Annotated in this window: 57 protein-coding genes and 1 riboswitch (1 of these 58 running past the window's edge); of the genes, 48 read left to right on the top strand and 9 right to left on the bottom strand. The window is 43.0% G+C overall.

Annotation, left to right across the window (positions count from 1 at the left end):
- The 3 genes from ACQKMP_RS29395 to murB form a co-directional block, all read left to right on the top strand.
- Positions 1-919: the 3' portion of an iron ABC transporter permease gene (locus ACQKMP_RS29395; protein WP_341125012.1), read on the top strand. It extends 116 nt beyond the left edge of the window; the window shows 919 of its 1035 coding nt (coding positions 117-1035); the start codon falls outside the window, past its left edge; it ends in the stop codon at positions 917-919.
- Between the two features lie 75 nt (positions 920-994).
- Complete coding sequence (locus ACQKMP_RS29390) at positions 995-1795, top strand: ABC transporter ATP-binding protein (protein WP_042188632.1); 801 nt, start codon at positions 995-997, stop codon at positions 1793-1795.
- Between the two features lie 149 nt (positions 1796-1944).
- Positions 1945-2856 carry a UDP-N-acetylmuramate dehydrogenase gene (gene murB / locus ACQKMP_RS29385; protein ID WP_076283599.1) on the top strand — a complete coding sequence of 304 codons (912 nt, stop codon included), beginning with the start codon at positions 1945-1947 and terminating at the stop codon, positions 2854-2856.
- A gap of 60 nt (positions 2857-2916) precedes the next feature.
- On the opposite strand, the gene ACQKMP_RS29380 is transcribed toward murB, so the two are convergent.
- Positions 2917-3252 carry a hypothetical protein gene (locus ACQKMP_RS29380; protein WP_042188628.1) on the bottom strand — a complete coding sequence of 112 codons (336 nt, stop codon included), beginning with the start codon at positions 3250-3252 and terminating at the stop codon, positions 2917-2919.
- 213 nt (positions 3253-3465) lie between these two features.
- Between ACQKMP_RS29380 and ACQKMP_RS29375 the strand changes: the two genes are divergently transcribed.
- The 17 genes from ACQKMP_RS29375 to ACQKMP_RS29295 all read left to right on the top strand — a co-directional run bounded on the left by ACQKMP_RS29375 (position 3466) and on the right by ACQKMP_RS29295 (position 20562).
- On the top strand, positions 3466-4314 hold the full coding sequence (locus tag ACQKMP_RS29375; protein ID WP_042188626.1) for an ABC transporter ATP-binding protein: 849 nt from the start codon (positions 3466-3468) through the stop codon (positions 4312-4314).
- A complete protein-coding gene (locus ACQKMP_RS29370) occupies positions 4311-4997 on the top strand; it encodes an ABC transporter permease (RefSeq protein WP_427472398.1) in 687 nt (228 codons plus the stop codon). The genes ACQKMP_RS29375 and ACQKMP_RS29370 overlap by 4 nt, the downstream gene beginning before the upstream one ends.
- A gap of 74 nt (positions 4998-5071) precedes the next feature.
- A riboswitch (PreQ1 riboswitch) is annotated at positions 5072-5115 on the top strand.
- 163 nt (positions 5116-5278) lie between these two features.
- Positions 5279-5752 (top strand): preQ(1) synthase, encoded by a 474-nt coding sequence (queF, locus tag ACQKMP_RS29365; protein ID WP_042193989.1) that lies wholly within the window; start codon positions 5279-5281, stop codon positions 5750-5752.
- A gap of 29 nt (positions 5753-5781) precedes the next feature.
- Positions 5782-6444: a 7-cyano-7-deazaguanine synthase QueC gene (gene queC / locus ACQKMP_RS29360; RefSeq protein WP_427472396.1), complete on the top strand. Its 663-nt coding sequence runs from the start codon at positions 5782-5784 to the stop codon at positions 6442-6444.
- Positions 6444-6926: a 6-pyruvoyl trahydropterin synthase family protein gene (locus tag ACQKMP_RS29355; protein ID WP_076298716.1), complete on the top strand. Its 483-nt coding sequence runs from the start codon at positions 6444-6446 to the stop codon at positions 6924-6926. Before queC ends, ACQKMP_RS29355 begins: the two co-directional genes overlap by 1 nt.
- A complete protein-coding gene (queE, locus tag ACQKMP_RS29350; RefSeq protein WP_427472394.1) occupies positions 6919-7641 on the top strand; it encodes a 7-carboxy-7-deazaguanine synthase QueE in 723 nt (240 codons plus the stop codon). The genes ACQKMP_RS29355 and queE overlap by 8 nt, the downstream gene beginning before the upstream one ends.
- Before the next feature lie 128 nt (positions 7642-7769).
- Positions 7770-8294 carry a cysteine hydrolase family protein gene (locus tag ACQKMP_RS29345; protein WP_042188616.1) on the top strand — a complete coding sequence of 175 codons (525 nt, stop codon included), beginning with the start codon at positions 7770-7772 and terminating at the stop codon, positions 8292-8294.
- Entirely contained in the window at positions 8295-9113 is an 819-nt protein-coding gene (locus ACQKMP_RS29340) for a VanW family protein (RefSeq protein ID WP_042188614.1), read from the top strand.
- An 80-nt stretch (positions 9114-9193) separates the two neighbouring features.
- Positions 9194-10330 carry a zinc-dependent alcohol dehydrogenase gene (locus tag ACQKMP_RS29335; protein WP_042188612.1) on the top strand — a complete coding sequence of 379 codons (1137 nt, stop codon included), beginning with the start codon at positions 9194-9196 and terminating at the stop codon, positions 10328-10330.
- A gap of 141 nt (positions 10331-10471) precedes the next feature.
- Complete coding sequence (locus ACQKMP_RS29330; RefSeq protein WP_427472391.1) at positions 10472-11386, top strand: DMT family transporter; 915 nt, start codon at positions 10472-10474, stop codon at positions 11384-11386.
- A 32-nt stretch (positions 11387-11418) separates the two neighbouring features.
- Positions 11419-12264 (top strand): class I SAM-dependent methyltransferase, encoded by an 846-nt coding sequence (locus tag ACQKMP_RS29325; protein ID WP_427472389.1) that lies wholly within the window; start codon positions 11419-11421, stop codon positions 12262-12264.
- Positions 12265-12505: 241 nt separating this feature from the next.
- Positions 12506-14005 (top strand): sugar ABC transporter ATP-binding protein, encoded by a 1500-nt coding sequence (locus ACQKMP_RS29320; protein WP_339796021.1) that lies wholly within the window; start codon positions 12506-12508, stop codon positions 14003-14005.
- A gap of 32 nt (positions 14006-14037) precedes the next feature.
- A complete protein-coding gene (locus tag ACQKMP_RS29315; protein ID WP_427472387.1) occupies positions 14038-15030 on the top strand; it encodes an ABC transporter permease in 993 nt (330 codons plus the stop codon).
- Positions 15031-15090: 60 nt separating this feature from the next.
- A complete protein-coding gene (locus ACQKMP_RS29310) occupies positions 15091-16071 on the top strand; it encodes an ABC transporter substrate-binding protein (RefSeq protein WP_042188607.1) in 981 nt (326 codons plus the stop codon).
- 113 nt (positions 16072-16184) lie between these two features.
- Positions 16185-17795: a response regulator gene (locus tag ACQKMP_RS29305; protein ID WP_405174225.1), complete on the top strand. Its 1611-nt coding sequence runs from the start codon at positions 16185-16187 to the stop codon at positions 17793-17795.
- Positions 17792-19576, top strand: a complete 1785-nt coding sequence (locus ACQKMP_RS29300) for a cache domain-containing sensor histidine kinase (protein ID WP_427472385.1) — start codon at positions 17792-17794, stop codon at positions 19574-19576. Before ACQKMP_RS29305 ends, ACQKMP_RS29300 begins: the two co-directional genes overlap by 4 nt.
- Positions 19573-20562, top strand: a complete 990-nt coding sequence (locus ACQKMP_RS29295) for a substrate-binding domain-containing protein (protein WP_427472383.1) — start codon at positions 19573-19575, stop codon at positions 20560-20562. The genes ACQKMP_RS29300 and ACQKMP_RS29295 overlap by 4 nt, the downstream gene beginning before the upstream one ends.
- A gap of 62 nt (positions 20563-20624) precedes the next feature.
- On the opposite strand, the gene ACQKMP_RS29290 is transcribed toward ACQKMP_RS29295, so the two are convergent.
- Positions 20625-21509, bottom strand: coding sequence for a LysR family transcriptional regulator (locus ACQKMP_RS29290; RefSeq protein WP_379424153.1), 885 nt, complete (start codon positions 21507-21509; stop codon positions 20625-20627).
- Positions 21510-21841: 332 nt separating this feature from the next.
- Between ACQKMP_RS29290 and ACQKMP_RS29285 the strand changes: the two genes are divergently transcribed.
- From ACQKMP_RS29285 to ACQKMP_RS29240, 10 genes are all read left to right on the top strand, one after another.
- Positions 21842-22774 carry a phosphate ABC transporter substrate-binding protein gene (locus ACQKMP_RS29285; RefSeq protein WP_042193985.1) on the top strand — a complete coding sequence of 311 codons (933 nt, stop codon included), beginning with the start codon at positions 21842-21844 and terminating at the stop codon, positions 22772-22774.
- Positions 22775-22865: 91 nt separating this feature from the next.
- Positions 22866-23768, top strand: a complete 903-nt coding sequence (pstC, locus tag ACQKMP_RS29280; protein ID WP_042128137.1) for a phosphate ABC transporter permease subunit PstC — start codon at positions 22866-22868, stop codon at positions 23766-23768.
- Positions 23765-24661, top strand: a complete 897-nt coding sequence (gene pstA, locus ACQKMP_RS29275) for a phosphate ABC transporter permease PstA (protein ID WP_042128135.1) — start codon at positions 23765-23767, stop codon at positions 24659-24661. Before pstC ends, pstA begins: the two co-directional genes overlap by 4 nt.
- Positions 24662-24700: 39 nt before the next feature.
- Positions 24701-25477 (top strand): phosphate ABC transporter ATP-binding protein PstB, encoded by a 777-nt coding sequence (gene pstB / locus ACQKMP_RS29270; protein ID WP_042188599.1) that lies wholly within the window; start codon positions 24701-24703, stop codon positions 25475-25477.
- 120 nt (positions 25478-25597) lie between these two features.
- Positions 25598-26200 carry a nitroreductase family protein gene (locus ACQKMP_RS29265; RefSeq protein ID WP_076283615.1) on the top strand — a complete coding sequence of 201 codons (603 nt, stop codon included), beginning with the start codon at positions 25598-25600 and terminating at the stop codon, positions 26198-26200.
- Positions 26201-26439: 239 nt separating this feature from the next.
- Positions 26440-26619 (top strand): helix-turn-helix transcriptional regulator, encoded by a 180-nt coding sequence (locus tag ACQKMP_RS29260; RefSeq protein WP_042132222.1) that lies wholly within the window; start codon positions 26440-26442, stop codon positions 26617-26619.
- Between the two features lie 2 nt (positions 26620-26621).
- Positions 26622-27095: a DUF6773 family protein gene (locus ACQKMP_RS29255; RefSeq protein WP_427472380.1), complete on the top strand. Its 474-nt coding sequence runs from the start codon at positions 26622-26624 to the stop codon at positions 27093-27095.
- An 83-nt stretch (positions 27096-27178) separates the two neighbouring features.
- Positions 27179-27895, top strand: a complete 717-nt coding sequence (locus ACQKMP_RS29250) for an MBL fold metallo-hydrolase (protein ID WP_427472428.1) — start codon at positions 27179-27181, stop codon at positions 27893-27895.
- Position 27896: 1 nt separating this feature from the next.
- Complete coding sequence (locus ACQKMP_RS29245; protein WP_042188592.1) at positions 27897-28469, top strand: TetR/AcrR family transcriptional regulator; 573 nt, start codon at positions 27897-27899, stop codon at positions 28467-28469.
- A 26-nt stretch (positions 28470-28495) separates the two neighbouring features.
- Positions 28496-29188 (top strand): AlkZ-related protein, encoded by a 693-nt coding sequence (locus ACQKMP_RS29240; RefSeq protein ID WP_042188588.1) that lies wholly within the window; start codon positions 28496-28498, stop codon positions 29186-29188.
- A 71-nt stretch (positions 29189-29259) separates the two neighbouring features.
- Here ACQKMP_RS29240 and ACQKMP_RS29235 read toward each other — a convergent pair whose 3' ends face one another.
- The 3 genes from ACQKMP_RS29235 to ACQKMP_RS29225 form a co-directional block, all read right to left on the bottom strand.
- The gene (locus ACQKMP_RS29235; protein ID WP_042128123.1) at positions 29260-29442 is read right to left on the bottom strand and encodes a hypothetical protein; all 183 of its coding nucleotides are present in this window, start codon (positions 29440-29442) and stop codon (positions 29260-29262) included.
- A gap of 221 nt (positions 29443-29663) precedes the next feature.
- Positions 29664-30893, bottom strand: coding sequence for an aminopeptidase (locus ACQKMP_RS29230; protein WP_427472378.1), 1230 nt, complete (start codon positions 30891-30893; stop codon positions 29664-29666).
- A 51-nt stretch (positions 30894-30944) separates the two neighbouring features.
- Entirely contained in the window at positions 30945-32177 is a 1233-nt protein-coding gene (locus ACQKMP_RS29225) for an aminopeptidase (RefSeq protein ID WP_427472376.1), read from the bottom strand.
- 177 nt (positions 32178-32354) lie between these two features.
- Here ACQKMP_RS29225 and ACQKMP_RS29220 point away from each other — a divergent pair, with 177 nt between their 5' ends.
- The gene (locus ACQKMP_RS29220; protein WP_042188584.1) at positions 32355-32630 is read left to right on the top strand and encodes a hypothetical protein; all 276 of its coding nucleotides are present in this window, start codon (positions 32355-32357) and stop codon (positions 32628-32630) included.
- Positions 32631-32691: 61 nt separating this feature from the next.
- On the opposite strand, the gene ACQKMP_RS29215 is transcribed toward ACQKMP_RS29220, so the two are convergent.
- Positions 32692-34038: a TrkH family potassium uptake protein gene (locus ACQKMP_RS29215; protein WP_081393020.1), complete on the bottom strand. Its 1347-nt coding sequence runs from the start codon at positions 34036-34038 to the stop codon at positions 32692-32694.
- Positions 34039-34199: 161 nt separating this feature from the next.
- Here ACQKMP_RS29215 and ACQKMP_RS29210 point away from each other — a divergent pair, with 161 nt between their 5' ends.
- The 3 genes from ACQKMP_RS29210 to ACQKMP_RS29200 are packed head-to-tail and all read left to right on the top strand — an operon-like array spanning position 34200 to position 35565.
- Positions 34200-34553, top strand: coding sequence for a VOC family protein (locus ACQKMP_RS29210; RefSeq protein WP_042193979.1), 354 nt, complete (start codon positions 34200-34202; stop codon positions 34551-34553).
- 25 nt (positions 34554-34578) lie between these two features.
- Positions 34579-35007, top strand: coding sequence for a GNAT family N-acetyltransferase (locus tag ACQKMP_RS29205; RefSeq protein WP_339241396.1), 429 nt, complete (start codon positions 34579-34581; stop codon positions 35005-35007).
- A 24-nt stretch (positions 35008-35031) separates the two neighbouring features.
- Complete coding sequence (locus ACQKMP_RS29200; RefSeq protein WP_427472373.1) at positions 35032-35565, top strand: N-acetyltransferase family protein; 534 nt, start codon at positions 35032-35034, stop codon at positions 35563-35565.
- 36 nt (positions 35566-35601) lie between these two features.
- Here the strand turns inward: ACQKMP_RS29200 and ACQKMP_RS29195 are convergent, their stop codons facing one another.
- Positions 35602-36927 carry a hemolysin family protein gene (locus ACQKMP_RS29195; RefSeq protein WP_340969830.1) on the bottom strand — a complete coding sequence of 442 codons (1326 nt, stop codon included), beginning with the start codon at positions 36925-36927 and terminating at the stop codon, positions 35602-35604.
- 113 nt (positions 36928-37040) lie between these two features.
- On the opposite strand from ACQKMP_RS29195, the gene ACQKMP_RS29190 reads away from it, so the two are divergent.
- The 13 genes from ACQKMP_RS29190 (at position 37041) to ACQKMP_RS29130 (ending at position 55005) form a co-directional block, all read left to right on the top strand.
- A complete protein-coding gene (locus ACQKMP_RS29190; protein ID WP_076283623.1) occupies positions 37041-37808 on the top strand; it encodes a DUF1836 domain-containing protein in 768 nt (255 codons plus the stop codon).
- A 91-nt stretch (positions 37809-37899) separates the two neighbouring features.
- Positions 37900-39102, top strand: coding sequence for an MFS transporter (locus ACQKMP_RS29185; protein ID WP_427472425.1), 1203 nt, complete (start codon positions 37900-37902; stop codon positions 39100-39102).
- A gap of 195 nt (positions 39103-39297) precedes the next feature.
- Positions 39298-40902 carry a TerB N-terminal domain-containing protein gene (locus ACQKMP_RS29180; protein WP_427472371.1) on the top strand — a complete coding sequence of 535 codons (1605 nt, stop codon included), beginning with the start codon at positions 39298-39300 and terminating at the stop codon, positions 40900-40902.
- 15 nt (positions 40903-40917) lie between these two features.
- Entirely contained in the window at positions 40918-42237 is a 1320-nt protein-coding gene (locus tag ACQKMP_RS29175) for an ATP-binding protein (protein ID WP_339241388.1), read from the top strand.
- Positions 42234-44432, top strand: a complete 2199-nt coding sequence (locus ACQKMP_RS29170; protein ID WP_427472368.1) for a DEAD/DEAH box helicase — start codon at positions 42234-42236, stop codon at positions 44430-44432. Before ACQKMP_RS29175 ends, ACQKMP_RS29170 begins: the two co-directional genes overlap by 4 nt.
- Before the next feature lie 178 nt (positions 44433-44610).
- A complete protein-coding gene (locus ACQKMP_RS29165; RefSeq protein WP_379424163.1) occupies positions 44611-46281 on the top strand; it encodes a spore germination protein in 1671 nt (556 codons plus the stop codon).
- Between the two features lie 37 nt (positions 46282-46318).
- Entirely contained in the window at positions 46319-47422 is a 1104-nt protein-coding gene (locus tag ACQKMP_RS29160) for a GerAB/ArcD/ProY family transporter (protein WP_339241383.1), read from the top strand.
- On the top strand, positions 47415-48605 hold the full coding sequence (locus tag ACQKMP_RS29155) for a Ger(x)C family spore germination protein (RefSeq protein ID WP_339241380.1): 1191 nt from the start codon (positions 47415-47417) through the stop codon (positions 48603-48605). The genes ACQKMP_RS29160 and ACQKMP_RS29155 overlap by 8 nt, the downstream gene beginning before the upstream one ends.
- A gap of 190 nt (positions 48606-48795) precedes the next feature.
- On the top strand, positions 48796-50169 hold the full coding sequence (locus ACQKMP_RS29150; RefSeq protein ID WP_042188568.1) for an extracellular solute-binding protein: 1374 nt from the start codon (positions 48796-48798) through the stop codon (positions 50167-50169).
- Positions 50170-50245: 76 nt separating this feature from the next.
- Positions 50246-51139, top strand: a complete 894-nt coding sequence (locus ACQKMP_RS29145) for a carbohydrate ABC transporter permease (RefSeq protein WP_042188566.1) — start codon at positions 50246-50248, stop codon at positions 51137-51139.
- A 17-nt stretch (positions 51140-51156) separates the two neighbouring features.
- Entirely contained in the window at positions 51157-51981 is an 825-nt protein-coding gene (locus ACQKMP_RS29140) for a carbohydrate ABC transporter permease (RefSeq protein ID WP_042188564.1), read from the top strand.
- A gap of 77 nt (positions 51982-52058) precedes the next feature.
- Positions 52059-53840: a cache domain-containing sensor histidine kinase gene (locus tag ACQKMP_RS29135; protein ID WP_427472364.1), complete on the top strand. Its 1782-nt coding sequence runs from the start codon at positions 52059-52061 to the stop codon at positions 53838-53840.
- A complete protein-coding gene (locus tag ACQKMP_RS29130) occupies positions 53821-55005 on the top strand; it encodes a response regulator transcription factor (protein WP_427472362.1) in 1185 nt (394 codons plus the stop codon). The genes ACQKMP_RS29135 and ACQKMP_RS29130 overlap by 20 nt, the downstream gene beginning before the upstream one ends.
- 77 nt (positions 55006-55082) lie before the next feature.
- Here the strand turns inward: ACQKMP_RS29130 and ACQKMP_RS29125 are convergent, their stop codons facing one another.
- Together ACQKMP_RS29125 and ACQKMP_RS29120 are read right to left on the bottom strand one after the other, a co-directional pair.
- Positions 55083-55397, bottom strand: a complete 315-nt coding sequence (locus tag ACQKMP_RS29125; protein ID WP_427472360.1) for a DUF4190 domain-containing protein — start codon at positions 55395-55397, stop codon at positions 55083-55085.
- 24 nt (positions 55398-55421) lie between these two features.
- Positions 55422-56201 (bottom strand): GNAT family N-acetyltransferase, encoded by a 780-nt coding sequence (locus ACQKMP_RS29120; RefSeq protein WP_427472359.1) that lies wholly within the window; start codon positions 56199-56201, stop codon positions 55422-55424.
- A gap of 175 nt (positions 56202-56376) precedes the next feature.
- On the opposite strand from ACQKMP_RS29120, the gene ACQKMP_RS29115 reads away from it, so the two are divergent.
- Entirely contained in the window at positions 56377-57600 is a 1224-nt protein-coding gene (locus ACQKMP_RS29115; RefSeq protein ID WP_427472357.1) for an MFS transporter, read from the top strand.
- The last annotated feature ends 71 nt before the right edge of the window (positions 57601-57671 follow it).

The following is a 57671-nucleotide window of genomic DNA, read 5'->3' as shown; positions in this document are numbered from 1 at the left end:
ATTTATGCGTCTATCCCCACGGGAGGTATTACATACACTGCTGGGTGATGGAACTCATCAGCAAAAGCTTATTTTATTTGATTTCAGATTGCCTCGCATCGTAATTTCATTGTTGGTTGGAGCGGGCTTTGCGGTGTCAGGCTGTATTTTACAAAGTCTCGCAAGAAATGCACTTGCTGAACCGGCTACGCTGGGCATAAGTGCGGGTGCTGGTTTTGCGGTAATCATTTTTATCTCGTTTTTTCCGGCTACAACAGCAGCTCCGGTATTTGTCTTGCCGCTCTTAGCGCTTGGAGGGGCTAGCTTAACCGCCGCTTTAATCTATATTCTTGCTTATAGAAAAGCAGATGGTCTATCTCCAACAAGGTTGATCCTTATCGGGATTGCAGTCGCTGCCGGGATTAACGCTTGCCAGCTGGTGTTGGCACTTCGGCTTGATCCCAATAATTATCAGTTTGTAGCGACTTGGATCGCCGGGAAAATATGGGGTGGCGATTGGAGATTCGTCCTTGCTCTGCTACCTTGGATAGCGATTCTGTTACCGTTCGCCTTCTATAAAGCCCGTATTCTTAATGTATTGAATCTAGGGGACCATACTTCAGTAGGACTTGGAATGCGAGTGGAGAAGGAGCGTATTCTTCTTCTAGTGACAGCAGTTGCGCTTGCCGGCTCCTGCGTTGCTGTAAGTGGAGGAATTGGCTTTGTCGGCCTAATTGCACCACATCTTGCCCGCAAGCTTGTGGGACCCCGTCATCAGGTATTATTGCCCGCTAGTGCGTTGACAGGGGCGCTTCTTATGATTACTGCTGATACTATCGGAAGATGGGTGTTACAGCCTGCAGAAGTTCCAACAGGCATCGTGGTTGCGATCATTGGTGCACCTTACTTTTTATATTTACTCGCCAAATCAAAAGCATAATGCGTACGAAGCGAGTTTTACTATGTAGTTCATTCTAGGAGCATAGCTCCATAAAACTTTTAAGGAGTTGTTAACATGTCAGAACGTTTGAACACAGAAGAGTTAAGTATTGGGTATGCAGAGGCTACAATTGTTAAAGGGTTGAACTTAACTATCCCTACGGGAAAAATAACCGCACTAGTGGGCGCTAACGGTTCTGGTAAATCTACAATTCTTAAAACAATGGCCCGGATCATGAAGCCTAAGAGCGGCAGCGTAATGCTGGACGGCAAATCGATCCATAACTTTTCAACGAAAGAGGTAGCTCGTCAGCTTGCGATCTTACCGCAAAACCCGACGGCTCCAGACGGACTAACGGTCTCTGAACTTGTCAGCTATGGCCGTTTCCCGCATCAAAAAGGATTTGGCACAATGACAGCAGAGGATCGCAGCATTATCTCCAACGCAATCACTGTTACAGGTATGGAGCCTTTCCATGACCGTCCGATTGACCGCTTATCTGGAGGACAACGTCAGCGCGCTTGGATCGCTATGGCATTGGCGCAAGAAACTGACATTCTATTTTTGGACGAACCAACAACATTTCTAGATATGGCTCACCAGCTTGAAGTTCTACAGCTTCTGCAAAAGCTGAATGAGGAAGAAGGCCGTACCATTATCATGGTCGTGCATGATTTGAATCATGCTACTCGTTATGCACAGCATATGGTAGCTATTAAATCCGGTACTGTGGTTAGTGAAGGCTCACCTACTGAAGTTATGACACCAGATGTACTGCGGGAAGTGTTTGGAATTGAGGCAGATATTGTTCCAGATCCACGCACCGGTGTGCCGCTGTGCCTTCCTTACGAGCTTGCTGCATACAAAGCTGTGTAATTATTTTGAAATCATACAACGAACAGGCTCCCGTCATTGACAAGGGAGCCTGTTCGTTGTTACAGTTGTGGTTGCCTACAAATCCATGATACCACTACTAAAAATAGATCAAGGACCATCATTTATACATGGTTAAAGGAGCATGAAACATGAATATTGACAAAATTCAAAATGACTTAGAGCAGCTAATGACTGCAGGGATTGTGAAGAGTCATGAGAACTTAAAAGATCACGTGTATACTAAAATGGGCGGTAAAGCTGATATTTTGGCAGCCCCAGCTACTTATGAGGAAATTCAAAAGATCGTTACATATGCGGAACAGAATGGGATAAACCTTACGGTACTTGGGAACGGCTCCAATGTGATTATCCGTGATGGAGGTGTGCGTGGAATAGTTCTGCAAACGGCAGGACTAACGGATGTGGGGATTCGAGACAATCTCTTATATGCGGAGTGCGGCGCTAAGATTATTGATGTTTCCAGATATGCGCTGGATATGGAGCTTACGGGTCTTGAGTTCGCCTGTGGCATTCCAGGAACGGTTGGTGGAGCGTTATACATGAACGCAGGCGCTTACGGCGGAGAAATTAAAGATGTACTGCATAGTGCACTGGCTATAACTAAGAGCGGACAATTAGTGACTCTGCAAGGGGATGAGCTGCAATGGGGTTATAGAAAAAGCGTGTTCGCAAGCGGTGAATACATCGTACTTGAGGCCAATTTTGCTATGACTTCTGGTGATGCATTAGCCATCAAGTCGAAAATGGATGAACTTACTTACTTGCGTGAATCCAAGCAACCGCTTGAGTATCCTTCCTGTGGTAGTGTCTTTAAACGTCCTCCAGGTCGGTTTGCAGGTCAGTTAATTCAAGAGAGTGGCTTGCAGGGAACAAGAATCGGTGGTGCTGAGGTATCCAAGAAGCATGCAGGGTTTATTGTAAATGCAGATAATGCAACCGCCAGCGATTACATTGGGCTAATTCACCATGTAAGAGCGACTGTGAAGGATAAATTCGGAGTGGAGCTTGAAACTGAAGTGGAGATCATTGGAGAAGAGTAACTATTAATTAGAAAGAGCCCACAGATTACTGTGGGCTCTTTTGCTGTCATTACATATGGCTTAATCCACTGAAAGGGTATATTTAGCTCTTTCAGTAGTTATTTCCGCCTTGCGATCACTTATGTCCTCAATCCGAAGCCCGTCAATAGCTAAGTCATAGGTGGAGTGTGGTAGCGATACTAGCTCACCATCGGCGTTTAAAGTGCTGCCAAATCCTTTTAATATTAATGCACTCCCAAGATAATCATCGATAACATCCTCCGCACTCCGAAACTCAACAGCCTCTAGATTAAAATGAATTTTATCCAGATCACGAAGCTCCTTCTTTTCAATTACAATAGTTTCATTCACATGACTGTTAATCCAGTCCATAAGTTTCTGTATACTTTGTTCCATTAGATGATCCCACCCTTACCTCGAAGATTATTATGTTTAAGTTACCCTTTTCTTAGGATTTGAATCCTTATTTTTGCCACATCTGAGCGGATTTGAACAAAGGAAGCTACTAAGGAATAGCGAATGTTACAGAATAGCAACAACAGAGATAATCCTCTACAACCAGAATAAGGATAGAAGAAAGTTAACTATTCTAAAAAGGGGGGAGTGTTATTGATTCAGCTAACTGAGGTCTCAAAATATTATCAGGAGAGGTGTGCAGTTGATCGAATTACTTTCACGGTGGAGAAAGGTGAGGTCTTTGGATTTCTAGGTCCCAATGGTGCAGGGAAGACTACAACGATGCGAATGATGACAGGGCTTCTTCAGTCTACAAGCGGAGAAATTTTAATTAATGGCATGAATATTTCATGTCATAAAAAAGAAATCCATGCTCAAATTGGTGTTGTTTTCGAGCTTCCGAACCTATACATGCGTAGTTCTATTCGAAATAATCTGGAGCTGTTCGCTGATCTGTATAGGGTAGCAGGAAATCGAGTGAATGAAGTCATGGAAACCCTCCAGCTGTTAGATAAGGAAAAAGCTAAAGTAAGCAGCTTATCCAAAGGCTGGAAGCAGCGTGTTCTAATCGCCAGAGCCTTATTACATAAGCCTCAAGTGTTGTTTTTAGATGAGCCTACAAGTGGGTTAGATCCAAATTCAGCTTCACTCATACGTAATCACGTCAAGAGAATTCAAGAAGAAGGCACAACCATCGTCTTAACGACGCATGATATGCACGAAGCCGAGGCATTAAGCGATAGAGTGGGCATCATGCACGCTGGTGCTTTGGTGGCACTCGATGAACCGCATAGACTTAAGACCATTTATGGTAAACCAGAAATTGAAGTTAAATATCAGCAGGATGGGAAAGTGGTTATGAAATCCTGGCCGATTGCAGAAGAAGCTACTAAAGATCATATCTATCAGCTAATGTCTACGAATCAAATTCTAAGTATGCACAGTAAAGAAGCTTCGCTGGCAGATGTATTCGCTGCCCTGACGGGAAGTGAGCTAAGTTGAGTTATCAGATATGGAAGCTGTTTAAACATGAAAGTAAGGATATACTGCGTAATCCTGCGACTGTAATTCTAATAATTTTGCCTATATTTATGGCTAAAATCATCATCACTGTAGTGGACAAGAGCGGTTTGGACTTCATGCTTCTTTCTACATGGATATTATTTGCGCAAGTGATGGTTGGGATCATGATTACCGGCCCAGGATTAATTGAGGAGAGGGAGAGTAAGACTTATGATGCGCTGTTGATTACTCCGCTAAGCAGAGGCCAGATTATTACTGCGAAAGCTGGATCTGTTCTTGTTTTTTCTTTGTTATCACAGCTGATTGTTTATGTACTAAATCAAGGTTTGACAATGGATTTACTCCCTTCCTTATTGTATATGTTATTGGGTGGAATTATCTTTGTGCAAGTTGGAATTATCATTGGTTTAAAGGTAAGTTCCTCCAAAAATGGTTCAGCCATTTGCTCCGCATTTATGGTTGTTTTTTTCTTAGTAGCTTCTGTGTACGTCGCTCTTCCAGAATGGACCTATCCGATCTTTGTTATTCTGCCAAGTATTGAAATCGTCCAGAATTTGAACAGTATTCTAAATGGAGAAAAAGTATTGCTCCTAGAAAGCCTGCTTTTGCTCTTGTGGATTGTGGTGCTTTCGCTCTGGATTTGGAAGACGGGGAAAGCGTAGAACTTGTCAGAAGCAAATTACCATGGTATAGTTCAAGACGCAATATGCATGAAGAAGAAGTCTGCACGGATTGTGCAGGAGAGGTTCGCGAACTCCCTCTATAAAAAACTAAGAGTATATTAAATCTTATAAGCGGATGCAGTCCTTAACCCGGACGTTGCTTCCGTTTCTTCTTAGTGGAGCAAAGTTTTCGAAATCTCGTTCTTCTTTCCATTACCGGCCAAGGCCGAAGGAAAAGAGAGGGGTTTTTTGTCGTGTCAGAAGGAAGATTGAAAGAGGAAATGCAAGAAGTCACTTTACTTGGTAATCAGGGAACGCAGTACAAGTTTGGTTATGATCCAGCTATTCTTGAGGTGTTTGATAACAAGCATCCAGGGCGTGATTATTTTGTTAAATTCAACTGCCCTGAGTTTACTAGCTTATGTCCTGTTACAGGTCAGCCGGATTTTGCCACACTGTATATTTCGTATATTCCTGAACAGAAAATGGTGGAATCTAAATCATTAAAGCTGTATCTGTTTAGCTTCCGTAACCACGGTGACTTTCATGAGGACTGCGTTAACATTATTATGAATGATCTGATCTCACTGATGGACCCACGATACATTGAGGTATGGGGCAAGTTCACTCCGCGTGGAGGCATATCTATTGATCCTTATTGCAACTATGGAAGACCGGGTACGAAGTATGAGGCGATGGCGGAGCACCGCTTAATGAATCACGACCTCTATCCGGAAAAAGTGGATAACCGCTAATCCCAACAAGTTGATAAGGAGAGATTAAGATGAATAAAAAAGCACTCGTCGTATTTAGCGGCGGACAAGATAGCACCACTTGCCTGGTTTGGGCATTGAAGCAGTTTGAGGAAGTGCAGGTAGTTACCTTTAATTATAATCAGCGTCATGCGGCTGAAATCGAAGTTGCTACAGAAATAGCAGCTAAGTTTAATGTAAAACAGCATATCCTTGATCTTGGGCTGCTTAATCAGCTGGCTCCAAATGCACTAACCCGCCAGGATATTGATATCGTTGCTGGCGAAGGTGATGAGCTTCCTAGTACATTTGTTGATGGACGGAATCTGTTATTTTTATCCTTTTCTGCAATATTAGCTAAACAATTGGGTTACTCCCATATCGTCACTGGTGTCTGCCAAACGGACTTTAGCGGGTATCCGGACTGCCGTGATGTATTTGTGAAATCATTGAATGTTACGCTGAATTTATCTATGGACTATGAGTTTGCGATACACACTCCATTGATGTGGCTGGATAAAAAAGAAACGTGGAAAATGACCGATGAACTGGGTTATTTTGATTATGTTCGCGAACACACATTGACCTGTTACAACGGTATTATTGGCAGTGGCTGCGGTACTTGTCCAGCCTGTCTGTTGCGTCAGCGTGGTCTTGAGCAATATGAGGCGGAGAGAATGGAGGCCGGATCTTAATGCTTAACGAGGTTTCAGTCTGCAAAATATTTACGTTTGATGCGGCGCATCAATTAATTGGTCACAAAGGGAAATGTAGCAATCTGCATGGACATACTTATAAGCTCGAAGTAGTGCTTAAGGGCAAACCAGAGGCTACGGAAGGCCATTCAGACGAAGGGTTTGTTATTGACTTCAGTGATATCAAGACGACTGTGCAACAAAGCCTTGTAGACCGTCTAGATCACGCTTTTCTCGCTATGGGAAACGAACCTGTGTTAGAGACGTTAACGAATACGGGTTCCAAAGTAGCTTTGTTGTCTTTCCGCACCACAGTTGAAAATATGTCTTCATATATTGCCTACAAGCTTAAGCAAGCAGGGTTGCCTTTGTACTCGGTAAAGCTATGGGAGACTCCAACCTCCTGGGCAGAGGTGCTGGCTGAAGATGTTCCGGATGAAGGGCCATCCTACCGTTTATATGGAGGCTGTGACTGTGAGTAAGATTCCTGTAATTGAAATGTTCGGTCCAACTATTCAAGGCGAAGGTGAGGTAATTGGAGTGAAGACGATGTTTGTCCGCACCTATGGCTGCGATTATCGCTGTGGCTGGTGTGATTCTGCTTTTACTTGGGATGGTACTGCTAAGGATAAGGTTCGAATGATGACCTCGGATGAAATTATGAATGAACTTTTAGCTATAGCTGGAGATAATTTCGACTGTGTTACGATTTCAGGCGGAAATCCTGCTTTGATTGGTGATGGGCTGGGCTCTTTTATTAACCTGCTACATGAGCGAGGGATACAAGCTGCAATAGAAACTCAGGGGAGTAAATGGCAGGATTGGTTCAATGACGTGGATGTGCTGACAATTAGCCCTAAACCCCCAAGCTCAGGAATGACGACGAATTGGGAAATACTAGATAACATCATGAGTAAGATGGAGAATCTGGGTCGTTCTATGCATAGCTTGAAGGTCGTAGTGTTTGACGATAAGGATTTTGATTATGCAAAAGACATTCACCAGCGATATCCCAATGTGCAGCTCTTTCTGCAGCCTGGGAATGATGATGTCACTGAAGAAGGCGACATTTCTGCTCGACTTTTGGGAAGGCTGGAATGGTTGTTTAATAAAGTAATCGTAGACGCTGATATGAATAGAGTACGTGTCCTTCCACAGCTGCATGCATTGATCTGGCACAATAAGCGTGGCAAGTAAAAAGTATTTAAATGTAACGGGTGTCTGCTCAGCAGATGCCCTTTTTTTATTGATTTAAGCCTTTAAATAGGTAGATAGAATGTCCCATAATCTGGTATGATTTTCATAAAAATTGTAGGAGGTACTAAATGGGAAATTCAACTGCACTATTAATTATCGATGTTCAAGAAGCTATGTTCTCCTATCCTGATCAAAAGCTGTACGATGAAGAGGGTGTAATGGAGAGAATTATTTCCCTTCAGAACAAAGCTAGGGTTGCAGGTACTCCAATAGTTTATATTCAACACACCGAAGATGAGGAATATACAAAAGGTACGCCCACATGGCAGATCAGTCACCGCATCACACCGCAGGAAGGCGAAGTTATTGTGGAGAAGCCTACTTGGGATGCTTTTCACCGAACCGAACTGCAAGAGGAGCTACAGAAGCTGGGGATCACGAATCTGGTGATTTGTGGGATGCAAAGTGAGTTCTGCCTAGATACGACAATAAGACGCGCATACAGTATGGGGTATAAGAGTGTTCTCGTCCAAGATGCTCATAGCACCTTTGATAATGGGGTTCTGAATAGTAGTGAGATCGTTAAGCATCATAATGCGGTAATCGGAGGGAGATTCGCCCAGTTACGAGCTGAAAGCGAGGTTCAGTTCTAGATGAATACACCTCAGGCTGCCATGAAACCTATTCAGCGTTCTCGACTTAGACTATTTGCCGGAAAGCGATATTTTATTTGGAAAAGATATTTGAAATGGTGCACTAGCCGCAGCAAGGTGGCGAAGCAGCGCACTAGTGAAATTTTATCTAATGAAGTGATGACTCATGCTACACCGTTATTAAGAAGTCTACGGAATGTAGATATGGTGCTTCAATACAATAAAATAACCAATTTACGTCTGGCGATAGCGAAGCTGGATGGGCTCTTGGTGCGTCCGGGTGAGACTTTTTCCTATTGGAGAAGCATCGGTAAGCCCAGTAAGCGAAAAGGGTATCTAGAGGGGATGGTGCTGCATTATGGTGGCTTCCATTCTGGAGTTGGCGGGGGACTGTGCCAGTTGTCCAATCTGATCTACTGGATGACACTGCATACACCTCTTACGGTTACAGAACGGCATCGGCACAGCTATGATGTATTTCCAGATGAACAGCGTACACAGCCATTTGGAAGCGGGGCCACCTGTTCTTATAATTATTTGGATCTTCAAATGAAGAATAACACGAATCAAACGTATCAATTAAAGCTCTGGCTGGATGACAGCCATTTGCATGGGGAATGGAGATGCGATGAGCAGTCCCTTTATAAATATGAAGTGTACGAAAGTGATCATCGGATAAGCCTAGAACCATGGGGTGGATATATTCGTAGCAATAAGATCAGTCGAAAAATATTCACACGTACCGGCGACCTAGTTGGAGATGAAGCTGTAACCGATAACTATGCGCTTATGATGTATTCTCCGCTTCTTCATGGATAAGAGGATAGGCATAGGGATATAACATAGAAAGGTGTGATCCTTATATCTCTATACCATTTCCAAAGGAGCGGATTAACAGCATGAAAGCATTAACCTACCAAGGGAAGAAGAAAGTGAAAGTTAAAGAGGTAGCTGATCCGAAGATTGAGAAAAAGGATGACATTATCGTTCGAATTACCACTACAGCGATTTGTGGCTCAGATCTGCACATTTTTAACGGTGAAATTCCAGGTATGCATGATGACTATATTATTGGTCATGAGCCCATGGGGATTGTTGAGGAGACCGGTCCAGACGTAACTAAAGTCAAGAAAGGCGACCGGATCATTATTCCCTTTAATGTAGCCTGTGGTCAGTGCTACTTCTGCCAGCATGAGATGGAGAGTCAATGCGACAATGCTAATGACGCCAAGGATACAGGCGGATATCTGGGTTATTCCGATACTTATGGGGGCTTTGCAGGAGGGCAAGCCGAATTACTGCGGGTTCCTTATGGTAATTTCGGCCCTTTTGTCGTTCCTGAGGATGCAGAAATGGAAGATGAAAAAATTCTTTTCTTATCTGATATTGTACCTACTGCTTGGTGGGGAGTCGAAAGCGGCGGAGTGAAGCCAGGGGATACAGTCATTGTTCTCGGCTGCGGGCCTGTTGGACTGCTTACTCAGAAATTTGCCTGGATCAAAGGCGCCTCAAGAGTCATTGCGGTTGATCATATCGGCTACCGTCTGCAGCATGCGAAGCTGACCAATAATGTCGAAATTTACAACTTTGAAGAGATTAAAGATATTGAAGCTCATTTGAAGGAGATAACACATGGGGGCGCAGATGTAGTTATTGACTGTGTAGGTTTGGATGCCAAAATATCTGCATTGGAGAAAGTGGAAACCACTCTGAAGCTACAGGGAGGCTCACTCAGTGCATTTAGAATGGCCTCGGATATCGTACGTAAATTCGGAACTATTCAGCTTGTAGGAGTTTATGGGCTTAATTACAATATGTTCCCTTTGGGTCATCTATTTGAACGCAACATTACTTTAAAAATGGGACAGGCTCCAGTGATTCACTATATGCCTTTGCTCTATAAGATGATTAAAGAGAATAAATTTGATCCCACAGATATCATTACACATCGCTTGCCTATCAGCAAAGCGGAGCATGGCTATGACATTTTTAGTGAGAAAAAAGAGGATTGTATCAAGGTGGTTCTGAAACCTTAGCCTTTAAGAAGCATGAGCTCTCGTCAGAAATGACATTGCTTATGCTTTTTTTAGTGAAATCTAATGAAAATAGATGCATTTTTTCACGGTCTGCGTTAAATTAACATAAGTGACTTAAGATAGTGAAAGGACGCGTACCATGTGAAGCTTAAAAAACCGCCACTTCCTATTCCGATTTTAATGTTGATTGGGATTGTGGCCATCTCTTTTTCCGCCATTTTTATTAAGTGGTCTGCAGCGCCAGCATCTATACAAGGAATGTATCGGCTGTTGTTCACCTCGCTGCTGATGTTGCCTTTTGCAAGACCATACAGCGGAGCAGCGTTTGCTCTTCGTAAAAAAGACTGGATCATGCTTGTGCTCTCAGGCACTATGCTAGCTCTACATTTTTTGCTTTGGATGGGCTCTTTGAAGTATACTTCGGTAGCTAGTTCAACGATGATCATGGCGCTGGAGCCAGTGTTTATTATGCTGGGCGTTTATTTTTTGTATAAGGAAAAAACGGCTGTGTCTGCTATTCTGGGGCTGAGTATTGCTATTGGCGGAGTAGTGTTTATCGGTTGGGGCGATATTGGTATCTCTGCAGATAATCTTAAAGGTGATTTCTTATCGGTTGGAGGAACAGTAGCGGTAGCTGTGCATATGCTTATCGGTAAAAAGCTTGTAGTGCGCATGCCCTCATACCTGTACAGCTTGATAGTCTTCTTATCAGCGGCTGGTGTGTTTGCCATTTACAATCTGTTCATGGGGATTTCCTTTTTTAATTATCCTGCGAATGAGTGGGGGATTTTCCTATTGCTAGCAGTTGTTCCTACGGTGTTTGGCCATATATTATTTAATTGGTTGCTTCAGTATGTATCCGCAACTACGGTATCTATGAACATCTTAGGAGAACCAGTGGGGGCTAGTATCCTTGCTTATCTGCTATTAGGTGAACAATTAACTGCGCTACAATGGGCAGGTGGACTTTTGGTTATGTTTGGACTGGGCGTATATTTGTACGCTGGAAGAAAGAAAACGATTCAGGTGGAAGATGCCATTCAGAATGCTTCATAACAGATATTTTAATCATAAAGGGGTCGCAAGGTATGGAAGAACAAGATCAAAATTTAGAACTACATCCTGGAAAAGGCACTGCGCCAACGAGTGAGGAACTATGGAACGAAGACACGTACACAGCTTGGGTTGCTCGATTTGGTACACCGTCTGAGGCTGCAGCCAAGTTAATCAAGGAACCAAGTGCAAAGCTGTACCCGCTCTCTTCTTATTTTGGAGATGTACAGGGTAAAAAGATGATGAATCTCATGGGATCAAACGGAATGAAGGCAGTCGCGCTGTCATTACTTGGAGCGGACGTTACTGTTGCTGACTTCTCAGAAGCTAACGCGCGTTATGCAGCTGATCTCGCACAAGAAGCAGGTGTTCAGCTTAACTATATCGTATCGGATGTACTTAAGCTGCCAGATCACGTGCTCGATGGTTCATATGATATCGTATTTGCTGAATTAGGAATTGTACACTACTTTACCGACCTAGCACCGTTTATGGAAACCGTCCGCCATTTACTTTCTCCTGGTGGGATTTTTGTTCTACGTGATTTCCATCCTGTGACAACTAAGCTGATATCCTCTAAGGGTTCTACAGCGAAGGTTCGTAAGCACAAAGTTAACGGGGACTATTTCGATACGACATTGGAAGAAAAAAAGGTCTCGTACTCTAAGTATTTGCCTTCCACAGGCAAACCAATAGACGAACAGGAACATAGCGTTGTATATTGGCGCCGCTGGACGCTTGGAGAAATTGTAACAGCTGCTGCCAGTTCCGGTCTTGTGATCCGCCAATTGATCGAAGAACCCAATCTATCCTCGGATGTTTATGATAAAGGAATACCAAAGACATTCACCTTGGTGGCTGGAAAGGGTCAGAACCTGTAGGCTATTCGAATGTAAGGATTACAACTGTTATACACATATGAGCTAATCTAAAGGCTACTTTGTCCGTAAAAGGACGGTGTAGTCTTTTTTGCTTGCTTCAAAACATAAAATTTTAAACTTTTTTACGGAGAATATTCCATTACATTGGAAACTTATAGATAATACAATAATTTTACATTCAACATTTGAAAGCGATTACTTTACAAAAAGGCATTCATAAAGGATTTGAGGTGGATATGAAATGGACGAAGTATTACTACGAATGGCGGGGATTGATAAATTTTTTCCTGGTGTTCATGCATTGAATCAATGTCAATTTGAGCTGAAGCGTGGGGAAGTGCATGCCTTAGTCGGTGAAAATGGCGCAGGAAAGTCTACCTTAATGAAGATTGCAACAGGAGTCTATTCCAAGGATGCGGGTCAGATGTGGTACAAGGGATCTGAGGTGGAGATTGCCAATACTCGCGCTGCGCAGGAACTCGGGATTAGTATCATTCATCAGGAACTGAATCTAATGCCGCATCTTACAGTGGCCCAAAATATATTTATTGGTCGTGAGCCGCGCAAGGCACTGAAATGGTTCGTTGATGATCTGGAGCTAAATCGTAAGGTGCAGGAACTGTTTGATCAGATGAATCTAAAACTAGATCCGAAGACTTTGGTCTCAGATCTGACAGTTGCTAATCAGCAAATGGTTGAAATCGCCAAAGCTTTGTCCTTCAATGCGGAGGTACTGATCATGGATGAGCCAACTGCAGCGTTGACAGATACGGAAATTAACGAGTTATTCCGTATGATCGAGCAATTACGAGAAAAAGGTGTAGGTATTATATACATCTCTCACCGCATGGATGAGTTGAAACGGATCACAGACCGCATTACAGTCATGCGGGATGGTTGTTACGTGGATACTGTTCGGACGGATTCAATAACTATTGATCAGATTATTAGCATGATGGTTGGTCGTGAACTGTATCAAACGTCGAAGCCAACACATTCGTTACAGACAGAGCAAGTCGTACTAGAGGTTCGAAACTTATCCAGTGGGCAAATGTTGAAGGATATCAGCTTTCATCTGAATAAAGGTGAGATTCTGGGCTTCGCTGGATTAATGGGCGCTGGACGTACTGAGGTTGTTCGTGCCGTATTTGGGGCTGATCCTATCGATAAGGGTGAGATTAAGCTGCATGGAAATACGGTTCGTATAAAACAGCCTCACCAAGCCGTGCAGCATGGAATTGGCTATTTGTCCGAAGATCGCAAACGCTACGGGCTGCTTGTAGATATGGACATTAGCATGAATAATGCGATTGCTTCCTTCTATAAATTCCGTAATGCATTCGGATGGATGAGGGATCGGGAGATGCGAAAGTCCGCGGAGCAGCATGCGGAAGCACTAGCAACCAAGACTCCAAGTGTTAGTCAAAAAGTCAAATTCTTATCCGGTGGGAATCAGCAAAAAGTAGTTATCGGGAAATGGTTAACGAGAGATTGCGATGTGTTGATCTTCGACGAGCCCACACGTGGTATTGATGTAGGAGCGAAAAGTGAGATCTATAAGTTGCTTGATCAGCTAGCAGGTGAGGGAAAAGCGATCATTATAGTCTCTTCAGATCTCCCAGAGATTCTAAGAATGAGCCATCGCATTATTGTCATGTGTGAAGGACGTATAACTGGTGAACTACTCGCAGAAGAAGCATCGCAAGAAGCGATAATGAAATATGCGACGATGCGTTCATAATCGTTCAAGAGTTTATCGGAGGTGTCAAGGTCATGAAGATTGCAGATAAAGGGATTAACCAGCCTATCAGCTCGAAGCAAACCGGGGCGCAATCAGGGTTTAAACAAAAATTACTAGCATTCACAAGTTTGATCATTCTGGTCATCGTATTTTCCGTAGCATCAAGTAACTTTTTTCAGTTTTCTAACCTAGTTGGAATCCTCGTCTCGACAGCTGTAATTGGGGTATTAGCGCTGGGCGCAACCTTTGTAATTATTACGGGCGGGATCGACCTTGCTTTGGGTACTGTGATGACCTTCTCCTCGGTGATGGTTGGCGTCATCATTACATTCTGGGGTCTACCTGTTCCATTCGGAATTGTAGGCGGGATTCTAGCTGGTGCACTATGCGGTTTTATAAGTGGTTTAATGGTGGCGAAAATGAATATTCCTCCTTTCATTGCTACTCTGGCGATCATGATGGTCACTAAAGGATTATCACTTGTCATAACGGGTGCCAAGCCGATTTATTTCAATGATGATCCGATTTTTGCCAAGATTGCAATGGGCAAGATGATCCCAGGCATTCCTAACACCATCGTAATCTTCCTATTGCTCGGTGTTATCGCAAGCATCATCTTATCGAAGACCATTATTGGACGCTATAACTTTGCACTTGGCAGCAATGAAGAAGCAACTCGCTTATCAGGTGTGAATACGATCAAATGGAAGATTGTGATCTATACCATCACAGGGATTTTCAGCGGAATCGCTGGTATCCTGATGGCATCACGTCTAAATTCAGCCCAGCCATCACTTGGCACTGGTTATGAACTTGAAGCTATAGCGGCTGTCGTCATTGGAGGCACATCTTTAAGCGGGGGCGTAGGTTCTATTCTAGGTACAATTATTGGTGCACTGATTATGAGTGTACTGACGAATGGCTTACAGATTATGTCCGTTGCTCAGGAATGGCGGACAGTCATTGTTGGTGTTGTCATCATCATAGCAGTGTATGCTGATATTCTTCGCAGACGGAAGCAATGAACGAGGTATTATCTCCATACGGAGTGATATACAAAGCAAATGACGAGGGGGAAGATTTAAATGAAACAACGTCGAAGAGGGATTATCATGCTTGCCAGTTTGTTACTGGCTACTACCTTACTTGGTGCTTGTAACAACAGTGATAGTAAGAAGAGTGCATCCGGTTCAGACAAACCATATATCCCTGTCATTTCAAAAGGCTTCCAGCATCAATTCTGGCAAGCGGTGAAGCAAGGAGCCGAGAAGGCTGCCAAGGAGTTTAATGTCGAGATTACGTTTGAAGGACCTGAAAACGAGAGTCAGGTAGATAAACAAATTGAAATGCTGCAGACGGCGCTAGATAAGAAACCAGCAGCAATCGCGTTAGCAGCTCTCGATAGCAAAGCAGCGATTCCATATCTGGAAAAGGCAAAGGAAAACAATATTCCAATCATTGGCTTTGACTCTGGTGTAGATAGCGATATTCCTGTAGCAACCGCAGCGACTGACAATAAAGCGGCAGCAGCTTTGGCAGCTGATAAAATGGCTGAGTTGATCGGCAAAAAGGGTAAAGTAGGTTTAGTTGTACATGACCAAACAAGCAGTACAGGTCAACAGCGTCGTGATGGCTTCTTAGAACAAATGAAAGCGAAATATCCAGATATTGAAGTGTTAGAGCCGCAATATGGCGGTGGAGATCAGTTAAAGTCCACGGATCTTGCAAAAGCGATGATGCAAGCCAATCCGGACCTTAATGGAATCTATGGCTCAAACGAAGGATCTGCAGTAGGAGTAGCTAATGCAGTAAATGAATTACAGATGGGTGGTAAGATTGTGGTTATCGGCTTTGACTCCGGTAAACAGTTAATGGATGCTATTCGTAGTGGTGTTGTAGCTGGCGCTGTTACACAGGACCCCATTGGTATTGGGTATCAAGCGGTGAAGGCAGCTGTGCAGGCGATTAAAGGGGAAACCGTAGAAAAGAATATTGATACCGGGTTTCACTGGTACGATAAGAACAATATAGATTCCGATGAGATCAAACCTCTGCTGTACGAATAGAAGAGATTAATAATAGAGGTTGCCTCAAGAAGGCAACCTCTATTATGCTTATCCCAAAAGGTAAACATTTACATTACATGTACTCGATGAGTCAATAGCTGAGGAGGTGTTGGATGTATAAGATTATTCTAGTTGATGATGAAGACGAGGTTCGTGAGGGGATTAAACAGAAGATAGCATGGAATAATCATGGTTTTGAACTTGTTGGAGATTTCGATAACGGCAGAGATGCCCTTGATGCAGTCGAACAGTATCGACCGGATGTGATTATTACAGATATTTGCATGCCCTTTATGGATGGACTAGGATTGGCTAAAGCTGTAATGGAACGATACCGGGACATGAAGGTCATTATCGTAACTGGTTATGAAGACTTCGAATACGCTAAACAGGCTATAACCTTGAAGGTGACGGAATATTTGTTAAAACCAATTAATGCTCGTGAGTTTGCCGAATATCTAAGCAAGATGAAGCAGGATTTGGATGAAGAGCATTTACAAAAGGCCAATATCGCTAAGCTTCGTATGCAATTAAATCAGAGCTTTCCTTTGCTTCGCGAACGTTTTCTGGAGAAGCTTGTTACTACTCGTATGAAAAACGACGAGATCGAGAATAAAATGAATTATTTTCATATACAGCTGCAGGGTGAAGCTAACCTTGCAATCGTAATCGATATAGAAATGGACAATCGTAGCCTGGATATTGCTTCTGATGCTGAGCTACTGCGCTTTGCTGCTTTTAACATTGTGCAGGAGCAACTTGAGAAGGAGCAGGGCGGTGTCGTATTTCAGACGAGAGATGGGAAATTCGCTGCGATATTATCAGGGGATTCCGAAGAGATCGAAGTCATAACACAACTTCTTGCAGATCAAGTACAAACCAGCCTGAACAAGTACTTGAAGCTGACGGCAACCATCGGCATCGGTAGAAAATACGCTGATTTACAGCAAATTCCACAATCATTCCAGGAAGCGATTTCATCCATAGAATATCGATATCTTTTAGGCATAGATAAGGTTATCTCCATACAGGATCTTGAGTTCGGCAAAGGGTTGGATCAAGCACATTTCTCTTCATGGGAAAAGCAATTCATATCCGCGTTGAAGACAGGTAAAGCATCAGCGATCTCAGAGGTCCTCTCAAAATGGTTTCAGGAGCTAAAGAGCAATAGCTCTTCTATAGAAGACTGCCGCAGTAGCATCTACCAAATGCTCGTTTCTCTAATGAACTATGTGGTCGATATCGGATTCCCAAATACAGAGCTTGTTTCGCATAATATGTTTGCTGAGGTTGCAGCCCTTAAGACTTTAGATGAAGCTAGGAATTATTTGGAGAGAACTTGCCATGAGTTGATACTCAAGCTATCGGAACAAAGAACAACCGTCAGAACCTCTCAGATGAAAGCAGCAGAAGCTTATATTCGGGAGAATTATTGTAATGACAGCTTTTCACTTAATGAGCTCTGCAGCCATATTTTTATGAGCATCAGTTATTTCAGTGCGACTTTTAAACAGCATACTGGAGAGACTTTTATTGAGTATTTGACTCGTCTCCGTTTGGAAAAAGCTAAAGAGCTCCTTACCGTCACACAGTTGAAGACTTATGACATCGCTGCTAGAGTTGGCTATGCTGATCCTCAGTACTTTAGTGTGATTTTCAAACGTAATGTTGGGATCACACCGAAGGAATATCGACAGCGACAGAAGGAGAATCTCCTTCTATGAAACCTCATCGCTTCTTCCGAAGTCGAAGTATTCATAATAATATCGCTATTTCTTTTTCCCTTCTTATTCTCTGCACAACTATAGTTCTGAGCTATACTTCATACCGACTCTCCTCAGTTGCCGTCATGGGGAATTCAGTAGCCTATACTTCACAATTAATAGAACAAGTAAAACTGAACATCGAGAATTATATTAGTAACATGGAGAGTATTGCTGCTTTGGTATTAACTAGTAGTGATCTTGAGAGATATGTAAAAGGTTCGAGTTCGGGACAAGATGGGAAAGTCAAAGATAAGCAGTTAGCCAGCCAATATCTTCGATCTGTCGTCCAATCCCGCACCGACATTTCTTCTATAGTGTATGCAAGCTCAGAGGGGATAACGGTTTCGGATCGACTGGACGCAGTTTTGAAACCGCTTCCTGAGTTGATTGCTCAAGAGTGGTATCTGCAAGCTTTGAACCAGACGGGAGTGGCTGTCTCCTCTTCACATGTGCAGCACTTATTTCAGGATGAATATCGTTGGGTAGTATCGATCAGTAGAAAGCTATCAGATACCTTTTCAGAAATGGAAGCAGATCGACAAGGTGTGCTACTTGTAGATCTTAATTACAGCGTTATTAACAATTTGTGCAAACAAATCGAACTGGGAAAACGCGGTTATGTATTCATCGTAGATCCGTCAGGGAGCCTAGTCTATCATCCTCAACAGCAGCTGATCTACTCGCAGCTCAAGTTCGAGCAATTGGAAACCGTTCTTGGGATTAAAAGCGGGTCGGTTACAGTGAACACTGGGAACGAGCAGAAGCTGTACACGGTGGATACAACCAGCTTTGGTTGGAAGATTGTGGGGGTGACCTATCCAGATGATCTGGTTGCTAACAAACAGCAGATGCAAGGTACAGCTGCCTTGTGGGGAGCAGTAAGTCTCATCTTTGCCATGGCTATATCTGTGCTTCTTTCGTACGCACTAACTAAGCCACTCAAGAATCTTGAAATAAACATGAAAAAGGCTGAACGCGGAGAGTTCGACATTCGTGTGGAAATTGAGAGCACGAACGAAATTGGCAAGCTTGCCCGAACATTTAATCTGATGATCATGAAGATTAAAGAGTTAATGAGCCAGATTGTGATGGAGCAAGAGATGAAGCGTGTGAGTGAGTTGAAGGCATTACAAGCACAGATTAAGCCCCACTTTTTGTACAATACGCTAGACTCGATCATCTGGATGGCAGAGACCGGTAAGATGGAGGAGGTGGTCGAAATGACCTCATCATTATCGAAGCTGCTGCGTTCTACGATTGGTGAGGGCGAGGAATTGATTCCGATCGCAAGAGAACTAGAACATATTCGCCACTATCTAACGATTCAAAATATGCGCTATCGCCATAAATTCACATATTCGATAGAAGTGGATGAAGACATTCTTGAATGCAGTATATTGAAATTGGTCCTTCAACCCTTAGTTGAAAATGCGATTTATCATGGGATAAAGCATAATCCTGAGCAAGGGCACATCCTAATTAGAGGTAAAAGAGAGCAAAACGATATTACCATTCAGGTTATTGATAATGGTGTTGGTATGAATCCAGAGCAGATGAACAAGTTATTGCTTCAAAAGGCAGATTACAGGATTGGCAGTGGGGTTGGCGTCGCAAATGTGAACCATCGCATTCAGCTATATTTCGGGGACCATTACGGGTTGTCTTTTACGAGTGAAATGGAAGAAGGGACGACGGTCACTTTAAGAATTCCTGCGCTCTATGAGGAGGAGAGTCCATGAGCTCACTATGGTCGAAAATAGGCTTGTCTGCTCTACTGTTATTCTTCATTGTAGCGCTCGGGTGTGTAGGTTATCGTATGTTTATGAACGATCTTGATCCAAAGGTCAGAACCATTATCTACGTTCCTAAGACTATCGATACCAGTATTGAATTCTGGGAGGTAATGAAACAAGGGGTGGCGACTGCTGCCAAGGAATTCGGTGCAGATGTCCATACGGTAGGAACAGATACCGAGCTAGATGTAGATAAGCAGATTCAATTACTGGAACAGGCGATTGAGGAGAAGCCTGATGCCATTATTTTGGCTGCTACCGACTATTATCGTCTCGTTCCGGTTGCAGAGCAGATTAAGGCGGCTGGTATCACTCTTATTACGGTGGATTCGGGACTGAACGGCGGTGTATCGGAGAGTTTTATCGCTACAGATAATTATGAAGCAGGCCGTAAAGCAGCGCAGAAGTTGATTGAAAATATTCAAAGCGACGATCAAGTCGCCATTATGAATTTTGTACAAGGCTCCGCTACAGCTATCGAAAGGGAGAAAGGGGTTCGGGATGCTTTATCTCAGAATGGACTTAATCTTGTGCAGGATACTCTTTACAGTAACGGATCTTCGAAGAAGGCATATCAATTAACTGTTGATCTTCTAAAGAATCAGCCACAACTAAAGGGAATCATTGGCTTAAATGAGCCCTCTACATTAGGTGCGGGACTGGCGATTATGGATATGGGCTTAAAATCAAAAGTGAAGCTGGTTGGGTTCGACAATTCCAGTAGTGAGGTTCAGTTGCTGGAGAACGAAACGATGCTGGGAACGGTGATTCAAAAACCTTTTACTATGGGGTACTTGGCTGTGAAAACTGCACTTGAAGTCGTTTCAGGTCACAAAGTAGCTCCTGTTATGGATACAGGCTCCGAATTCATCACGAAGGAAAATATGTACACAAGTGAGAATGAAAAGCTAATGTTTCCCTTTATAGAATAAGCAAATAAGAGCGCTCAAAACCATTTTGGCTTTGGGCGCTCCCTTTTATAAAATAGAAGGACCTATACGTTGTTTAATATATCGGCAAAAGATTGCTGCAATGGCGTTAATATATGATCTTTTCGCCAAGCCAGTACAAAACCACCGCTCTCAGGCAAAACTCCCGGTAGAGGAGCATAACAAAGACGACCTAACGCAAGTTCTGCTTCAATGCTAACTCTAGAACAAATGCCTACTCCATCTCCCTCGCTAACTAACATCTTTAGAGTTTCAGGTGAATTCAACTCGGATCGGTTCCACAAGCGAATATGATTTATTTCTGCCCATTGATCCGCAAATCCCCGTAAACAAGAACCACCCTCATACTGAATCCAAGGCTCAAGCGCGATCTGTTCTGGTGTTAACTTCTCTATAGTTGCAAAAGGGTGACTAGGGGCAAAAATGAGCACAGGCTCGTCGCGGACAACCAGCTGAAAGTTAAAGGATTCATCATGCCAATCAGAAGTGTGTAAAATAGCCATTTGAATTTCCCGGCTTCGGAGTCGTTCCTTTAACAAAGTATCACTTTGGATCGTCATTGAATTATTAATCCCAGGATATTGTTTCATGAATTGGATTAGCGCTTTAGGTAAAATATAAGTTGCAGGTATATAACTTGCTTCCAGCTTTAAAGTACCTTGTGTTGGTGAAGAAAACTGTTTAACAGTACGTTCAGCTTCGGCTGTAAGTGAGACAATCTTGAGCGCATATTGATAAAGGGCACGACCCGCATCTGTGAGCAGTACTCTTCCACTTCGATATTGGAATAAAGGCGTTCCAAATTCATTCTCTAGATTCTTCATATGAAAAGATACTGTGGGTTGTTTAAGGCCTAATTCAGCAGCTACATCGGTTACTTTCTTATATTTTTCAAGTAGGATAACGATCTTTAACTTCATAATATTCATGATTTTCCTCCGTACAATGATAAGTTGGATAACAAATTATATCTCCATTATAGATTAAATCTATACATATATATAGTTTATATTGGTATTTTTATCGTTGGCTTTACAAAGTTAAGAAGTTTCTCTAACGAACGAGCTCTAGAATAAGAAGAGTCAGAGGGGCCAAGAAGCTCCGGACAACAACAATAACATATGCGTACAATGCACTTTTACAGTAAACAAGCATATGGGGGCCAAAGCTCCACAACACCATGTTAAAGCTTTCCAAGCCAGTTCCGTATGAACTGTATGAGGAAGCCGTGCTAACAAAACATTTAGGAGGAGACAAAACAATGCAATTCAAAAAATCTTGGGTTATGACTTTGGCTTTAACAAGCGTACTGGCACTTTCAGCTTGCGGTAATGGTGGGGCAAACAACACGGGAGGAAACGCTGCAGCTACAAATGAAGGTAGCGGCGCTAAAATAAGTGGTTCGATTCTAGCTTCAGGTTCAACAGCACTACAACCATTGGTTGAGCTGGTAGCCGAGAATTTCATGGATAAAAATGCTGGTGTAGACATTCAGGTTCAAGGCGGCGGTAGTGGTACTGGTCTTACTCAAGTAGCTGAGAAACAAGTAGATATCGGTAACTCTGACGTATTCGCAGAAGAAAAACTAAAAGATGCAGATGCAGAAAAAGCAGCAGCTCTTGTAGATCATCAAGTAGCAGTAGTAGCGATCGCAGCAGTAACTCATCCGGATGCTGGTGTGGACAGCTTGACTAAGCAACAGCTTATCGATATTTTCACAGGAAAAATTACAAATTTTAAAGAAGTTGGCGGAGCGGATCAAAAAATCCAAATCATCAACCGTCCAGGCAGCTCCGGTACTCGCGCAACCTTTGAAAGCTTTGCACTTGGAACTAAAACTGAAGATATCCCAGGATCGATTCAAGAAGATTCCTCCGGTACTGTTAAGAAAATGATCGGAGAAACTCCAGGGGCTATCGGTTATCTGGCTCTTTCATACCTTGACGATTCAATCAAAACACTTAGCCTTGATGGTGTAGAAGCATCTGTAGACAATGTTATTTCTGGTAAATATCCAGTATGGGCTTACGAGCACATGTACACAAACGGCGAACCAAATGAAACAGTAAAAGCATTCCTTGACTTTTTCTTGACAGACGAAGTACAAACAGGTGAAGTCGTTGAGCTTGGATACATTCCAGCAGTAAAAATGCAAGTTACTCGTGACGTTGCAGGAAATGTTACAGCTAAGTAATTCACTTCTAAGTAATTTGTAAGGATTAGAATCTCAAGTGATTAGAGGCGGATACATCTGCCTCTCTTTTCACTTTAGAAAGAGGGAGCAATTGAGGGTGAAACTAAAGAACTCACGCATCGAGAAACATCATATTGAAGATTTTGTGGGACGTACATATATGTCCTTCTGTGTACTGCTATTGATAACAATCATTGTATCGATGGTATATTTTGTGGCGTCTAAAGGTATTTCAACTTTCACAAGCGGTGATGTTAGCGTTACTGATTTTCTATTCGGAACAAAGTGGTCACCTGAAGCAGATACGCCATCCTTTGGTGCTTTTCCGTTTATTACTGGATCCTTCTTAGTTACTCTACTTGCAGCATTGATTGCTAGTCCACTTAGCCTTTGCGCTGCGCTGTTCATGACTGAGATTGTCCCAGGATGGGGCAAAAAATTGCTTCAGCCGGTAATCGAGCTGTTGGCAGGTATCCCTTCAGTTGTTTATGGTTTCATCGGATTAAGTGTTATTGTACCGTTTCTACGCAACAACCTGCCTGGTCAAGGCATCGGGGTAGCTGCAGGCGCGCTTGTGCTCTCGGTCATGATTCTTCCGACGATTACAAGCGTGGCTGCAGACGCGCTGGCTTCATTGCCGCAAAATTTAAAGGAATCCTCCTATGCGCTTGGTGCCACCCGGTGGCAGACGATCTCTCGAGTGATTATTCCGACAACGTTTCCTGCTATTATGACTGGTATTGTACTGGGGATGGCACGTGCATTCGGTGAAGCCCTTGCTGTACAGATGGTCATCGGGAATGCGCCATTCGTACCAAAATCACTCTTTGAATCAGCTTCTACCCTGACGAGTGTAATCACGCTTGGAATGGGGAACACAACCATGGGCTCTGCACACAATAATGCTCTGTGGAGTATGGCACTGGTTCTTATGCTGATGACCTTTGTATTTGTCTTCTTTGTGAGACTGCTTGAAAGGAGAAATAAAATTTGAAGCCGAGAACCGTAAATAAAATTGCCACAAGCCTTATTGTGTTTTTCGCATTGCTCATCGTAGCTATTCTGGTTGGTCTATTAGGATATATCCTCTTTCGAGGTCTTAGTCACATTAGTTGGGATTTTCTATTCTCTGCACCGCAAAAAATTCGAGCAGGTGGAGGGATTGGCCCTCAGCTATTCAACTCCTTATTCCTTTTGGTACTCACGCTAATAATTACAGTACCTCTAGGACTGGGTGCCGGTATTTACATGGCTGAATATGCTCGTCCAGGAAAAATCACCGGCTTTATTCGCTTAATTGTTGAGGTATTATCTTCGTTCCCTTCAATCGTAGTCGGCTTGTTTGGTCTATTGCTGATTGTTAACTATTTTAATCTTGGCTTTTCCTTAATCTCTGGAGCACTGGCATTGACGGTCTTTAATCTACCGCTGATGGTTCGGATTACTGAGCAAGCTTTCCGTAGTGTTCCGAAGCAACAAAAAGAGGCTGGTTTTGCACTAGGATTGTCCAAGTGGAAAATCGTAACCTCCGTGTTGTTCCCAGTAGCATTACCAACGATTATTACGGGTACTATTTTGTCTGCTGGCCGTGTCTTTGGGGAAGCAGCCGCGTTGATGTTCACTGCAGGAATGAGTAGCCCAAGACTAGATTTCACTAACTGGAATCCACTTAGTCCGAACTCACCACTGAATCCTTTCCGTCCAGCTGAAACACTGGCTGTTCATATCTGGAAGGTAAATAGTGAAGGCCTTGCTCCTGATGCCGCGCAAATTGCTGCGGGAGCTTCAGCAGTACTTGTAATTATGGTGTTGATCTTCAACTTGGCAGCACGTTATTTCGGTAGATTTATTTATCGTAAGCTTACAGCTTCAAAAAGAATGAACTAATTCCTAAAAACTAAAGTAGAGATGTAGGAGGAGTAATCGATGGGAACGTCGGCAACAGCAGTGCGTGAATCTTTTCAAACCGAGGACCTGAGTATTTTTTATGGAACATATGAGGCAGTTAAGGGGATTAGTCTTCCTTTTGCTGAAAATACGGTTACTGCACTGATCGGCCCATCCGGCTGCGGTAAATCAACCTTTCTTCGTTCACTGAACCGTATGAATGACGAAATCTCCGGATCAACAACCAAAGGAAGCATCTGGATTGATGGCGTTGATATTAATGCTCCTGGCACAGACGTTATCAAACTGCGTCAGAAGATCGGTATGGTTTGGCAAAAACCCAATCCGTTCTATAAATCCATTTATGATAACATCGCCTTTGGACCGAAATACCATGGGGTGAAAGGAAAAAAAGCACTCGATGAGATTGTAGAGAGCAGCCTTCGTAAAGCAGCGTTGTGGGATGAAGTGAAGGACCGGTTAAAAGATTCAGCATTAGCTTTGTCCGGTGGACAACAGCAGCGCCTTTGTATTGCAAGAGCGTTGTCAGTTAACCCACAAATTCTACTCTTGGACGAACCAGCATCCGCACTAGATCCGGTTTCCACTGGTAAAGTAGAGGAGCTCATCAAGGAGTTAAAAGAAGAGCTACGCATAGTAATCGTGACACACAACATGCAGCAAGCTGCACGGATTTCTGATTATACGGCTTACTTCTATCTGGGATCCCTTATAGAATACGATAAGACGGATAAGGTCTTTACTAATCCAGAGAATCAAATGACACAAGAATATATCATGGGTCGTTTCGGCTGAAGCCTTTCAACATCGTTCCTTAGGGAACGGTGTTTTTTGTTTCAATTATTTGCAAATCGCAGATAGATACTGTATCATTAATGATAATGATTATCATTATTACTATAGGGAGTGGATCTCATGACACAAACTCAACCGACTCAAAAGAATAGCGTAGCTGAAGTAATAAGAGAAAGACGCTCTATTAAGCTTTTTAAAAAAGATCCACTGCCACAAGGTCTCTTAGAGGAATTGTTAAATGTAGCTGTATGGGCGCCGAACCATGGGGTGCGTGAGCCGTGGAGATTTATTGCTTTTCAAGGTGATGGTACAAAGTTCTTGGCTGAAGCGGCATTTGCTTTCGTGAAACGTGCTTTTTCTGATCCTGAAGTGGCTGCTAAGCGAAAAGAATATATCTCAAATATTCCTTTAACGTTAATTGTGGTGATGCCTGAGGATCCTCGGCAGAGAGAGTGGGATGAGGATTTTGCAGCAGCGTCAGCACTTGTGCAGAACTTCCAGCTAGCAGCTTGGGAGCAAGGTGTGGGAACGATTTGGAAGACAGATCCTTATATCAATAATCCTGAATTCCGTAACAAAATTGGTGTGAAGCCAGGAGAGAAGATCATAGCTATGATCCATGCCGGATACCCGGAGACTGTGCCAGACAGCCGTCCACGCACGGATGCTTCTGAACTGCTGAAGATCATTGATAGCTATCCAGAGAACGATGTAGTGGAATAAGCAGAAGGTTTTACGGTATTTGAATAATGAATATTAAAAGAATATATATCCGAAGCATCCGAAGGGGTGCTTTTTTGTTGTAAGTTTAAGCTCATAATGTCGTATGGTTGATAGGAATATCGCGATAAATGTTTATAGCAATATATAATGTACATAATGAATGATATTGATTACAATTTGGTTAAGTGGATGAATTTAATTAAGGAGGGAAAAGCGTGGGGGAGAACAAGAACATCAAGATGAAACTGGCTCGTATACAAAAAGATCTTTCCCAAGAACAGCTAGCGGAAGTTGTAGGGGTTACAAGACAGACGATTGGTCTGATTGAAGCCGGGAACTATAACCCAACGCTTAAGTTGTGCATAGCTATCTGCAAGGCATTGGATCGATCTTTAAACGATATTTTTTGGGAGGAATAAGGGTGAGCAGGACAAGGATTAAGGATGAGCGGATTATCAGCGAAATTCAGAAGTATAGTACGCATGGTTTTATGATTGTGTTCGTGGGCTTTATGGTTAGTCTTTTGGTAAAAGTGTTTATTCTGCAATGGGACATTAAGTATTGGTTAGATACGTTTGTGATTGTGATGGCAGGGTGTTTGTATATAACTGTTCGTTCCGTCAAAAATGGAATATATCTGCTGCCGAGTAAAGAAGGCGAAGGCGATGTAAGACGGTATAAGAAAATCAATTTAATTGGGGGAGCTGTCAGTACGTTAATATGGGCCGCTTTAATGTTCCTATCTGATTTTAGAGAAGCCGGGGAGTTGGATATTGCTAAAAGTATCATGAGCACCCTTGTGGGTTCCGTTATATTTTTCGTTGGGATAACATGGATTCAGTGGTTCATTATTAAAAGATCTAATAAAAATGCGGACAAAAGTCTAGATGGATAAGAAAACTAATAATTCACTCTTGTAAAACTAATATGATTAGTTTATATTTAAGCTAATACCATTAGTTTTATGGAGGGGTAATGATGAGAGTAACGCGTGAAGGTCATTTATTACAGCTAACTTGGATGCCAAGAGTGTTTCCTGTGAATTGTTACATCATTGAGGAAGAGAATGAGTTGACTTTGATAGATGCGGCATTGCCGTTCAGTGTAAAAGGAATTATAGATACCGCAGCGAAGCTTGATAAAAAGATCACTCGTATTATATTGACGCATGCTCATGACGATCATATAGGTGCACTGGATGAGCTAAAGAGACAGCTTCCAGAGGCTCAGGTGTACATTTCAGAAAGGGATGCAGCATTGCTTAGTGGAGATCGTTCCCTTCGTGAGGGAGAACCTCAGACCCCTATAAAGGGAGGCGTGCCCAAGAAGGTAGCAACGAGACCAGATGTATTGCTCTATGATGGGGATACCATTGGTTCATTAACAGCAATTTTAACTCCTGGTCATACTCCTGGATCTATGTCTTTCATGGATACACGAAGCGGCGCTGTTATCGTTGGAGATGCTTTTCAAACCTTCCGGGGAACCGCAGTTTCTGGAACCGTAATTCCTTGGTTTCCGTTTCCGGCTATGGCAACCTGGAGTAAAGATCAAGCATTAAAAAGTGCGATTAAGCTTCTAGAGGCTTCCCCGACTATACTGGCTACTGGACATGGAGACTTACTTAGAAACCCAGTGCAAACGATGGAGAAAGCTATACACAAAGCACAAATGATTCAAGATAGGAGTAATTAAAATGTCACCTAGAGCAGGATTAGATCGTCGTACGCTAGTTATTGCAGCAGCAGAAATCGCCGATCATGAAGGGATAGAGGCCGTAACCTTAGCCGCATTGGCTAACAAATTAGGTGTTCGTTCTCCGTCTTTATACAATCACATTAACGGGCTACAGGAATTGCGCACACAACTTGCAATTTATGGACTAGGGGAGCTTTCCAATGCAATGAACAACGCAGCTAAAGGCTTTAGTGGAGACGCTGCTGTACAGGCGATGGGGCGAGCGTATGTGGACTTTGCTAGAAGCCGACCTGGATTATACGAGACAACGTTGAGAGCCCCTGAACAGGCAAATACGGAGCTGGAAACGGCAAGTGATCATATTTTGAAGCTTATCATTCATGTGATGAAGGATTATCAATTGGGTGAGGAAGGAGAAATTCATGCAGTACGCGGGTTACGAAGCATTCTGCATGGCTTTGCCTCTTTGGAACAAAAGGGCGGTTTTGGAATGGCGCTTGATACGAATGTAAGCCTATCTCGGCTCATCAGTACTTATATTGCTGGGATCGGAAATATGAAGTCTAAATAATGGAGTACATAGGAGATGATGTTGTGATGTATAAGGGATATGAAGAGGAAAGTGTTATCACCTTTGAGGAAACTGCAGAAATCATTACCAAGATTGGGATTTTGCCGCTTGCCACTCTGATTCCTGAGCACCCATCTTTAAATGGATTAACGAAAGCGGAGAATTGGCATACGGGTTCAGAGCTAGATCCATGGTCATGGCGTGTAAGGTTTCCTTCTGAAGGCCTGGCTGGATACGGTAAATTTGTTAAGAAGAAAGCTATCTTGGTCTCGAGGGAGTGGTTTCCAGCATTTGTGTCAGCTGTAGGAAGTACTAAATCAATAGAACAACGTTATAATGACGGATTGGCCAGCAGAGAAGCAATGACTTTACTGCAAATTATCCGTGAACATCAAGGGATTGATACGCGTATACTTCGTGTTGAAGCTGATATGAAGGCTAAAGAAAAGAAGACGGCTTATGATAATGCGGTTACGGAGCTTCAGGCATCGCTGGACATCGTTATTTCAGGTGTAAAAGAACGCCAAAATGCAGAAGGTGAGAAAAATGGCTGGAGCAGTACCTCGTTTGAGACTGTAAGCCACTGGATGGAAGATAACGGTCTTTCCTCATTTGAAGGCGATAGAGAAGAGGCGATAGCTTGGCTACATTCCAAAATGAATGGCATATGGTCGCCTTCAGCAATAGCCTGGACGAACAAAGCATTTTCATGGAAATAAAAACGGTTAACCACTACTCCCATGAGAGTGATTAACCGTAAGCGTTTTCTAATAAAATCATATCCATCACATTATTGTTCCAACATAGGTGCCAAGTAAGCAATCAGGAAATACAAGAATCCGAAAAACAGCATAACATAGGCGGTATATTTGATTGCATTAGATGCAACAATTCTTGAATCCACCGGTGCTTGAATTTCGAGCTGTTCTTCTTCAACGCTGTCAATTTCATTGGATATTGGGTCTCTCAACATGATAATCCCCTCCTTGGAAATTAGATCCTTAACTGTATTGTGACATATTTGTGAACGGAAATCAACAATAGTGTGAACAAATATTGAACTTTTATTCAAATTTGGGCTATTTATTTTCTGGATATCTAGTATGAAATAAAAAACAACCTGCTTTTGTCCTCGGAAGAGGAACCAAGCAGGTTGTTTGACATTTTATTTATTCAATAATTTAAGCGAACAATTTAAGCCCAATCTCCATCACGGAAGATAGGTACGATTGTTCCATCATCCTTAATACCATTAATGCTCATTTCAGGTGAACCCATCATAAAATCAACATGTGTATGGCTTTGGTTCATTCCTTTTTCCTGCAATTGTTCTTTGGTCATTGTCGTACCCTCTTGAAGGGTAAAGGCATATGCTGCACCTAACGCCAAATGGCAGGAGGCATTCTCATCAAACAATGTGGTGTAATATAGAATTCCGCTCTCGGAGATCGGGGAGTGGAAAGGCACCAAAGCGACTTCTCCAAGATAAGCAGAGCCTTCATCTAACGCGATAAGGGAAGCAAGCGTTTCTGAACCTTTTTCAGCGGTGAAATCCGTTACTTTGCCGTTCTCAAAGGTGAGGGTGAAATTATCAATAAGATTACCCCCATAGCTAAGCGGCTTAGTGCTGCTTACCTTACCATTCACACCAGACTTCAGTGGGGCAGTAAATACTTCTTCAGTAGGGATATTGGCTAGGAAAGGAACTCCTTTGCCATTGACAGCTCCTGCTTGACACCAAATATGCCCTTCTGGTAGCTCAATCGTCAAATCGGTTCCATGTCCTGTATAGTGCAGCTTACGGAACTTATTATCATTCAAAGCAGTACAACGTGCTTTCAGGCCATCTAAATGTTGACTCCATGCTTGAATAGGGTCAGCTTGATCCGCACGTGTAGCTTTAAAGATAGCATCCCATAGCAAATCAATCTGCTGATCAGGTGATGCTTCAGAGAATACCTTTGCCGCCCATGATGATGATGGGAAGGCTACAATACTCCAGCTTACGTGATTCCCCATTAACAACTCACGATATGGAGCTAATGTCTGTCCAGAGATCCGCTGATTATCTGCAATTCTTCCTGATTCAACACCGTTCAACAGATCTGGATTCGTTGAAGTTATCGATAGAAATGCTGCACCTTTTTTAGCCAGATCTTCTAATTCATCTGCTTGCCATTGTGGCGGTTCCAAGAAGGAATCGGATGGAGCGAGGTCATAACGTGTACGTGTAACAACCTCGTCGCTATAATTAACCTTGACGAGCTTCGCACCCGCTTCATAGGCTTTGCGTACGACAAGACGCACTAGTTCTGCCGAAACGATGTCGGCATTTACAACAAGGGTCTGCCCAGGTTGGATATTAACCCCAATCTTCACTGCCAGCAACGCATAGTTCTCCAGTTTTTGCTTGAAATCTAACATAGTTTCAACTCCTCCCAATATCTCTAGTCTTTTATTTCATATTTGCAATAATTAGAACGCCCAGTTTCCATTCAGGAATACAGGTTCTTCGGTTCCATCAGCAGATATACCATAAATGTTCATTTCCGCTGAACCGATCATGAAATCCACATGGGTAACGCTATTATTCAATCCATGTGCAATCAGTTCATCAGGAGTCATATCCTTACCACCTTCTAAGCAGAAAGCATAAGCCATACCTATAGCTAGGTGGTTGGATGCATTCTCATCAAACAAGGTATTGTAATAAAGAATATTGGACTCAGAGATAGGGGACTTATGAGGAACTAACGCAACTTCACCGAGGTATTTAGCGCCTTCATCCATACTAATGAGGTGTTCTAGTGCTTCTTGTCCTTGCTCTGCACTAACACTAACAATTCGTCCATTCTCAAAAGTAATAGAGAATCCATCGATAATGTTGCCGCCATGGCTAAGAGGTTTTGTGCTTCGTACGGTGCCATTCACGCCAGTCTTTAGAGGGGCGGTAAATACTTCTTCAGTAGGCATATTGGCTACAAAAGAATGACCCTTAGCATTAATACTGTCTCCTTGTGCCCAAATATGGCCTTCTGGAAGTTCAATGCTTAGGTCCGTACCAGGTGCTATGTAATGCAGCTTCTTATATTTTTTTGCGTTGAGTACATTTGCTTTTTGATCTAAGGTGTCGAGATGTTCTTGCCATGCAGCTACCGGATCTTCACGATCAAGACGTACGGTGTGGAAAATAGCTTCCCATAGCTTACTTACACGTTCTTCAGCTGGAACATCCGGGAATACTTTATCCGCCCAAGCCTGACAAGGTACGGCAACAATACTCCAGCTAACTTTGTCGGACATTTGCATTTCACGATATTTGGTGAGTGCGGCTCCCCGTACTTTTTGATAATTTGAAATGCGTACAGGATCAATACCTTTAAGTGCATCAGGATCTTCCGCGATCACGTTAAGAATAGCTGCACCCTTCTCGGCGAGTTCGGTCATTTCACCTGCGTACCAAGTAGGAGGCTCAGTGAACACTTCTGGTGCAGCATGTTCAAACTGCTGGCGTGTAATGCTTGCATCACTCCAGTTCACCTTCACCAAGCTTGCTCCAATCGCATATGCCTTGGCGGTAATCATACGAACGAAATCAGCTGCAAGAATCGGTGCATTCACCACCAGAATTTGCCCTGGTTGAACGTTAACCCCAATTTGCACAGCTAAATCTGCATATTTACTAAGCTTTGCCTCGAAATCAGTCATCGATATTTCCTCCAATTACTAATAGTTTGGTACTTTACAAGTATTGTACTAAATTATTAACCGCCGGATGAAAAAAGTCAATTACATGGAATTTACAGTGTAAATTGAGGAATTACATTCATTTCAATGCTATACTGAAAGGGGAAATGATTTGATGAATGGAAGGAAGATTAACGGATGAATTTAGAGATCGTAAGTGCTGAAATGAGCCGTAAAGAGGATAAAAGCTATGTAGGGAGGACGATATTTACTCTCGAAAACCATAAGGCTCCATATGAGATCACTTTTTTCAGTACAAGAGGAACGGAATGGGATTACAGCCTAAGCTTTGCTGGTGAGCCTGGAAGTGAAGAGCAGTTCTTAGAAACTGACGCGCTACTTGAAAATGATGACGATGTATACAATCAATTGCTTGATGCCGCACTAGATAAACAAGAGATCGTTGAAGAGTAAAATAGATAAGTGTTGATTGATTACCAGCGGCAATATTCATTGCCGCTGGTTACATCTCGCCTTATCCGATTGTAATCTTACCTTCAGGATATCTGTAAAGTTCCTTACTACCCTTAGGTTTGAGTGCATAAGCTAAAGTAAGCGGACCTGTCCGACCCAGAAACATTAGAAAAATAATGAGCACTTTACCCGCCGTAGTCAATTCTGGAGTAAGTCCCATGGAGAGACCAGAAGTCCCGAATGCAGATACGGATTCAAAGAGTACAGCAAGAAAGTCAGCCTTTTCTGTCACGGATAACAACATCGTAGCGATGACCACTAACATTAGAGACATTAATGTCATCGTCACGGCTCTATAGACATTTTCTTTGGCGATCCGATGACGAAACATTACAATATCCTCTTTACCCCTTAGTCTTGCAGAAACCGCAGCCACTAGAACAGCGAACGTAGTAATCTTAATTCCCCCACCAGTAGATCCAGGCGCAGCCCCTATGAACATTAGCAGAATCATTAGAAATTGTGTAGATTCCCGCATCAGTGGAATTTCAATCGTAGTGACGCCACCTGAACGTGGTGTTATCGCTTGTAAAAATGTAGCCATCATCTTTCCACCTGCACTCAAGGGCTTCAGCGTAGAATTAAATTCTAGTAAGAAAAATAGAGCAGCCCCAATGACAATCAATATCATCGAGGTCGAAAGAACAACCTTAGAATGTAGAGTAAGCTTTTTACGTTTTGGAAAGTCAAAAACATCAGATAGAACGATAAAACCGACCCCTCCAAGAAAGATGAGGATCATTGAGGTGAAATTCACTATAGGATCATTTACAAAACGTGTAAGTCCACTAAAGGGCCCATGAATGTCACCGAATAAATCAAAGCCTGCATTATTAAAAATAGATATGCTGTGAAAAATTCCATAATATACAGCTTTCCCGAAAGGCATATCCATCATAAACCTACCGGCAAACACGATGGCACCTGTGAGCTGAATAACAAGGGAATAGATCAGAACTCTGCGGATCAACTGGACAATACCTTGCATGGAATTCTGGTTCATAGATTCTTGCATAAGAATTCGCTCTTTAAAGGATATTCGTTTATTAAGGACCAAAGTAATCAAGGTGGCCATCGTAATAAAACCCAATCCCCCAAATTGAAATAATACGAGTAGAACAACTTGTCCAAAAGTAGTCAACTGTGTGCCCGTATCAATGACTGCCAGACCTGTAACACAGGTTGCCGATGTAGCCATGAATAATGCATCAATAAAAGAAATATGCCCTTCTACTGAGGCGACCGGCAAACTAAGTAAAAAAGTTCCGGCAGTGATAAGTATTACAAATCCTAGTGATAAGACTTTTGGTGGAGTTAATTTCAATCCACCGAAGTTCAGATTAGCCAATTCAATTCTCCTGTCATACGTGAAATTAGAGTAGTGCACACAAAATTATAACATAACTTGCCAGACCTTCCCTAAGTGGAGGGAGGTAATTGACATATTTTATCGAATTATTCTAGAATAACACCCTATTCTGCAACTTTAAAGAGGAGGCTTTCTTTATGGTGGTAAGTCCGATTCTGAATCAGATTGGTGCAGTTTTTATTCCGGTAAAGGATATTGAGAAATCCAAAGAATGGTATTGCCAATTGCTTGGTTTGCCTTTGGATGGTGAAGTATTATTCGGGCATCTATACGTGATCCCCATGCAAGGACCAGAAATCGTATTAGACAGCAAAATTTACACTTCTGAGTCCGTTCTTAATATCCCCTCTTTTCATCTAAATACCGAGGATATTGATGCTGCTTACGATTATGTGAAAGCAAATGGCGGAGAGATTCTTACGGATATCGAGCATGATCATTGGTTTAATTTTAAAGATCCGAATGGTAATGTTATCATGGTCTGCCGTTGTTAAGAACGTTTAAGAAAGGAATAAACAAATGATAAGAGAGGCTGTTTCTGAAGACGCATTGTATATTGAAAATTTATATCGAATGTTATTGCCTGAGCAGACAGCTATACAAGTGTCACCGGACCGACTGAAGCGGATAGCTGACAATACGGATAGTTTTCTTTATGTGTACGAAGAAGAAGGGACTATTGTTGGTACGCTTCATCTTCATTTATGTATGGATGCTTTATGTGATGATCGACCCTTTGCTGTCATTGAAAGAGTCATCATATCACAAGAGGTGAGAGGGAAAGGTTACGGAGCGAGACTAATGAGATACGCTGAGCACGTAGCCACTTCTAAGGGCGCCCTTAAGATCATGCTATCGAGTGCGGTCAGAAGAGAGGATGCACATCAATTTTACGAGCATCTTGGCTACAATAGCAGCTCCAGTAAGCTGTTCAAAAAGTACTTATAGCTATTTATGATTGGAAGTGATGATATGATGGTTACACTGAAAGTGCTGATACCAGAGGATGCAGAAGAATTACTTCGTCTACAGCATCAGTTGGATCAGGAATCCAAATTCATGTTATTAGAGCCGGATGAACGACAATCCAGTCTAAACCAGGTCAAAGAGATGATCGAAACCTTCGCTTCAGCAGATACTTCAATCCTTATTGGGGCAGAGGTTGATAACCATTTGATAGGATTTATATCGGTTAGAGGTGGAAGTGTTAGACGCAATCGCCATAGTGCGTACATAGTCATTGGCATTCTAAGACAGTATCAAGGTCAGGGGATCGGTACGGGGCTATTCAAAGAACTGGATGTATGGGCTAAGAATACTGAAATTGTCCGGTTAGAGTTAACAGTTATGACCCATAATGAGCTAGCGATGTCGCTATATATCAAAAATGGGTTTGAGATCGAAGGGACAAAGAGAAAATCACTTGTGATCGATGGTCAATGGGTGGATGAATATTACATGAGTAAGATTTTGATAAAAGAAAAAAGGATAGAGGATCAGATTTAATCTGATAACTCTATCCTTTTTTTTATGATTAAAAGCTTATGAATTCTCAAGCTCTGACGATTCAGTGTCACCAGTGGTCTCAATGATGACCTCAACCTTGCGTACACGGTATCTGTTCATTTCACGGATGATTAAGGTTACGTTGTCATGTACAATGCTTTTGCCAACGGCCGGATCTGGGATATGACTATATAACCAGCCTCCAATCGTTGTCACTTCCTCATGTTCGAAATCAAGACCGGTAAGCTCCTTGACCTCAATTAAAGATACCTTACCATCGAACAGATAATTTGTATCGCTTAGTTTCTCAACTTCTCTGCGCTCATCACCGTCAAACTCATCTCGAATTTCACCAACGATTTCTTCCAAAATATCTTCAATCGTGATGAGTCCAGACGTTCCGCCATATTCATCAAGCAGCAGGGCGATATGCACCCGCTCCAACTGCATACGTGTTAAAAGGTTCTTAACAGGTGTTACCTCAGAGACGGTTAGGACTGGCTGAATCAAGCCTTTGAAATCAAAATCAGGGTTATTGTCATATTGCAAATAAAGCTGTTTCGTATTAATCATTCCGATGATGTTATCCTTGCTACCTTCTGCAACCGGGAAGCGAGTATATTGTTCCTTACGAATAATCTCGAAATTTTCTTTCAATGAATGATTGGTGAAAAGACATACCATATCCGTTCGTGGAACCATGATTTCTTTGGCCAACATCTCGTCAAAAGTAAAGATACGGTTGACATAGCCATATTCAGCTTTATTGATTTTTCCACTTTCATAGCTTTCGGATAAGATCAAACGAATCTCATCTTCACTATGAGCGTCTCCATGCTCACTGGCAGGCTTCATCCCAAAAAGGCGAACAAGCAGATTTGCGGAACCATTCATAAACCAAATGAGTGGGTACAAAATTCTGTAGAACCAAATAATCAGCGGTGAAGTAATTTGACCGATTTTTTCCGGAATGTTTATAGCTACTGTCTTCGGAGCAAGTTCCCCGACAACGACGTGTAGGAATGTTGCAATGACGAATGCGAATAAGAACGCAAGAGGGTGACTCACACTTGGACTAATATTAGCCCAGTCGAATACCGGAAGGAGCAACTGCTCAAACGCTGGCTCTGCCAGTGCACCAATACCCAGTGCAGTGATTGTAATCCCAAGCTGACACGCGGATAAGTATCCGTCAAGATTAGCAGACACTCGTTGTACAGCTAACGCGTTCTTCTTTCCCTCGATCACCATTTGACTGATCTGACTACCTCTAAGTCTCACCAATGCAAATTCCGTTGCTACAAAAAAAGCGGTTAAAATAATCAAAATAGCCACCAACGTCAAACTAAGTCCTATACCCATATAATCTTTACCATCCCTTTCGTTCCTAAAATAGGTTATACTCATATTATGAGTTCTTATGAACTATTCTACGAACTTTTCAGAGAAATATCAAATGGTGGAGGGAAACAGATATGGAATCATTTGCATTGACTCGTGTGGAGATGTCCAGTCTTCTGCTCTCATTGACCGGATTATCAGACCGGAAACCGCTGAATATCCTCCAAGAGGCATGGACTAAATTTCATCTTGATGAAGTACAAAAGGGGACTTCGTTACCCGCTTTTTTATCTACAGATGTTCCACCCATTTTTCAAAAGATCATTAAGGGGCATGATGTAAAAGGCTTTTCACTCGGTGAAATTGCTTCATTAGGCCATCTAATAGAGTATTCCACTTTGACTGTGACTACTATGCAAAATTGGGTGAAGCGTGATTTTAAGGAGTATCTCGGTTCTCCAAGAGAAGGAAAGAAGTATTCAGTTAATCAGGCAGCACTTCTGTTTATGATCGATGATCTCAAATCGGCCCTAAATTTCGAAAGTATTCGTCAGCTATTCCGATTAATGTTCTTAAAGCCAGATCGAGACGATGATGATCTTATAGAACCGACAAAGCTGTATTACGCATATGCTGGGCTGTTTGAAGAGATTAAGAGCAATCCAACAATACAAACCCAATGTAAAGTAGATCAACTTATACACAAGGAGTTCTCCTGGAAAGAAGATTCCCTGCTTAGAAGTTCCACAGATCGTGTGATCAATCGGCTGACGCATCTTACGAGATCTCAGAGAGAGTCTGTCCGCAACATACTTCTGATAGCCACGATAGCTGTTCAGACCTGTTATTTTCAATCGCTTGCCAGACAATACTTTAATGCAGCTTTATTTCTTGATTTTTGAACGCTTCAATTTTAATATGTATAAGTGAAACAATCAAAAGTAAGTTTCATAAGATATATGTTGGATATAAGGGGGCTTAGAAGTGAATCAAATGACACTGCTGCGGAATCCGAAGCAAAGGAAATTACTCTTCAGTGCAGGCTTAAGCTGGATGTTCGACGCGATGGACGTCGGGATGATTTCTTTTGTTGTAGCGGCTTTAGCCAAGGATTGGAATCTGGGACCGGAGCAGATAGGTATATTGACAAGTATTAACTCCGTGGGCATGGCTGTGGGTGCTGCGGCAGCAGGGATATTAGCCGATCGTTTTGGACGTAAACCGATACTTTTATGGACACTCCTAATTTTCTCGGCTGCGAGTGGGTTATCGGCTTTTGCAACAGGCTTCGGAATACTCTGTGTACTTAGATTTATCGCTGGCTTTGGACTAGGTGGGGAGCTGCCCGTCGCCTCAACATTAGTGTCTGAAAGTATGCCTGCCCGTGAGAGAGGCCGTGCGGTTGTGCTGCTGGAGAGCTTTTGGGCGGTTGGATGGATCGCTTCTGCTTTAATTGCATTCTTTGTTATTCCTGATTATGGCTGGCGTGTAGCATTCGGTATTGGTGCTGTTCCCGCTCTATACGCTCTATACTTAAGACGTGCTATAGACGATTCACCGAAGTTTGCTGAGATCAAGAAGGCGCCTGTGTCCTTGAAAAAACGTATCACAACAGTATGGTCACCAGAGTATCGTCGTTCTACGATTATGCTGTGGATTTTATGGTTTACTGTTGTGTTTTCGTATTATGGGATGTTTCTATGGCTGCCTACAGTTATGGTACTTAAAGGCTTCAGCTTGGTTAAAAGCTTCGAATACGTGCTTATCATGACGCTAGCTCAGCTGCCGGGTTACTTTACTGCCGCTTACTTCATCGAGAAGTTCGGACGTAAGTTTGTCCTGGTCATCTATATGCTGTTCACTGCCGTTAGTGCGGCATGGTTCGGAAATGCAACTACAGAAGGAATGCTGATGGCTGCTGGAATCTGCTTATCATTCTTTAATCTCGGAGCATGGGGTGGCATGTACGCTTATACACCAGAGTTGTACCCAACAACTATTCGTTCAACAGGCGCTGGTTTAGCGACTTCCTTTGGACGGATTGGTGGCATCATCGCTCCTTTGTTAGTAGGGGTGCTGGTAGGTAAATCTATAGCGATTGGCTCGATCTTCATGTTATTTTTTGTAACGATTATTATCGGTGCGTTAGCGGTGCTCATCCTAGGAAAAGAGACAAAGGGAACGGAGCTCCTGTAGAGGATAATTCTTCATTACATACTTGATGTTAATCTACCAACAATGCTAAAATTTAATAAGAACAAAACGGTTCCTTCACAGTTGTGAATAGGGCCGTTTTTTTTAACATTAGAAACTACTATATATTTAGGGCCCCCGCAAAGAAGGCGTTATGCTTGCATTAGTCCTTCTTTTATAAGAACGGAGCGATCGAACATGAGTAAGGATAGGAATCAGCCTCATTTCACGGAATTAGTCTGGGAAAGTACGGAACAAAATGTTCCTATTCCCCCGCGAAATTCATCAGAACCAGCGCTGCCAAAGTTATCTACTGCAAATGTAGGGAAGCCTAAAGCGTCGTCTGAACCTTCTTTACAGCTTCAGCTTTGGGATCTGGAGACCGACACGCCGGAGCCTGTGACAACCACCGAAGGTCAGTTTGTAGCTAGAGCGAAGGAGTTGGAACATAGAACCGAGGATTCGGCGCTATTTATTCCTTTTAAGAGTTACTGGCCAACGTATGGTCATATGACGGGCACGCAAAGTAGATGGTATTTTTATTGGCGCAATGAAGTTAGACAGGGTAGATATCCGAAAACGGATCTTTCATATATTTTTCTGCACGTGTATGAGCTTATTAATGGTGTAGGCTGGCAAGATCCTTATGATGGCTATAAACAGCTCAGTCAAATCTGGGAAGCTTATCGTGAAAATTATAAACGTCTGGATCAATATTTGGGTGGTTGGATCGCGGACTTCTCGTTTGTTCATCATTTGGATGTGCCTCTATCTTTAATCGTTGCTCGTTCACGCGGTCTTGCCGGAGATCTGGCAGAGCTAGAGTTAGAGAGATGTCTTACTGTAGCTCCTGAGCAGTTAACCTTTACGGTATTAACAGCAATGTCGGACTACGATATTAGTAAATCGAAGTTTTATATGGGGGAAGGTAAAGAATCCCTCGAACGATATATTCCACAGGTAGTGGCATTAATCAACGCTTATGTCAGTAGGAAACATGGCTCGAATTTGGTTGAAATGTTCCCACCAGGCCCCTCAGTAATGCGGGAGCGTTATTTATTTCGTAGCGCCGTATATGATATTTCGCTATATGGTTATTCAGTACTTATACCGGTTGTGCGTATCAGTAAATCTCCACCGCTTCGCAGTTTAATTACAAGGCTATTCCGTTTGACTGAGAATAAATTACGGGAACTGGTGGGGTATCGAGGACGGCTCAAAGGGGTTAATGTGGATGCAGATATGGATGACCTTATCACTCGTTTTCTGAAGCGGGAATTTGAGAAAGAGAAACAGGAAGATAAGGGGCCGGCAGTAGTTATTGATCGTGAGAAGCTTGAAAGGCTGCAGAGTGATTCCGAGATTGTACGAACCATGCTTACGGTTGAGGAAATGAATGAGCTGGAAGAACTTGAGGATAGCGGTTTTGAGATTACTAATGAGGAATCCGAGCTTGAAGAAGTAGTAGAAAAAGAAGAATTTGAAGATATTGAAGATGAAATCATTGTACCGCTTCAGTCTCTTGAGCCTGAATTAACTATAGAAGAAATTCAATCTGCTAACGTAGATACGGAGTGGGAGCAGTTCTCTAATGCTTTAAGTCCACTCCAACACAAAGCTCTGATTGCGCTTATGAACGAGGATGGAACACAAACCATACAGAAGCTAGCGGCTGCAAATGGCACGATGTCAGAACTCTTGATTGATGAGATCAATGATATCGCAATGAACATTCTAGGTGATTTGATCATAGATGATGAAGAAATTGCAGAAGAATATAAAATTCATCTGCTTAATATTTAATGGGGTGAACTTTGGATGAATGGTTTAAAAATACCCAAACGTATGACGACAGCGCTAGTCAATTCACTGACAGCCGGTGTGGTTCCGCGTATCGGACTAGAGCATATAGCCGTTGGCCGCCGGCCAGAGATTGAAGCGATATTGAGAGATATGGATAATATTGCGGAGGGTGGAGCTGCTTTTAAGCTGATTACCGGCAAATTCGGTAGCGGCAAAAGCTTTCTTTTGCAGATGATCCGTAATTATGCGATGGATCGGGATTTTGTAGTAGCCGATGCGGATCTATCCCCTGAACGAAGATTAGTGGGAACGAAAGGACAAGGTCTTGCTACATATCGAGAGCTGATGAGTCATTTGTCTACCCGGACGCGTCCAGATGGAGGCGCTCTGGAGATTATTTTGCAAAAATGGATTATTACGCTTCAGCAGTCTGTGATGCAGGAGAATGAATACGGCCCTGATCACCCCCAACTTGGAGAAGAGGTAGAGAAACGAATCTATGCTGTAGCCTCCGAAATGCGCGGTTTGGTGCATGGATTTGATTTTGCCAAGGTGCTGGCTTCTTATTGGAATGCCCATAAGCTGGCTGACGATGAATTGAAGCAGGATTCCCTTCGCTGGCTAAGAGGTGAATTCGCTACTCGAACGGAAGCACGAAAAGCACTTGGTGTTGGCGTGATTATTGATGATGATAATTGGTATGATTATATGAAGCTGTGGGCGGAATTCACATCTGCTATCGGTTATAAGGGACTGCTGCTGTTCATAGACGAAGGCGTCAATCTCTACAAAATCACGAACAGTATCTCGCGTCAGAGTAACTATGAAAAGCTGCTTACGATGTTCAACGATACGATGCAGGGCAAGGCAGAAAGCCTAGGAATTTTTATAGGGGGGACTCCGCAATTTGTGGAGGATGGACGGCGTGGATTATTTAGTTATGAAGCGTTGCGTTCAAGATTAGTTGCAGGAAGATACGGCGCAGCAGGTCTGAACAATTATACTGGGCCTATTATTGCACTGGACATGCTCTCACACGAAGAAATTCTGATCCTTTTGCAAAAGCTTAGAGATATCCATGCCCTTCATTATGGTTACGAAGCACGGTTAACACAGGAACAATTGGTTCATTTTATGGAAGAAGCTGTGGGCAGATTAGGGGCAGACGAGCTCCTGACTCCGCGTGAAGTGGTGCGTGATTTCATGGATCTACTTCACACCTTACACCAGCATCCGGAGATCTCTTTCGAGAAGCTAGTGGGCGAACGAACCTCTAAACCTGCTGATACTGAACAAAATGAGTTAGATGGGTTCCTCGCGGAGTTTGAATTATGAGTGATAATCCGTTTTATAGGCTGGCTCCCTTTATTAAAGAGTTTATCTATAAGAACCGTTGGGAGACTTTGCGTGAGGCACAGGTGGATGCCTGTCGTGTGCTGTTTAATACACCGCATCACTTACTGATTGCTTCGGGTACAGCTTCAGGTAAGACAGAGGCGGCTTTTTTCCCAGCGCTTACTGAGCTGTATGAACGTCCTTCCGGTTCGGTTGGTATTCTGTATATCGCTCCTCTGAAAGCATTGATTAACGATCAATTTACACGGCTGAACGATTTGCTCCGTGAAGGCAATATTCCGGTATGGCACTGGCATGGGGATGTTCCGCAAGCCGATAAGACGAGACTGGTGCAGAATCCTTCCGGCGTGCTACAGATTACCCCTGAATCCCTTGAGGGATTACTGATGAACCGCCCGAATGCTATTCCGGCGCTGTTCCATGATCTCCGTTATATTGTCATTGACGAAGTGCATGCCTTTATGGGTGCTGATCGGGGGATTCAGGTTCTGAGTCAGCTGGCGAGAATCTCACGAATGGCGGGATGTCATCCGCGTAGAATCGGTCTATCGGCTACGCTTAGCGACTATGCTTCGGTAACGGAGTGGCTGACGGCAGGGACGCGGGAGAGCGTAGAGGTGTCCGCTCCACAGGGCGGGCGTAAGCTCCGTTTAAGTGTGGAGCATTTCTCTTTCCCGGATGCACGGGATGAAGTGCAGGCGGAGCATTTAGAACGCGCGAAGCAGTCTTACTACGATTTCATTTACGATCATACGCATCTTAAGAAAGCGTTGATCTTCACGAATAGCCGCTCGGATGCGGAGACGGCAACCCTTGAGCTGCGGAGAACGGCCGCGAAGCGTGGGGAACGGGATGTTTTTCACGTTCACCATGGCAGCATCTCCGCGATGCTCCGCGAAGAGACGGAAGCCGCGCTGCGGCAAGGCTCCGGACCTGCAGTTGCGGCAGCGACATTGACGCTGGAGCTGGGCATTGATCTAGGAGAGCTGGAGCGGGTGCTCCAGGTCGGCGCTCCTTATAGCTGCGCAAGCTTTGTGCAGCGACTCGGCCGCTCGGGCAGGCGCGGTGACGCCGCATCCGAGATGATCTTTGTCACGCCCGAGGAAGAGGATGAGGAAGCGCAGCTTCCGGCACGGATGCCTTGGACGCTGCTTCGAGCGATAGCGGTTATTGAGCTATATGTGCGCGAGAAGTGGGTTGAACCACTGGTGGTGCGCCAGCTGCCAGTCGGGCTGTTATACCATCAGACGATGAGCATATTGAAGAGTATGGGGGAGGCGGAGCCGGAGGATTTAAAGGAAGCAGTATTAAGTTTACCTTCCTTCAATAGCATTGATCCTGCGGACTACGATACCTTCATGACTTATATGCTGGGTATGGGACAAATCGAGAAGATGGATGAAGGCAGCTTGATTATCGGGATGGCAGGGGAGAAAATCGTGAACAACTTCCGCTTCTACGCTGTCTTTAAAGACGATGAAGAGCATGTTGTCTATAATGGAACAGAGGAAATTGGATCGATCACAACAGTACCACCACCGGGTTACTGTTTTACTCTGGCAGGGAAGCTCTGGAAGGTAGAAGAGGTCGATAATCGCCATAAAGCTGTTTATGTAAAAACCTCACGCGGTAAAGTGGATACGTTGTGGCTTGGAGCGGGTGGAGATGTACATACACGCATTATGACCAAGATACGTGAAGTCTTAGGCGCAACTGCACTGTATCCCTATCTAGCTCCAAGTGCCGCTGCGCGGCTTGAGAGAGCCCGCCGTTTAGCGAAGGAGAGTGGAATGCTTGAACGCTCCGTTATGCCAGCAGGTGGAGATTCAATGTTCATTCTGCCTTGGGCGGGTAGTCGGCAATTCCGCACACTGGAGCGCCTTCTTAAAAACAATTTGAAGAGCTCACAGGGACTTCGTTCTATCGTGCCGATGGAACCTTATTATATGGTGGTTGCAGGCAAATCAGATGCAGAAACGCTGGAGGCGGAGATCATCGCTGAGAGTATGGCTGCCACAGATCCGTTATCCTTATTATCTCCAGATGAAGCTCCTTATCTCGGGAAATACGACGAATTCATCCCGCATGAGCTGCTACGCAAAGCTTTTTCTTTGGATGGATTAGATGTTCCGGGGCTACTTGAAGTGCTAAAACAATGGCGGCAACCACAGTAACTATCTTAAATATTTTTTATCGAGACGCCCGCTTATGCGGGCGTCTCTTTATGTTTGGATGCACAACAACATTTATCTCCTTGCACCGATCTATACTTTCCTTCTATTCCAAAAGTTGTATAAAAATAGGGCAGGCGGAGAATAGTATCTAGAAGATTCCTATTAGAGGATGATTACGATGTGGTCTAAAATAGTCTCTTATATTCCGGATTGGACAATTTTCATGCAAGCAGCGATCACGCTGCTCTTTCCCATAGGGATTTATTATCTTTACAAGCATTTGTATTTTTATGTTGGAAGCGGACGTTCCAAGGAATCAGGGGCTAAATCTCAGGATTCGGAACTAAAGAAGGCAGACAACGATGAAGCAAATCAGCAGCCTCCTGTGTGTACAGCGTTTACTCAAGACTATGATGCCAACCTAACAGCGATAAGAATGGCATTGGGGGATAACAGTGATGTGCATTTCCGTGAATTCTCAGTAAAAAGTATTCAGGCACGTGCCGTGTTGGTTTATGTAGAGGGAATGCAGGATGAAGAGCTGATCAATCAACAGGTGCTGCAAAATCTGATGTTTGCTGGTGAAATGCAGGCTTCGGAAGGAATATACACCTATATGAAACAGAATATGCTCCCGCTGCTTCAGCTTAATGAAACCAGAGATTTGGACTATCTGCAGGAGTCTGTCCTGTTTGGCTACACTGCACTGATTGTCGAAGGAATGCGTGAGATGCTGCTGGTTGGCTTTCCACATGGAGCAGTGCGCGCTATTAATGAGCCGACCTCGGAAGCATTACTGCGGGGACCTCGGATTGGCTTTACCGAAGTGCTCAGCGAGAATACCTCTATGCTACGGCGCCAAGGACTCAATAAGAATCTAGAAATGCAAAAAGTTGAAGTGGGCAGCGAAATCAAGAAGAATCTGGTTATCGCTTATATGAAAAACATTGTAAATCCTGATCTGCTACAGGAAGTGAAGGACCGGATCTCCAAAATTGATATGGATTTCATTCTGGAATCTGGCTATGTGGAGCAGTTAATCGAGGATGATTATTTAAGTCCGTTTCAGCAAACACAGAACACGGAAAGACCCGATCGTGTGATTGCCTCCTTATTAGAGGGGAGAATTGCCATTTTACTTGATGGCACACCGTTTGCACTTATTGTTCCAGTGACGTTCAGTATGCTTTTGCAGTCTCCCGAGGATTACTATGAACGCTGGTTACCAGGAACACTATTACGGGTGCTACGGTTTTGCGCATCATTTCTGGCTCTGTTAGCCCCTGCGCTGTATATTTCTTTTATTTCCTTTCATCCGGGGCTAATTCCTACACAGCTGGCGATTTCCATTATCGAAACACGCCAAGGCGTACCCTTTCCTGCTTTAATTGAAGTGTTGATTCTGGAGATTTCCATTGAAATATTACGTGAAGCTGGAATTCGTCTGCCGAAGCCCATAGGTCCGGCAATGGGAATTGTTGGAGGTCTGATCATTGGAGATGCCGCGGTACAGGCTGGTATTGTAAGTCCCTTTCTAGTCATTGTCGTTGCCGTGACAGCGATCTCTTCGTTTTCCATACCGATGTACAGTGCCGGCATCACCCTCCGAATCTTACGATTCGCAGGCATGTTATTTGCGGCAGTCCTGGGCATGTTCGGAACCATCCTGTTCTTTCTGCTGATTTGCAGTCATCTGACTCGGCTTTCAAGCTTCGGGGTTCCTTACATCACCCCTATCTCACCTTTCCGGGTAAGTGACTGGAAGGATTTATTCGTCCGTGCACCGTTATCCATCATGAAGCGAAGACCGGAGATGCTGAAGACCCAAAAGAAAAAGCGCAGGTCCTAGAGAATGTATTCTTAGCAGGAGCAGAGGGGAGACCACAGTGTTCAAACGTACGGATGACAAGATCACAACCTCGCAGGCTACCATAGTACTGACGAATTCAATGCTAGGAGCTGGAATTCTGACCTTGCCCAGAGATATTGTCAAAAGTGTGAAGACTCCAGATGCCTGGGTTTCTGTGGTGCTAGGTGGGATCGCTGTGCTTATAGTGATACTGGTTATGGTGAAACTTAGCCAGCAATTTCCGGGTAAAACTGTCTTTCAGTATTCTAAAAAAATTGTTGGGAATCTTCCAGGTGGTGTACTGAGTTCACTGTTGATTCTGTACTTTATTGTGATTGCGGGATTCGAAATCCGTGTACTGGCGGAAGTAACATTGTTCTTTCTTCTGGAAGGGACACCAATTTGGGCGATTGTGATGCCGTTCATCTGGGTTGGTACTTATTTGGTGTATGGTGGGATTAATTCCATTGCCCGTGTGTTTCAGATTGTGTTTCCGATCAGTATTTTTATCCTGATCATTTGTTTTATCTTAAGCACCAGGATTTTTGATATCCAGCATTTGCGTCCTTTTATGAGTGAAGGTCTGATGCCGGTCATCCATGGCATGAAGTCGAGTATCCTCATCTTTACTGGTTGTGAAGTTGTAATGACAATGACAGCTTTTATGGAGCAACCGCAGGAAGCAGTCAAGGGGATGGTGGTCGGATTCTGCATCCCGCTGGTACTATATCTGGTTACTGTTGTGATGGTTATTGGCGGTCTGTCCATCAATTCTGTAATCACCAGTACCTGGCCAACGATAGATTTGGTACGGAGCTTTGAAATTTCAGGTTTCTTTTTTGAACGATTTGAATTTCCGCTGCTAGTCATCTGGCTGATGCAGATGTTCTGTAATTTTTGCAGCTTTTTCTTTAATGCGGCGCTTGGAATCTCGCAAGTGTTCAATCTGAAGATCCATCCGGTAATTTTCGCCTTAATGCCCGTAATCTTCATCTGCACGATGATCCCTCAACGCATCAATGATGTCTTCAGTCTTGGTGATTCGATTGGCTATATGGGTGTGTTGATTTTTATGTTGTTGCCACTGTTATTGTCGATTGTATTACTCATCAGGAAGAAAGGACTCAAGCAGAATGTTTAGGCAGAGAGTTTTACGCATATTATTAGTACTCATGGTTTTGTTTACGCAGCCTGGCTGTTGGAGTAGTAAAGAGATTGAAGACCTTAGTGTTTATACGGGTTTGGCGCTAGACAAGGGAGAACCTAATACGCTCGAACGGGAATTCGAGGAACGTGGAGGAAGCTATCAAAAGCATAATAAAGTTACGGCAACCGTACAAATTGTGCCTGAAAGAACAATCGGGAACTCCGGCAAAGATGGCGAAACACCGAAAACCCATTTTAACAATATTTCAGAGACAGGAGATTCTCTGCTTGAAGTATTCCGGCAGTTCTCCATTCGCCAGAACCGTCCAATTATAGGCCACCATCTCAAGGTTATAGTCATATCAGAGGATCTAGTGCAAAAGGAGAAGATCAGACGGTTGATGGACTTTGTACTGCGAGATAACGATATCCGTCCCAGCTGTCTCATATTTCTTAGTCAAGGTCGCGCGTCCGATACGCTTATGACGACCTCGGAGGAGATTCCTTCCTTTCGACTGGCAGAGATGGTCCATAACAACTTCAGAACCAGTAAAGTTATGAAGGGCATAACGTTGTCGAATCTAGATGCGCTGATGTACTCCAAGCAAAGCTTTGTGTTGCAGAACGTTGTGGAGGCACACGGTGAGGTCGAATTTTCCGGAGCCGGTATTATCAAGGGAGATACAGGACATTGGATCGGCAATCTTGACCAACATGATGTGGAGAGTATTGCCTGGATCAAGGGAGATATAAAAGGCGGGAGCATCAAAGCATATGATCAGTCGAATGACTCGATTACTTATGAGATTAAATCCGTTAAGAGCAAGATTACACTGAATGAAACCGATGATAAGAAGATATCGTTTCATGTTGCAATTGAGTCCACTGGACGACTAATAGAGGATTGGGATGTGAAAGAGCATTCCTCGAATGTTGGTTACTTCAAAGAACTAGAGAAGATATTCGAAGAGAAATTAACCCAACATATCAATAGTCTTATCCATAAGATGCAGTCCACTTACAAGGTGGAGGTAGCAGGATTCGGTGATTGGTACAGCATTGAAAAGCCGCATGTCTGGAAACAGATTAAGGATCATTGGGACGAGGAATTTACTCGGATTCCAGTGACCTTTGATTTAAAGCTTAAGATTACCGATTTTGGTTCAACATCTGATTGAACGAATTTTCAGACAGAATATCGAAAATATTGTTAATCGAAGCACCCGAATTAGCGGGTGTTTCGTTATGTTCGGACATATATTGTATTTTTCTAGAAAAAACAAACCATATATCTTAAATTTGACACCTTGTTGAAAGCGCTTAACAGTACAATAATAAGCCTATAACGAAAATAGGGGGCGTCAAACAATGGTCAGCAAAAAAATGAAGGCAACTTCAACAATTGCGTTATCAGCAGCTTTGGTTTTAAGTATGGCAGCGTGTGGAAATTCAAACAACAACGAGAGTAAAGGCGCTACAGAGTCGAAAGGGAATACAGCTACGAATGCTCCAGATGCCGGAACTACAAAAACCGAAAGCGGTAAGAAGGTCACGATTACTTTTCAAAATATTTACCCGGATCCAGCAACCCCTTCTTATAAGATGCTTCATGAATTAGTTGACCAATATGAAAAAGAAAACCCTAACATTCACATCGAATTGGATACTTTAAATACGGACCAGCAAAAGGTTAAATTGAAAACACAAGCCGCTTCCAAAGAAATTCCTGATATTACGATTGTTAACCCGGCTGCACAAATGAAACCATTCGTTGATGCAAAGCTGTTTGCTCCTCTGAATGACATGCTGGATCAAAATGGACTGAAAGACACTTATCAATCCGGTCTACTTGATTACTACAGCTTCGATGGTAATGTTTATGCGCTGCCAGATGGTAATAACATCGAGGTAGTCTACTATAATAAAGAACTCTTCGAGCAAGCGGGCATCGCAGACACTCCTAAAACATTCGATGAACTACTCCAAGATGTAAAAACCTTGAAAGCAAAAGGCATTACGCCAATCGCGATCGGTGAAAAAGATTCCTGGACAGGTTCATTCTTGTTCATGAATATCCTGCTTCGCACCAATGGAGGACCTGGCTTCCTTCAAGATGTACTTGATGGCAAAAAAACATTTGAAGATCCTGCTTTCGTAGAAGCTGTAGATCGTTTCCAAGACCTCGTGCAAGCAGGTGCATTCCCAGATGGAGCAACTTCCATCGATGCTAATGCAGGTGGTAATATCTTCAAATCCGGTAAAGCTGCTATGTGGGTTATCGGTTCATGGGAAACAGGTGCAATTGACGCTTCCTCAGTCGCTGGTAAAGCAGGAGCCTTCCAATTCCCAAGCGTTAATGGTAAAGGGGATCCAAATGAATTCATGCTCGCACCAGGTAGCGCCTTTGCGATTTCTGCGAACAGTGAGCATTTACAAGAAACGAAAGATTTCTTGAATTTCTTTACACTGAATCTTCCTAAAAAACAATTTGAACTTAAAAATGCTGTAGGGATTGGTCAAAAAGTGGATGGAGACCTGAAAGGCGCAGGATATTCTGATCTGGCGATCAACATTTCAGGATTGTTCAATCAGGTTAAAGGTGGCGACTTGGCCTTTGACAACACCATGAACCCAGCTACGGCACAAGTCCATCTAAGCAGTATCCAAAATCTTTTTGTTCAAAAAGTGGATTCCGCTCAAGTAGCTAAAGAACATCAAACCGCATTTGAAGCTAATAAATAAGAAGGTTTAGAAAACGCGATGCGAGGGTGCTTAAACGCTTCTTCGCATCGTGTTTACATTCTAGGGGGCGGAAATAATGAAGGTACTAAAGGTTCCAGCGCGCACAATCGCCGTCTTCGTGTTACCTTGCCTGCTTTTGTATGTGTGCTTGGTGTTTGCTCCTATCCTAGTATCCTTTTATACAGGATTGCTGCAATGGGACGGAATTACGACTACGAAAACATTTGCTGGACTTGCTAATTTCAAAGAGATGTTTTTTCATGATCCAGTATTTTGGCCATCTGTAAAGAGAACGTTACTCTATGCTGTGGCTTCCATGGTGGAAATTCCATTTTGTTTGTTGATGGCTATCCTTCTAAATCGGTACGTGAGAAAAGGAAACACTTTAGTTTCTATTTACTTTACGCCGGTTATTTTGTCGGTGGTTATCATTGGGCAGCTCTGGAAAACGATCTATGACCCTGTCTCCATGGGCGGGATGTTGAATGGCGTCCTGATCTCTCTTGGGCTGGATAGCTGGACTCACAATTGGATCACAGAACCTAAAATTGCGATGTTCGCGCTTTATGCAGTATCTCTTTGGCAATATTTTGGCTACCATTTGCTGATTCAATATACCGGTGTTCAGAATATTCCGGATGAGCTGTATGAAGCGGCAAAGATTGATGGGGCTGATGGATTTAAAGCCGATCGATATATTACTTTTCCACTGATTATTCCAATTTTCAAAATATCTATCGTACTTGCCTTTATAGGGTCTTTGCAGGCTTTTGATCTCGTTATGGTCATGACAGCCGGTGGACCCGCTCATGCTACAGATGTTATTTCCACACATATGTACAACAGCTCATTCTTATCCTTTAAATATGGATATGGTAGTGCTATCGCTTCGTTCTTGGTCATACTGTGCCTTGTGTTTACTGCTAGCATTAATACTATCTTTAATAAGCTTGAGAAAAAATTCAGTTAGCAAAGGAGTGCGCGATCATGCGGAATGTCAAGAAAGGACTCGTGTATCTTCTCTTTGCGATTCCTGTCGTTACCCAGCTATATCCTCTTCTATGGCTAATGCTCTATTCCTTGAAGACCAATGAAGAGATTTTGGGCGGAAGTTTTTTCTCATTTCCTAAAGTATTTCAGTGGCATAACTATAGCGAGGCTTATAAGTCAGGTAGCTATCTAAAATATTTATCTAACAGTGTAGTGGTTACCGGTGTAACAATGATCTTCGTCATCCTGCTTAGCTCGATGGTAGCTTACGCGATCTCTCGGTTCCGTTGGCGTTACGGCAACTTGGTCATGACGATCTTCTTAATGGGGATGATGATTCCCATGCAGGCCACCTTGCTCCCGCTGATGATCATTTTCAAAAATATGCATATTCTGAATACACACTTATCGCTCATATTGCCTTATGTTGCTTTTTCAACCCCTATAGCGGTGTTCATATTAAGTGGCTTTATGAAGAGCATTCCGCATGAAATCGAAGAATCAGCCTTTATTGATGGGGCGAGCGTATATCGGATCTTCCGCACGATCATTCTTCCTGTGTCCGTACCACCGGTAATGACTGTGTGTATTCTAACGTTCATCAACATTTGGAATGAGTATATCTTAGCGGCCACCTTTATTTCTTCCGAGAAATTGAAGACCTTGCCCTTTGGCGTGTACACATTCGTTAGTCAGTATTCTGTAAACTATGGGAATATCGGTGCATTTCTAGTGATGGGTGCGTTACCCGTCATTTTAATCTATTTCTTCTTATCCAATCAGATTACAAAAGGAATGGTGGCGGGCGCAGTAAAAGGATAACTCTATATTGCAAATTACAATAATGGAATTATAATGAAGAAGCAGCAGGACAGATGAGTTTGAGGAGGGAAGCCTTTTTGAGAAACAGCTTTCATTCCATCCACCATCGATTGTTTTTGCTGTTTCTTTTTTGTATGTCTAGCATTCTATTAATTGTGAGTCTGCTCTATTACAACCGGACAACCGTACAGTTTCATGAGAAAATAAGTGATTTGTCACAGAAGAATGTCGCTCAGACAGCGGATTTATTCAGCTTACTGTACAAAGGGTATGATAGTCTCTCTAAATCACTCAGTAATAACTTTGAATTGATACGTTTGATTAATGAGACAAGCACTGAGCCCGCGGTAGCTTACATCAATGAACAGACGATTACCAATATTTTAGGAGCTATATTTTATTCTCGGGATGATCTCGTAGGTATCCATGTCATTACAGATAAAGGTAAGATCTATAATTACGGCAACTATATGAATGTGGTTGATCCCGAATATATGAAGGAAGATTGGTACCATCAGCTGCAAGCTTCCTCCGGTAAAATGGTCTGGCTCGGCGTCTATGAACATTCTCTTATCGATCAAGTGGAGGATAGTCCTGTGTTTGCGTTCGGACGTCAGATTTACGATCTCAATGAACACAAACCGATTGGCATTGTTCTGTACGAGACGAATCCGAAGCCTGTTCTGGATGCGCTGGATAATGTGAAGCTGGGTGAGCATAGCCAGGTGTATTTAATGTCGCAGGATGGACGATTCGTATCCTCTGCCGAAGATCAGGAACCAGATTTAACTCAGCTCCCGTCTTTACAGAACTCCCAGAATGTTGTGGTCGAACAGACAGCCAACCGTCTGCTTGTCGCTTCTAAACTGTCCTTCTCTGGTTGGTGGGTGCTTAGTATCACTCCTAATCGCGACCTAAATGTAGAGTTGGTAGAGATGAAACGTTATCTGTTCATTGTATTTTCGATTCTTGTTCTCGTCTCTACTTTGATAGCTTCTATTGTTTCACGAACGATTTCTTTGCCTCTTAAAAAGGTGATTCGAGAGATGAAGCAGGTGGAGATCGGTAATTTTCGGGGAATGGTGAATGTTTCATCTTATCAAGAGATTAATATTCTTGTTGCTTCGTTTAATCGGATGGTTCGCCGAATCGAAGAACTAATCGAGCGGGTAAAACTATCTTCCGTTAGTGAGAAGAATGCTGAGCTCCATGCCTTGCAATCTCAAGTGAACCCACATTTTCTATACAATACTCTGGATATGATTTATTGGATGCTGGATGAGGAAGGGAATGAGCAACTAGGTGAACTTGTTCTCTCGCTATCTTCGATGTTCCGGTACAGCAGTCATTGGGAAGTTGATGTAGAAGTCACGCTAAGAGAAGAACTGGAACAAATCGGGCACTATCTAAATATTATTTCTATCCGGTTGGAAGGTCGTCTACGGATTGAGATAAATATAGATGAACGATGGCTTGAGGTTCGCCTTCCCAAGATGACTGTACAACCGGTCATTGAAAATGCTGTAAAACATGGCTTGGAATCGCTCGATCGTCAAGGTATTCTGAAGGTGAGTATACTTGAAGAAACTGGAGTGCTGAACATCGTCGTTCAAGATAATGGCAAAGGTATGGATGCAGAGAAGCTGAATGCGCTGGTGGAATCCTTGGATCGACCTACAACGAAAGAAAATGGAAAAATGGGGATCGGTCTTCAAAATCTGCATCGGCGGCTCCAGCATATGTTCGGAGAATCCTATGGTCTTGTGATTCGAAGCTTACCTGGAGAAGGAACCGAGGTTGCTATCATGCTGCCGATTCCGCAGGAAGGAGTGCATAGTCGTGAACATTCTCATAGCTGATGATGAACGGGTGATCCGAGAAGGCATTAAGCGCACTATAAGAAGTATCTATCCAGATTATTGTGTACATGTTGCTGCGTCGACAGAAGAAGCTGTCAAGATTATGGAGGAACAGTCCATCCATATCGTCTTAACAGATATTCTTATGCCCGGTATGAATGGCCTAGAGTTCATGAGGATTTCTAAGCGGCGGTATCCTTATGTCAAATGGGTGGTCATCTCTGCACACAGTGAGTTCGCCTATGCGCAGGAGGCCGTTCGTCTTGGAGCGAGAGATTATCTACTTAAGCCGATCGGCAAAAGCAAGCTACTTGAGATTATTAGTAACTTATCGCTAGAAATAGAGCAGGATCATAAGCTTATTAAAGATGAAGACCGATTAAGGTCAAGTCTGAAATATTTAAGAGAAGGTGTATTTCAGAGGCTCGCTTCTGGTTTTAATCTCGGTAATTTAGACATCAGCCAATTAATAGAAGACCATCAATGTTTCTATTTGATTTTGCTGCAAATGGATACGGGTGATAAAAACATTCGGATAGAACATTTTATTGTAGAGAATGTGTTAACTGAGCTGATAGAACGAGATGGGCGTGGCTTTGTGGTCAGCTATGACCGCCAGAGTCTGCTGGGATTAATCACCTTGAGAGAAGACGCGCGATTAGATTCTTTTCTGGAAGATGGAAGGACCTATTTAAAGCAGTACTTAAAAACACCCTTCCAAATGATACAATCCGGACTTAGTTATGATATCCATACTGTCCCTCAGATCGTAACGAGCTTAAGAGAGGCGGTGAATTCGCAAGCATTGGATTTAACGCCAGCGAAAGGTAGTGGCGAAAAAGCAATCGACATCGCATTGCAATATGTAAAGGAACACTATTACGAAGACCTTACTTTGGAAAAGATTGCTTCCGTTGTATTTCTGAATCCGGTCTACTTCAGTCAATTATTTAAACAGAAGACGGGTCAAGGCTATAAAGAATATGTGACATCCTTACGATTGGAGCAAGCGAAGCTGCTGCTAGTAAACTCGAAGCTTAAGGTGGCAGAAATCGCCGAACGTATTGGATATCAGGACATGCGTCATTTTACACAGATGTTCCGCAAGCGGTTCCTCGTAACTCCTACGGAGTATCGTCAGCAGCTTAACAACGGAACCTACTGAATTCTGTTCATAGGAAAGGAAAAAGGATCTCTGCAGCCATTAGGGTAGCTATAGAGATCCTTTTTTTTTTGTGTAGATTAGTATGGGTAACTAGAAGCTGCGTATATAAAAAAAATGAAAAATAAAATTAATATGGCGTAAAGTAGAGTGCCGACAATCCCGCATACCAGACCCGCAATAGCTAAGCCTCTTCCTTGCTCATACCGAATCCGTATTTCTTTAAGGGATAGGGCAGACAGAATAACCGCTACAATCCCTAACAAAAATCCGATATAAGGAACAATTATGGAAAGCACTCCTAAGACGAAACCAGCGATTGACTTGCCATTCATCGGTGTTGGTGGAGGCGGGGGAGGATAATAGTTTTGATTCTCGTTTGGCCCATAACTCATGCATATCACCTCCTATCAAACGTGTTATTGGCTGTAGTTAATCCAGTGTTCAAGCTGTACACAAGGAACGAGTCCAATAGATTCAGCTAGTCTAATGGAAGCTTGATTTGTTTCAAGCACATGATAGCGTGGAATAAACCCTCGTTCTAACGTTTCTTGTATGGCGGTTTGGACCACCTTTTTCGCATACCCGTTTCTTTGAGAGGATTCTAAAGTATGTACAGCGCCGATTTCCCAGATGGTTTCTTCATTACGGAACGCTAAGCAGGTACTGACCGGATTGTCGTCTAGGAAAATTGACACGGAAAAAGCCCCGTTTTGAAAATAGTCTTCTATTTCGTCTTTCGTGTAATGATTAGCGGCCCACAGCGGAATTAATCTGTCGTCAACCACATGACTGATAACAACATCTTCGTCCTTCGGATAGATTTGTCCCTCAGCTGTACTGTATGAGTAGAACCCCCGGACTTTCTCCATTGAAAAATGTGATGATAATGCCTCTTTATAGTTCACGTCTTGCAGTTTAAAAACAATTTTTGCTTGTGGAGGCAACAATTGAAACAGAGCCCGAAATACATCTGGGCTGCTGTAATCCATAAATACGATGTAATCCGCTTGAGGATATACTCTATGATCATATGCGTACGCTGAAGCAGGAAGAAGCAATAAAACACCCCATTGATTTCCTTGCTCCACAAGATGAGACTCCATGACTTCATGGAATGAGGTTAGCATTTTTAATAAACTGACATTCTTTAACGGTTCTTTGCGCAATCTGGTTATAATTCGGTCATTCTGGTGCATGTTATTTACTCCCCGCTCAATATATTTCAATATAAATTGCACTTATGCAGATCATTGTATTTAAGATAATTATTATATCGCAGAAATACGTCAGCTTGACAGTGACTGCTATAATGTATTAGGAAAATAAAGCTTGCTGTTTATGCAGCATACGTAATCGGAGGCACAGAATTTCATGACACAATCTATCACACCCGCTGCAGTTCGTGTAGGAGGAGGCCTAACTAAGCAATTCATACTTATTTTAGCCATTGCATCAGGATTAAGCGTCGCAAATATGTATTACAATCAGCCCCTTTTGGCCGATATAGGACGAACATTCCATGCATCCTCTAACGCAGTAGGATATGTATCGATGCTTACTCAGATCGGTTATGCGCTTGGGATGTTATTCTTTGTTCCGTTGGGCGACATCCGTGAACGAAGAACACTAATATCCGGACTTCTTATTGCTGTATCACTATCACTTGTTGGTTTCGCTACAGCTCAGAACCTTATTTGGATGTATATCGCCAGTTTTGCTATTGGCATAACTACGGTCGTGCCGCAGGTCATCATTCCTCTCTCGGCGGAGCTCGCTTTGCCAGAAGAAAGAGGTAAGGTTATTGGAACCGTAATGAGCGGGCTATTTTTTGGTATTTTGCTGGCAAGAACAATATCCGGAATTATAGGAGATATGTTCGGCTGGAGAGCCATGTACTGGATTGCCGCAGCTATAATGCTATTGTTATCCCTTATCTTATACCAACTAATTCCAAAGACGAAACCAGAAAATAATTCATCCTATACAGATCTACTGAAATCAATGGGGAATTTGATTCGCAGATATTCGACGCTTCGTGAAGCGTCATTGATTGGTGCTTGTATGTTTGGTGGCTTCAGCGTGTTCTGGACTTCACTGGCTTTCTTTCTAGAAGGTGAACCATACCACTATAGTAGCTCAATCACAGGCTTGTTTGGGTTGATCGGTGTAGCAGGTGCTGCGGGTGCTCCTTTTATCGGTAGGTTAGCTGATAGGATTGCACCGAAAAAGATAGTAGGTATACTACTATTGCTGACATTGATTGCTTATGGATTCTTCGGTTTAGCTGGATTTACAATTTGGAGCCTGATTGCCGGTGTTATTATCCTGGATCTTGGAGTACAAGGGTCACAGGTTAGTAACCAAACACGGATCTATGCACTTGAGCCGGCGGCGCGCAGCCGAATAAATACGGTGTTTATGGTTAGCACTTTTACAGGTGGAGCTATTGGATCAACACTTGGAAGCTTTGCATGGCAGCATTGGGGCTGGAATGGCGTCTGTCTGATGGGTGGAATGCTAATTGTGGCCGCTATATGCATATGGATAGTCTATAGAGGAATTGAGAAGAACACATTCATCGCAGGAGGTGCATGAGCATCGCTCAGAAGACGAAAGTCGTAGAAGTTGTCCCTTATGATCCAGAGTGGAAGTTAGAATTCGATAGA

This window comes from Paenibacillus sp. NPDC101420 (assembly GCF_050277435.1).
Lineage (GTDB): Bacteria > Bacillota > Bacilli > Paenibacillales > Paenibacillaceae > Paenibacillus_AQ.
The sequence above is the reverse complement of the archived record's forward strand: the minus strand, read 5'-3'. Positions and strand labels throughout refer to the sequence as shown.

What these genes read in the sequence shown, in the direction of transcription:
- ACQKMP_RS29390 (WP_042188632.1), top strand. Translation starts at nt 995, where the DNA reads ATGTCAGAACGTTTGAACACAGAAGAGTTAAGTATTGGGTATGCAGAG.
- murB (WP_076283599.1), top strand. Translation starts at nt 1,945, where the DNA reads ATGAATATTGACAAAATTCAAAATGACTTAGAGCAGCTAATGACTGCA.
- ACQKMP_RS29380 (WP_042188628.1), bottom strand. Translation starts at nt 3,252, where the DNA reads ATGGAACAAAGTATACAGAAACTTATGGACTGGATTAACAGTCATGTG.
- queF (WP_042193989.1), top strand. Translation starts at nt 5,279, where the DNA reads ATGCAAGAAGTCACTTTACTTGGTAATCAGGGAACGCAGTACAAGTTT.
- queC (WP_427472396.1), top strand. Translation starts at nt 5,782, where the DNA reads ATGAATAAAAAAGCACTCGTCGTATTTAGCGGCGGACAAGATAGCACC.
- ACQKMP_RS29355 (WP_076298716.1), top strand. Translation starts at nt 6,444, where the DNA reads ATGCTTAACGAGGTTTCAGTCTGCAAAATATTTACGTTTGATGCGGCG.
- ACQKMP_RS29345 (WP_042188616.1), top strand. Translation starts at nt 7,770, where the DNA reads ATGGGAAATTCAACTGCACTATTAATTATCGATGTTCAAGAAGCTATG.
- ACQKMP_RS29340 (WP_042188614.1), top strand. Translation starts at nt 8,295, where the DNA reads ATGAATACACCTCAGGCTGCCATGAAACCTATTCAGCGTTCTCGACTT.
- ACQKMP_RS29335 (WP_042188612.1), top strand. Translation starts at nt 9,194, where the DNA reads ATGAAAGCATTAACCTACCAAGGGAAGAAGAAAGTGAAAGTTAAAGAG.
- ACQKMP_RS29325 (WP_427472389.1), top strand. Translation starts at nt 11,419, where the DNA reads ATGGAAGAACAAGATCAAAATTTAGAACTACATCCTGGAAAAGGCACT.
- ACQKMP_RS29320 (WP_339796021.1), top strand. Translation starts at nt 12,506, where the DNA reads ATGGACGAAGTATTACTACGAATGGCGGGGATTGATAAATTTTTTCCT.
- ACQKMP_RS29315 (WP_427472387.1), top strand. Translation starts at nt 14,038, where the DNA reads ATGAAGATTGCAGATAAAGGGATTAACCAGCCTATCAGCTCGAAGCAA.
- ACQKMP_RS29310 (WP_042188607.1), top strand. Translation starts at nt 15,091, where the DNA reads ATGAAACAACGTCGAAGAGGGATTATCATGCTTGCCAGTTTGTTACTG.
- ACQKMP_RS29305 (WP_405174225.1), top strand. Translation starts at nt 16,185, where the DNA reads ATGTATAAGATTATTCTAGTTGATGATGAAGACGAGGTTCGTGAGGGG.
- ACQKMP_RS29300 (WP_427472385.1), top strand. Translation starts at nt 17,792, where the DNA reads ATGAAACCTCATCGCTTCTTCCGAAGTCGAAGTATTCATAATAATATC.
- ACQKMP_RS29295 (WP_427472383.1), top strand. Translation starts at nt 19,573, where the DNA reads ATGAGCTCACTATGGTCGAAAATAGGCTTGTCTGCTCTACTGTTATTC.
- ACQKMP_RS29290 (WP_379424153.1), bottom strand. Translation starts at nt 21,509, where the DNA reads ATGAATATTATGAAGTTAAAGATCGTTATCCTACTTGAAAAATATAAG.
- ACQKMP_RS29285 (WP_042193985.1), top strand. Translation starts at nt 21,842, where the DNA reads ATGCAATTCAAAAAATCTTGGGTTATGACTTTGGCTTTAACAAGCGTA.
- pstB (WP_042188599.1), top strand. Translation starts at nt 24,701, where the DNA reads ATGGGAACGTCGGCAACAGCAGTGCGTGAATCTTTTCAAACCGAGGAC.
- ACQKMP_RS29265 (WP_076283615.1), top strand. Translation starts at nt 25,598, where the DNA reads ATGACACAAACTCAACCGACTCAAAAGAATAGCGTAGCTGAAGTAATA.
- ACQKMP_RS29260 (WP_042132222.1), top strand. Translation starts at nt 26,440, where the DNA reads ATGAAACTGGCTCGTATACAAAAAGATCTTTCCCAAGAACAGCTAGCG.
- ACQKMP_RS29250 (WP_427472428.1), top strand. Translation starts at nt 27,179, where the DNA reads ATGAGAGTAACGCGTGAAGGTCATTTATTACAGCTAACTTGGATGCCA.
- ACQKMP_RS29245 (WP_042188592.1), top strand. Translation starts at nt 27,897, where the DNA reads ATGTCACCTAGAGCAGGATTAGATCGTCGTACGCTAGTTATTGCAGCA.
- ACQKMP_RS29240 (WP_042188588.1), top strand. Translation starts at nt 28,496, where the DNA reads ATGTATAAGGGATATGAAGAGGAAAGTGTTATCACCTTTGAGGAAACT.
- ACQKMP_RS29235 (WP_042128123.1), bottom strand. Translation starts at nt 29,442, where the DNA reads ATGTTGAGAGACCCAATATCCAATGAAATTGACAGCGTTGAAGAAGAA.
- ACQKMP_RS29230 (WP_427472378.1), bottom strand. Translation starts at nt 30,893, where the DNA reads ATGTTAGATTTCAAGCAAAAACTGGAGAACTATGCGTTGCTGGCAGTG.
- ACQKMP_RS29225 (WP_427472376.1), bottom strand. Translation starts at nt 32,177, where the DNA reads ATGACTGATTTCGAGGCAAAGCTTAGTAAATATGCAGATTTAGCTGTG.
- ACQKMP_RS29220 (WP_042188584.1), top strand. Translation starts at nt 32,355, where the DNA reads ATGAATTTAGAGATCGTAAGTGCTGAAATGAGCCGTAAAGAGGATAAA.
- ACQKMP_RS29205 (WP_339241396.1), top strand. Translation starts at nt 34,579, where the DNA reads ATGATAAGAGAGGCTGTTTCTGAAGACGCATTGTATATTGAAAATTTA.
- ACQKMP_RS29200 (WP_427472373.1), top strand. Translation starts at nt 35,032, where the DNA reads ATGATGGTTACACTGAAAGTGCTGATACCAGAGGATGCAGAAGAATTA.
- ACQKMP_RS29195 (WP_340969830.1), bottom strand. Translation starts at nt 36,927, where the DNA reads ATGGGTATAGGACTTAGTTTGACGTTGGTGGCTATTTTGATTATTTTA.
- ACQKMP_RS29190 (WP_076283623.1), top strand. Translation starts at nt 37,041, where the DNA reads ATGGAATCATTTGCATTGACTCGTGTGGAGATGTCCAGTCTTCTGCTC.
- ACQKMP_RS29185 (WP_427472425.1), top strand. Translation starts at nt 37,900, where the DNA reads ATGACACTGCTGCGGAATCCGAAGCAAAGGAAATTACTCTTCAGTGCA.
- ACQKMP_RS29180 (WP_427472371.1), top strand. Translation starts at nt 39,298, where the DNA reads ATGAGTAAGGATAGGAATCAGCCTCATTTCACGGAATTAGTCTGGGAA.
- ACQKMP_RS29175 (WP_339241388.1), top strand. Translation starts at nt 40,918, where the DNA reads ATGAATGGTTTAAAAATACCCAAACGTATGACGACAGCGCTAGTCAAT.
- ACQKMP_RS29170 (WP_427472368.1), top strand. Translation starts at nt 42,234, where the DNA reads ATGAGTGATAATCCGTTTTATAGGCTGGCTCCCTTTATTAAAGAGTTT.
- ACQKMP_RS29165 (WP_379424163.1), top strand. Translation starts at nt 44,611, where the DNA reads ATGTGGTCTAAAATAGTCTCTTATATTCCGGATTGGACAATTTTCATG.
- ACQKMP_RS29155 (WP_339241380.1), top strand. Translation starts at nt 47,415, where the DNA reads ATGTTTAGGCAGAGAGTTTTACGCATATTATTAGTACTCATGGTTTTG.
- ACQKMP_RS29150 (WP_042188568.1), top strand. Translation starts at nt 48,796, where the DNA reads ATGGTCAGCAAAAAAATGAAGGCAACTTCAACAATTGCGTTATCAGCA.
- ACQKMP_RS29145 (WP_042188566.1), top strand. Translation starts at nt 50,246, where the DNA reads ATGAAGGTACTAAAGGTTCCAGCGCGCACAATCGCCGTCTTCGTGTTA.
- ACQKMP_RS29140 (WP_042188564.1), top strand. Translation starts at nt 51,157, where the DNA reads ATGCGGAATGTCAAGAAAGGACTCGTGTATCTTCTCTTTGCGATTCCT.
- ACQKMP_RS29125 (WP_427472360.1), bottom strand. Translation starts at nt 55,397, where the DNA reads ATGAGTTATGGGCCAAACGAGAATCAAAACTATTATCCTCCCCCGCCT.
- ACQKMP_RS29120 (WP_427472359.1), bottom strand. Translation starts at nt 56,201, where the DNA reads ATGCACCAGAATGACCGAATTATAACCAGATTGCGCAAAGAACCGTTA.
- ACQKMP_RS29115 (WP_427472357.1), top strand. Translation starts at nt 56,377, where the DNA reads ATGACACAATCTATCACACCCGCTGCAGTTCGTGTAGGAGGAGGCCTA.